Annotated in this window: 47 protein-coding genes and 1 other RNA gene (2 of these 48 cut by a window edge); 44 read left to right on the top strand and 4 right to left on the bottom strand. The window is 41.0% G+C overall.

The window, feature by feature from the left end; translation table 11 throughout:
- Nucleotides 1-1,072, bottom strand: partial view of a [protein-PII] uridylyltransferase gene (glnD, locus tag PSPO_RS09435; protein ID WP_010559690.1) — the start only. Its footprint begins 1,544 nt before the window's first position; 1,072 of the gene's 2,616 nt are visible here — the first part of the coding sequence; the start codon lies at nucleotides 1,070-1,072; its stop codon lies beyond the left edge, outside the window.
- Between the two features lie 11 nt (nucleotides 1,073-1,083).
- Nucleotides 1,084-1,875, bottom strand: a complete 792-nt coding sequence (gene map / locus PSPO_RS09430) for a type I methionyl aminopeptidase (RefSeq protein ID WP_010559691.1) — start codon at nucleotides 1,873-1,875, stop codon at nucleotides 1,084-1,086.
- Nucleotides 1,876-2,178: 303 nt separating this feature from the next.
- On the opposite strand from map, the gene rpsB reads away from it, so the two are divergent.
- The 19 genes from rpsB (at nucleotide 2,179) to PSPO_RS09335 (ending at nucleotide 22,892) form a co-directional block, all read left to right on the top strand.
- The gene (gene rpsB, locus PSPO_RS09425) at nucleotides 2,179-2,907 is read left to right on the top strand and encodes a 30S ribosomal protein S2 (RefSeq protein ID WP_010559692.1); all 729 of its coding nucleotides are present in this window, start codon (nucleotides 2,179-2,181) and stop codon (nucleotides 2,905-2,907) included.
- Nucleotides 2,908-3,018: 111 nt separating this feature from the next.
- Entirely contained in the window at nucleotides 3,019-3,870 is an 852-nt protein-coding gene (tsf, locus tag PSPO_RS09420; protein WP_010559693.1) for a translation elongation factor Ts, read from the top strand.
- 119 nt (nucleotides 3,871-3,989) lie between these two features.
- Nucleotides 3,990-4,727 (top strand): UMP kinase, encoded by a 738-nt coding sequence (pyrH, locus tag PSPO_RS09415; protein ID WP_010559694.1) that lies wholly within the window; start codon nucleotides 3,990-3,992, stop codon nucleotides 4,725-4,727.
- Nucleotides 4,728-4,749: 22 nt separating this feature from the next.
- Entirely contained in the window at nucleotides 4,750-5,307 is a 558-nt protein-coding gene (frr, locus tag PSPO_RS09410) for a ribosome recycling factor (RefSeq protein ID WP_010559695.1), read from the top strand.
- A gap of 111 nt (nucleotides 5,308-5,418) precedes the next feature.
- Nucleotides 5,419-6,180: a polyprenyl diphosphate synthase gene (uppS, locus tag PSPO_RS09405; RefSeq protein ID WP_010559696.1), complete on the top strand. Its 762-nt coding sequence runs from the start codon at nucleotides 5,419-5,421 to the stop codon at nucleotides 6,178-6,180.
- Nucleotides 6,181-6,200: 20 nt separating this feature from the next.
- On the top strand, nucleotides 6,201-7,067 hold the full coding sequence (locus tag PSPO_RS09400; RefSeq protein WP_010559697.1) for a phosphatidate cytidylyltransferase: 867 nt from the start codon (nucleotides 6,201-6,203) through the stop codon (nucleotides 7,065-7,067).
- Nucleotides 7,067-8,272 carry a 1-deoxy-D-xylulose-5-phosphate reductoisomerase gene (gene ispC / locus PSPO_RS09395; RefSeq protein WP_010559698.1) on the top strand — a complete coding sequence of 402 codons (1,206 nt, stop codon included), beginning with the start codon at nucleotides 7,067-7,069 and terminating at the stop codon, nucleotides 8,270-8,272. Before PSPO_RS09400 ends, ispC begins: the two co-directional genes overlap by 1 nt.
- Nucleotides 8,272-9,618, top strand: a complete 1,347-nt coding sequence (gene rseP / locus PSPO_RS09390; protein ID WP_010559699.1) for a sigma E protease regulator RseP — start codon at nucleotides 8,272-8,274, stop codon at nucleotides 9,616-9,618. Before ispC ends, rseP begins: the two co-directional genes overlap by 1 nt.
- A gap of 18 nt (nucleotides 9,619-9,636) precedes the next feature.
- Nucleotides 9,637-12,108, top strand: coding sequence for an outer membrane protein assembly factor BamA (gene bamA, locus PSPO_RS09385; protein WP_010559700.1), 2,472 nt, complete (start codon nucleotides 9,637-9,639; stop codon nucleotides 12,106-12,108).
- Nucleotides 12,109-12,121: 13 nt separating this feature from the next.
- Nucleotides 12,122-12,643 carry an OmpH/Skp family outer membrane protein gene (locus PSPO_RS09380; protein WP_010559701.1) on the top strand — a complete coding sequence of 174 codons (522 nt, stop codon included), beginning with the start codon at nucleotides 12,122-12,124 and terminating at the stop codon, nucleotides 12,641-12,643.
- Between the two features lie 8 nt (nucleotides 12,644-12,651).
- Entirely contained in the window at nucleotides 12,652-13,671 is a 1,020-nt protein-coding gene (gene lpxD, locus PSPO_RS09375) for a UDP-3-O-(3-hydroxymyristoyl)glucosamine N-acyltransferase (protein ID WP_010559702.1), read from the top strand.
- A 75-nt stretch (nucleotides 13,672-13,746) separates the two neighbouring features.
- A complete protein-coding gene (gene fabZ, locus PSPO_RS09370) occupies nucleotides 13,747-14,199 on the top strand; it encodes a 3-hydroxyacyl-ACP dehydratase FabZ (RefSeq protein ID WP_010559703.1) in 453 nt (150 codons plus the stop codon).
- A gap of 3 nt (nucleotides 14,200-14,202) precedes the next feature.
- Nucleotides 14,203-14,973 carry an acyl-ACP--UDP-N-acetylglucosamine O-acyltransferase gene (gene lpxA, locus PSPO_RS09365; RefSeq protein ID WP_010559704.1) on the top strand — a complete coding sequence of 257 codons (771 nt, stop codon included), beginning with the start codon at nucleotides 14,203-14,205 and terminating at the stop codon, nucleotides 14,971-14,973.
- Nucleotides 14,973-16,133, top strand: coding sequence for a lipid-A-disaccharide synthase (lpxB, locus tag PSPO_RS09360; protein ID WP_010559705.1), 1,161 nt, complete (start codon nucleotides 14,973-14,975; stop codon nucleotides 16,131-16,133). The genes lpxA and lpxB overlap by 1 nt, the downstream gene beginning before the upstream one ends.
- Nucleotides 16,126-16,728 carry a ribonuclease HII gene (gene rnhB / locus PSPO_RS09355; protein WP_010559706.1) on the top strand — a complete coding sequence of 201 codons (603 nt, stop codon included), beginning with the start codon at nucleotides 16,126-16,128 and terminating at the stop codon, nucleotides 16,726-16,728. Before lpxB ends, rnhB begins: the two co-directional genes overlap by 8 nt.
- Before the next feature lie 31 nt (nucleotides 16,729-16,759).
- Nucleotides 16,760-20,251 (top strand): DNA polymerase III subunit alpha, encoded by a 3,492-nt coding sequence (dnaE, locus tag PSPO_RS09350; protein WP_010559707.1) that lies wholly within the window; start codon nucleotides 16,760-16,762, stop codon nucleotides 20,249-20,251.
- Nucleotides 20,252-20,263: 12 nt separating this feature from the next.
- Nucleotides 20,264-21,220, top strand: coding sequence for an acetyl-CoA carboxylase carboxyl transferase subunit alpha (gene accA / locus PSPO_RS09345; protein ID WP_010559708.1), 957 nt, complete (start codon nucleotides 20,264-20,266; stop codon nucleotides 21,218-21,220).
- A gap of 45 nt (nucleotides 21,221-21,265) precedes the next feature.
- Entirely contained in the window at nucleotides 21,266-22,567 is a 1,302-nt protein-coding gene (tilS, locus tag PSPO_RS09340) for a tRNA lysidine(34) synthetase TilS (RefSeq protein WP_010559709.1), read from the top strand.
- A complete protein-coding gene (locus PSPO_RS09335; RefSeq protein WP_010559710.1) occupies nucleotides 22,557-22,892 on the top strand; it encodes a hypothetical protein in 336 nt (111 codons plus the stop codon). Before tilS ends, PSPO_RS09335 begins: the two co-directional genes overlap by 11 nt.
- Nucleotides 22,893-22,920: 28 nt before the next feature.
- On the opposite strand, the gene PSPO_RS09330 is transcribed toward PSPO_RS09335, so the two are convergent.
- The gene (locus PSPO_RS09330; RefSeq protein WP_010559711.1) at nucleotides 22,921-23,814 is read right to left on the bottom strand and encodes a GGDEF domain-containing protein; all 894 of its coding nucleotides are present in this window, start codon (nucleotides 23,812-23,814) and stop codon (nucleotides 22,921-22,923) included.
- Nucleotides 23,815-23,995: 181 nt separating this feature from the next.
- Between PSPO_RS09330 and PSPO_RS09325 the strand changes: the two genes are divergently transcribed.
- Nucleotides 23,996-25,981, top strand: coding sequence for a monovalent cation:proton antiporter family protein (locus PSPO_RS09325; protein WP_010559712.1), 1,986 nt, complete (start codon nucleotides 23,996-23,998; stop codon nucleotides 25,979-25,981).
- A gap of 16 nt (nucleotides 25,982-25,997) precedes the next feature.
- On the opposite strand, the gene PSPO_RS09320 is transcribed toward PSPO_RS09325, so the two are convergent.
- Nucleotides 25,998-27,155, bottom strand: coding sequence for a patatin-like phospholipase family protein (locus PSPO_RS09320; protein WP_010559713.1), 1,158 nt, complete (start codon nucleotides 27,153-27,155; stop codon nucleotides 25,998-26,000).
- 77 nt (nucleotides 27,156-27,232) lie between these two features.
- On the opposite strand from PSPO_RS09320, the gene PSPO_RS09315 reads away from it, so the two are divergent.
- The 24 genes from PSPO_RS09315 to PSPO_RS09195 all read left to right on the top strand — a co-directional run.
- Nucleotides 27,233-28,084 (top strand): DUF3014 domain-containing protein, encoded by an 852-nt coding sequence (locus PSPO_RS09315; RefSeq protein ID WP_040641923.1) that lies wholly within the window; start codon nucleotides 27,233-27,235, stop codon nucleotides 28,082-28,084.
- 125 nt (nucleotides 28,085-28,209) lie between these two features.
- Nucleotides 28,210-28,306: signal recognition particle sRNA small type (gene ffs, locus PSPO_RS09310), an RNA gene on the top strand.
- Between the two features lie 132 nt (nucleotides 28,307-28,438).
- Nucleotides 28,439-29,068 (top strand): TnsA endonuclease N-terminal domain-containing protein, encoded by a 630-nt coding sequence (locus tag PSPO_RS09305; RefSeq protein ID WP_010559715.1) that lies wholly within the window; start codon nucleotides 28,439-28,441, stop codon nucleotides 29,066-29,068.
- On the top strand, nucleotides 29,058-30,899 hold the full coding sequence (locus PSPO_RS09300; protein WP_010559716.1) for a Mu transposase C-terminal domain-containing protein: 1,842 nt from the start codon (nucleotides 29,058-29,060) through the stop codon (nucleotides 30,897-30,899). Before PSPO_RS09305 ends, PSPO_RS09300 begins: the two co-directional genes overlap by 11 nt.
- A 2-nt stretch (nucleotides 30,900-30,901) precedes the next feature.
- Entirely contained in the window at nucleotides 30,902-31,915 is a 1,014-nt protein-coding gene (locus PSPO_RS09295; protein WP_010559717.1) for a TniB family NTP-binding protein, read from the top strand.
- A gap of 209 nt (nucleotides 31,916-32,124) precedes the next feature.
- Nucleotides 32,125-34,827 carry an antiviral RADAR system adenosine triphosphatase RdrA gene (rdrA, locus tag PSPO_RS09290; RefSeq protein WP_010559718.1) on the top strand — a complete coding sequence of 901 codons (2,703 nt, stop codon included), beginning with the start codon at nucleotides 32,125-32,127 and terminating at the stop codon, nucleotides 34,825-34,827.
- The gene (gene rdrB / locus PSPO_RS09285; protein WP_010559719.1) at nucleotides 34,827-37,562 is read left to right on the top strand and encodes an antiviral RADAR system adenosine deaminase RdrB; all 2,736 of its coding nucleotides are present in this window, start codon (nucleotides 34,827-34,829) and stop codon (nucleotides 37,560-37,562) included. The genes rdrA and rdrB overlap by 1 nt, the downstream gene beginning before the upstream one ends.
- A 15-nt stretch (nucleotides 37,563-37,577) precedes the next feature.
- A complete protein-coding gene (rdrD, locus tag PSPO_RS09280; RefSeq protein ID WP_010559720.1) occupies nucleotides 37,578-38,297 on the top strand; it encodes an antiviral RADAR system accessory protein RdrD in 720 nt (239 codons plus the stop codon).
- A 1,077-nt stretch (nucleotides 38,298-39,374) separates the two neighbouring features.
- Nucleotides 39,375-39,680 carry a helix-turn-helix domain-containing protein gene (locus PSPO_RS09275; RefSeq protein WP_010559721.1) on the top strand — a complete coding sequence of 102 codons (306 nt, stop codon included), beginning with the start codon at nucleotides 39,375-39,377 and terminating at the stop codon, nucleotides 39,678-39,680.
- Between the two features lie 634 nt (nucleotides 39,681-40,314).
- Complete coding sequence (locus PSPO_RS09270; RefSeq protein ID WP_010559722.1) at nucleotides 40,315-41,493, top strand: TniQ family protein; 1,179 nt, start codon at nucleotides 40,315-40,317, stop codon at nucleotides 41,491-41,493.
- Nucleotides 41,494-41,496: 3 nt separating this feature from the next.
- Complete coding sequence (locus PSPO_RS09265; protein ID WP_010559723.1) at nucleotides 41,497-43,548, top strand: type I-F CRISPR-associated protein Csy2; 2,052 nt, start codon at nucleotides 41,497-41,499, stop codon at nucleotides 43,546-43,548.
- The gene (csy3, locus tag PSPO_RS09260; RefSeq protein WP_010559724.1) at nucleotides 43,548-44,570 is read left to right on the top strand and encodes a type I-F CRISPR-associated protein Csy3; all 1,023 of its coding nucleotides are present in this window, start codon (nucleotides 43,548-43,550) and stop codon (nucleotides 44,568-44,570) included. The genes PSPO_RS09265 and csy3 overlap by 1 nt, the downstream gene beginning before the upstream one ends.
- Entirely contained in the window at nucleotides 44,567-45,160 is a 594-nt protein-coding gene (gene cas6f / locus PSPO_RS09255; RefSeq protein WP_010559725.1) for a type I-F CRISPR-associated endoribonuclease Cas6/Csy4, read from the top strand. The genes csy3 and cas6f overlap by 4 nt, the downstream gene beginning before the upstream one ends.
- 728 nt (nucleotides 45,161-45,888) lie before the next feature.
- A complete protein-coding gene (locus tag PSPO_RS09250) occupies nucleotides 45,889-46,302 on the top strand; it encodes a LexA family protein (RefSeq protein WP_010559726.1) in 414 nt (137 codons plus the stop codon).
- On the top strand, nucleotides 46,290-47,546 hold the full coding sequence (locus tag PSPO_RS09245) for a Y-family DNA polymerase (RefSeq protein ID WP_010559727.1): 1,257 nt from the start codon (nucleotides 46,290-46,292) through the stop codon (nucleotides 47,544-47,546). The genes PSPO_RS09250 and PSPO_RS09245 overlap by 13 nt, the downstream gene beginning before the upstream one ends.
- Before the next feature lie 115 nt (nucleotides 47,547-47,661).
- Entirely contained in the window at nucleotides 47,662-48,444 is a 783-nt protein-coding gene (locus PSPO_RS09240) for an endonuclease (RefSeq protein ID WP_010559728.1), read from the top strand.
- Nucleotides 48,445-48,513: 69 nt separating this feature from the next.
- Nucleotides 48,514-48,804, top strand: a complete 291-nt coding sequence (locus tag PSPO_RS09235) for a hypothetical protein (protein WP_010559729.1) — start codon at nucleotides 48,514-48,516, stop codon at nucleotides 48,802-48,804.
- 984 nt (nucleotides 48,805-49,788) lie between these two features.
- The gene (locus tag PSPO_RS09225; RefSeq protein ID WP_010559731.1) at nucleotides 49,789-50,469 is read left to right on the top strand and encodes a hypothetical protein; all 681 of its coding nucleotides are present in this window, start codon (nucleotides 49,789-49,791) and stop codon (nucleotides 50,467-50,469) included.
- A gap of 13 nt (nucleotides 50,470-50,482) precedes the next feature.
- A complete protein-coding gene (locus PSPO_RS09220) occupies nucleotides 50,483-51,229 on the top strand; it encodes a hypothetical protein (RefSeq protein WP_010559732.1) in 747 nt (248 codons plus the stop codon).
- A 996-nt stretch (nucleotides 51,230-52,225) separates the two neighbouring features.
- A complete protein-coding gene (locus PSPO_RS09215; protein WP_010559734.1) occupies nucleotides 52,226-53,482 on the top strand; it encodes an efflux RND transporter periplasmic adaptor subunit in 1,257 nt (418 codons plus the stop codon).
- 23 nt (nucleotides 53,483-53,505) lie between these two features.
- Nucleotides 53,506-54,210: an ABC transporter ATP-binding protein gene (locus PSPO_RS09210; protein WP_010559735.1), complete on the top strand. Its 705-nt coding sequence runs from the start codon at nucleotides 53,506-53,508 to the stop codon at nucleotides 54,208-54,210.
- Nucleotides 54,211-54,212: 2 nt separating this feature from the next.
- Nucleotides 54,213-55,526, top strand: a complete 1,314-nt coding sequence (locus PSPO_RS09205; RefSeq protein ID WP_010559736.1) for an ABC transporter permease — start codon at nucleotides 54,213-54,215, stop codon at nucleotides 55,524-55,526.
- Nucleotides 55,527-55,536: 10 nt separating this feature from the next.
- A complete protein-coding gene (locus tag PSPO_RS09200) occupies nucleotides 55,537-56,745 on the top strand; it encodes an ABC transporter permease (protein WP_010559737.1) in 1,209 nt (402 codons plus the stop codon).
- 68 nt (nucleotides 56,746-56,813) lie between these two features.
- Nucleotides 56,814-57,671, top strand: partial view of a sigma-54-dependent transcriptional regulator gene (locus PSPO_RS09195; protein ID WP_010559738.1) — the 5' portion only. The gene runs 474 nt beyond the window's last position; the window shows 858 of its 1,332 coding nt (coding positions 1-858); the start codon lies at nucleotides 56,814-56,816; its stop codon lies off the right edge, out of view.

Here is a 57,671-nt window from a genome sequence, read left to right as displayed (position 1 = left end):
CAATAATTTTTTCACGGTGAAAAAATACTTGCGGATCTTTTACTCGAATTTGATGGCCAATTTGTTCAAAATCGGCGTCAATACTGGTTACTTTATAGTTTACATGGCCTGTTAAAATGCTTTGTTCGAAGTAGGATAACAGCATTTGGTTAAGTTCACGCACACGCCCCATAATGCGAAATAATCGCTTCATCATACGTTCAACGGCTGCACGCCCATCGTCGCCAAACCCGAGCAGTTTTGCCGCTACTGGTTGATGATCAAAGAGTAACCGGTTTTCCATGCGCCCAGCCGCTAGGTGCAGTGCAAAGCGAATGTTCCACAGGTTAACAATGCACTCAAGTAACTCTTGATGCTCTTCAAACGTTAAGTAACCGTGTTCTACTAGTTCTTCGAGCGTTTGTGAGCGAAAATGCTTTTTTGCGACCCAAATAATGGTTTGTACGTCGCGTAATCCGCCCGGGTTTTCTTTTAAATTGGGCTCTAGGTTATACGCCGTGCCGTGACATTTTTTATGCCTTATTTCCTGTTCATCGCGCTTAGCGATAAAAAAGGTATCCGATTTCCACGCTGACGTTTCTACTAACTTTTTTTGTAAATGAGAAAAATTATCAGGATCACCACATACCAAGCGAGATTCAAGCAAGCTGGTAGCAAAGTTAACATCGCTTTTTTTCTGTTCTATGGTTTGTTTGATAGTGCGAACGCTATGACCGATATCGAGGCGCAGATCCCATAAAAAAGTGACAAATTGAGCGATAGTTTCTTGCGTTTCTTTGTTGGGTTCTTTATTGACCAGCAATAAAAAATCGATATCTGAAAAAGGGTGCAGTTCGCCGCGGCCATAACCGCCAATGGCAATTAAATCGCCGTGTTCGCGTAATTGATAGTGATCATAAAGCTGGCTTAAAATCGCGTCGATTAGCTGTGCGCGGGCTTTCACTAAGCGCTCGACAGGCTGATGTGAAAATTGTTCTTCGAGCCAAAGGTAGAACTGTTCTAGAAGGTGTTTGTAGTCATCAAGTTGCTCGCATTTTGCGAGCAACTGGGTAAATTTTTTTGTTATTGCCATTGATGGCCTTCTTATTCGCTGTGTTCGATCACTCTCGGAAGCTCATCATCTGATCGTAGCGTAAGAATTTCAACTCCGTTTTGAGTCACAAGGAGCGTGTGTTCCCATTGTGCCGACAGTGAACGGTCTTTTGTTACCACAGTCCACTCATCTTTTAGCAGCTTACATTGGCGTTTACCAACGTTTACCATAGGTTCAATGGTAAAGCACATCCCTTCTTGCAGTACTTCACCTGTGCCCGGTTTGCCGTAGTGCATTACTTGTGGCTCTTCGTGGAACTCAGCGCCAATACCATGACCACAGTATTCACGTACAATTGAGTAATTAAAACCTTCAGCATATTTTTGAATTGCGGCACCGATGTCACCTAAGCGAACACCTGGTTTTACCATTTCGATAGCGAGGTATAAGCTTTTTTGGGTAATTTCACATAAACGCTTTGCTTGAATTGATGGTTGACCAACGTAAAACATTTTAGAAGTATCACCGTGGTAACCATCTTTAATTACCGTAATATCAATATTGATAATGTCGCCATCCTTTAGCGCTTTATCATTTGGAATACCGTGACAAATTACGTGGTTTACTGAGGTACAAATTGACTTTGGAAAACCGTGGTAATTCAAAGGAGCTGGGATCGCATCTTGCTCGTTTACAATGTAATCGTGGCAAATCTGATTTAACTCTTCTGTGGTCACGCCAACCTTAACGTGAGGCTCAATCATTTCTAACACTTCAGCTGCTAAGCGTCCTGCAACTCGCATTTTTTCGATTTCAGCTGGGGTTTTAATCACTGCACTCATTTAGGCTCCAAAATTCTTTAATTATGGTCAAACACGACACTTTTAAGCTAAGTTGTTTGACTGAAAATTACTCATAAAATTTGAGTTCTGTTTGTTAATATGGTATAAAGCGCGCCGTATTTTTACAATTAAAATTTAAATTTCCTCGGGATTTTTGAGTTGATTGTAGTGAATACACATAAACTTTAATTTTTAACACACACACATATCGGCACATACACTTGGGTGCAGTGAGCAAAATGCGAACTGTTGGTGCTATGGGATATGTGGAGGCCTAACCCAAAATTACAGAGGAATATTAAAATGGCAAACGTTTCTATGCGCGATATGCTACAAGCTGGCGTACACTTCGGTCACCAAGCACGTTACTGGAACCCTAAGATGAAGCCGTTCATCTTCGGTGCACGTAACCGCGTACATATCATCAACCTAGAGAAAACTGTACCTTTATTCAACGAAGCAATGTCTTTCCTTAAAGGCGTAGCATCAAACAAAGGTAAAATCCTTTTCGTTGGTACTAAGCGCGCTGCAAGCGAAGCAGTTAAAGAAGCTGCACTACGTTCTGACCAGTTCTACGTAAACCACCGTTGGTTAGGTGGTATGCTAACTAACTGGAAAACAGTTCGTCAGTCAATCAAGCGTCTTAAAGACCTTGAAACTCAAAGCCAAGACGGTACTTTCGAAAAATTAACTAAGAAAGAAGCGTTAATGCTTACTCGTGAAATGGAAAAGCTTGAAAAGAGCCTTGGCGGTATCAAGAACATGGGCGGTCTTCCAGACGCTATCTTCGTTATCGACGCTGATCACGAGCACATTGCTATTAAAGAAGCAAACAACCTAGGCATCCCAGTAGTATCTGTTGTTGATACTAACTCAAACCCAGATGGTGTTGATTTCATCATCCCTGGTAACGACGATGCTATCCGTGCTATCCAGCTTTACACTAACGCTGTAGCTGACGTGGCTGTTGAAGGCCGTGAAAGCAACATCGCTGTTCAAGCTGAAAAAGACGACTTCGTAGAAGCTGAGTAATAGCGCTTACCAAGCTTTCATGAAACGATCATAGAAAGCTTGGTATTCTGATGATTAGGGGGAGCTTGCTCCCGCTTATTTTAAATAGATTTTGGATTTGAGGACATACTAATGGCTGTAACTGCTGCCCTAGTTAAAGAATTACGCGAGCGCACTGGCGCTGGCATGATGGATTGTAAAAAAGCACTAACTGAAACTAACGGTGACATCGATCTAGCGATCGAGAACATGCGTAAGAGCGGTGCTGCTAAAGCTGCTAAAAAAGCGGGTAACATCGCTGCAGAAGGTACAATCCTTATCAAGCAAGGTGCTGGTTTCACTGCACTTCTAGAAGTTAACTGTCAAACTGACTTCGTTGCTAAAGACGAAAACTTCTTAGGTTTTGCTAACACTGTTCTTGACGCTGCTGCTGAATCAAAAACTGACATTGAAACGCTAAAAGCTCAATTCGAAGAAACACGTGTTGCACTAGTTGCTAAAATCGGTGAAAACATCAACGTTCGTCGCGTTGAGTACATCGATGGTGACAAAGCGTCTGCATACCGTCACGGCGACCGTATCGGTGTTGTTGTTACTGGTGAAGCTGACGAAGAAACACTTAAGCACGTTGCTATGCACGTTGCTGCTTCTAAGCCTGATTTCCTTAACCCAGAAGATGTACCTGCTGAGGTTGTAGAGAAAGAGAAAGCGGTTCAAGTTGAAATCGCAATGAACGAAGGTAAGCCAGCAGAAATCGCTGAGAAGATGGTTGTTGGTCGTATGAAGAAGTTCACTGGTGAGATCTCTCTTACTGGTCAAGCATTTATCATGGAACCTAAGAAAACAGTTGGCGAATTCCTTAAAGAGAAAGGCGCGACTATCTCTGGTTTCACTCGCCTAGAAGTAGGTGAAGGTATCGAGAAGAAAGAAGAAGACTTCGCTGCTGAAGTAGCTGCACAAATCGCAGCAGCTAAAGGCGAGTAATCGACTTTTTTCACTTAGCAAAATGGCTTTTGCTTTTGCGCTAAGAGATAAAATTATTTAGAATAACCGCGCTATCATTAGCGCGGTTATTTTTTGCAACTTTTTCAGCCAGGATTACTATGAACACAAATCGTAAGCCAGTTTTTAGACGAGTTTTACTTAAATTAAGCGGTGAAGCTTTAATGGGCCAAGAAGGCTTTGGTATCGACCCATCAATTCTTGACCGTATGGCACAAGAAATTAAAGAACTTGTAGAGTTAGGCGTTGAGGTAGGTGTGGTAATCGGTGGTGGTAACTTCCTACGTGGCGGTACACTTGCTGAAAACGGTATGAACCGTGTTGTTGGTGACCACATGGGCATGCTTGCAACCGTGATGAATGGCCTTGCAATGCGTGATGCACTGCACCGTGCCTATGTAAATGCACGTTTAATGTCAGCGATTCCACTTAACGGTGTATGTGACGCGTATAACTGGGCTGAAGCAATTAGCTTACTAAAAACCGGTCGTGTTGTTATTTTCTCTGCGGGTACCGGTAACCCATTCTTCACTACCGACTCTGCTGCGTGTTTACGCGGTATTGAAATTGAAGCAGATACCGTTTTAAAAGCGACTAAAGTTGACGGCGTATACAGCGATGATCCGGTGAAAAACCCTGAAGCAACGCTTTACCCAACATTAACTTACAACGAAGTAATTGAAAAAGAATTAAAGGTGATGGACCTAGCGGCATTTACCCTAGCTCGTGACCACAATATGCCAATCAGTGTATTTAACATGAATAAACCAGGCGCGTTAAAACGTGTTATCCTTGGTGAAGATGAAGGTACGCTGATTACACATAAATCAGCAGAATAAGCTATTAGTTAGGAAGATTAACGTGATTAAAGAAATCCAACAGCATGCTGCAGAACGTATGCAAAAAAGTGTTGACGCGCTTGGCTCACAATTATCAAAAATTCGCACAGGCCGCGCACATCCAAGCCTTTTAGACGGTATTCAAGTATCTTACTACGGTGCTGATACACCACTTAACCAAGTGGGTAACGTAACAATTGAAGATAACCGTACACTTGCGATTACTGTGTTTGACAAAACACTTACGCAAGCAGTTGAAAAAGCAATTATGGCGTCAGATTTAGGTTTAAACCCTATGTCTGCAGGTACAGTTATTCGCGTACCATTACCACCGCTTACAGAAGAGCGTCGTAAAGATCTTATTAAGATCGTGCGTGGTGAAGTTGAAGGTGGTCGTGTTGCAGTTCGTAACATTCGCCGTGATGCTAACTCAGACGTTAAAGCACTACTTAAAGACAAAGAAATTTCAGAAGATGAAGCGCGTCAAAGTGATGACGAAGTTCAGAAGCTAACAGATAAATACATCAAAGAAATGGATGCTATTTTAGCTGCTAAAGAAGCGGAATTAATGGAAATCTAAATCAATTTTTGAACGCTTTTGCGCTCAATCATTGAACAACTAAATTATTAGTTTTAAAGCGCTGTCTAGGGTATACTAGACGGCGCTTTTTACTTTAGGAAACGACACTTAATGACAATCACTAAGGATGCTATTACCCAACAAAGCTTACCGCGTCATGTTGCTATTATTATGGATGGCAATGGGCGTTGGGCACAAGCTAAGGGTAAGCCTCGTGTGTTTGGTCATAAAAAGGGCGTCGAATCGGTGCGTAATGCGGTAAAATTTTGTCGCCAACTAAATATCGAATCATTAACGCTTTTTGCATTTAGCAGTGAAAACTGGCGACGTCCGGAACAAGAAGTCAGCACCTTAATGGAGCTTTTCATGTTTGTGTTGACCAACGAAGTAAAAAAACTCGATAAAAATAACGTCAAGTTGAAAGTAATTGGTGATATTAGTCGTTTCTCTGAGAAGCTACAAAAAAGTGTAGCAAAAGCAGAGCAAATGACCATGGATAACACCGGCTTAACACTTAATATCGCAGCTAACTATGGCGGACAATGGGACATAGCAAACGCTGCGAAACAACTGGCAAAACAGGTTGAGAATGGCGAAATAGCTGCTGATGATATTGATGAAACTAAACTGTCACAGTACATTAGTATGCAAGAACAAGCGCCACTTGATTTGTTAATTCGCACAGGAGGCGACTTACGCATAAGCAACTTTTTATTATGGCAAGCTGCTTACGCTGAACTTTATTTTACTGATACACTTTGGCCAGATTTTAATGAACAGGCATTTGCAGATGCAATTGCGTGTTATGTTTCACGAGAGCGTCGCTTTGGTTGTACTGGCGAACAAATAAAAGAACTACTCGCTCAATCGTGATTTTTATAGGGTAATTTGATTTGTTAATAAAACGCATACTGACTTCTTTAGTGCTAGCGCCAGCTGCACTTGCACTAGTTTTTTTTACACCACTTGAATTGTTTAGCTTAATTGCCGGATTGATTGTATTACTCTCTGCGTGGGAGTGGTCGGCATTTATGGGGCTTAAAAAATTCGCATCTCGCATCAGCTATGTTGCTGGCATGGCAGTTATTCTATTTATTGCGAACATGTACTGGCCGATTGAAAGCTTATGGCAAAATGGCCAACTTGTTGGCTCGGCTAATTACGTATTTACGCTTGCTGTTGCCTGGTGGCTTGTTGCCTGCGCACTGGTATGGACTTATCCTAGAACCGCAAAAGCATGGCACGCTGGCTTAATGATGCGCGCAATTGCAGGTTTACTCACCTTGTTACCTATGTGGCTAGCGCTTAATGTGCTTCGCAGCAGCGAATATGCAACAAACGCGACACAAGGTTCAATTCTGATTATGGTTGTACTGGGTATTGTGTGGAGTGCTGATATTGGTGCTTACTTCTCAGGTAAAAATCTTGGCAAACATAAATTAATGCCATTAGTTAGCCCAAATAAAACCATCGAGGGGCTAGTTGGCGGTCTAATTTGTTCTGCGATTTTTGTTTTAGCATTTTGCTATTTTACTAAGGTACCAAGCGATAAATGGTTTATTTACGCTGCAATGGCCGCTGTTGTCGCCTTGTTCTCAGCAGTAGGTGACTTATTAGAGAGCATGTTTAAGCGGGAAGTTGGTTTGAAAGACAGCGGCTCATGTTTACCTGGCCACGGCGGTATTTTAGACCGGATAGATAGTTTGACTGCTGCGGCACCGCTTTTCGCTGCATTTTATGCGTGGACCTTGGTGGCGTAATGCAACGTATTACCGTTCTTGGCTCTACAGGTTCGATTGGCACTAGCACCTTAGATGTCATTGCAAGAAACGTAGACGCTTATCAGGTGTTTGCGCTGGTCGCTGGTCGAAATTGGCGCTTAATGGCAAAGCAATGCACGCAGTTTTTACCACAATACGCTGTAATGCAATGCCCTGATGCTGCAAAACAACTTGAGGCTGAAATTACGCGCTTGGGAATTTCAACCAAGGTGCTGTGTGGCCAACAAGCGGCAGCTGATGTGGCCAGTGACGATAACGTTGATGCGGTAATGGCTGCTATTGTTGGCGCCGCGGGTTTATTGCCAACACTTGCAGCGATTAAAGCCGGTAAGCGCGTGTTACTGGCAAATAAAGAGTCACTTGTCATGTCAGGCGAGCTTTTTATTGATGCAGTGAAGCAATCAGGCGCGATGTTATTGCCGATTGATAGTGAACACAATGCGATTTTTCAGGCGATGCCAGCAGGTGTGCAAGAGCATTGTTACAGCGCAAATTTAAAGCAGCATGGTGTCAGCAAAATTTTGTTAACGGGCTCAGGCGGCCCATTTAGAACGCGCGACTTAAGCACCTTTGCCAATGTTTCAGTTGATGAAGCTGTCGCCCATCCAAATTGGGATATGGGTCAGAAAATATCAGTTGATTCAGCCACCATGATGAATAAGGGCTTAGAGTTTATTGAAGCAAAGTGGCTATTTAACGCTGAGCCAAGTGATATTCAAGTAATTATCCATCCACAAAGTATTATCCACTCAATGGTGCAATACACCGATGGTTCGGTATTGGCACAAATGGGCAATCCTGATATGCGTACGCCAATCGCACACGCTTTAGCGTTTCCAAAGCGCATTGAGGCGGGTGTTGAACCACTGGATTTCACTAATATGCTTGATTTTAGTTTTAACGCACCAGACTTTGAGCGTTACCCAAATTTAAAGCTTGCAATAGATGCTTGTTCAGAAGGGCAGTACGCAACCACCACAATCAATGCTGCGAATGAAGTGTCTGTGGCCGCATTTCTGGCAAAGAAAATCAGCTTTTTAGACATTTATAAAATCAATGCTCAGGTACTCGATAAAATCGCAAAGAGTCATAAACAGCTAAAAATTAATGACCTAGATATTATTTTGCAGCTTGATAGCGAAGCGCGTCATTATGCAACGAATATGATTGCAGGGAGTTGTTAATGGAATTTTTGTGGAACTTACTGTCGTTTATATTAGTCATTGGCATTATTGTTGTCGTTCATGAATATGGTCACTTTTGGGTAGCAAGGCGCTGTGGTGTTAAAGTGCTGCGTTTTTCAATTGGTTTTGGCAAACCTTTGTTTAAATGGCACGACAAACTCGGCACCGAATACGTTGTCGCGGCGATCCCACTGGGTGGTTACGTGAAAATGCTCGATGAACGTGTTGAAGAGGTTGCGAGCGATGAACGTCATTTAGCGTTCAATAACAAATCAGTTTACCAACGCATTGCGGTGGTTGCGGCAGGACCAATGGCGAATTTTATTTTCGCCATTATTGTATCTGCCATTATGTTTATGGTTGGTGTGCGCTCACTTCTGCCTGTTATTGGCGAGGTGGTGCCTGGCAGCTTAGCAGAGCAAGCAAGGTTGCAAGCAGGACAACAGATTACCGCGATAAACGACAAAGACGTATATGGCTGGCGTGAAACCTTATTGGTTTTGATGGAAAATATTGGCGAGCAGCAAGTACGCGTTAGTGTTAAAGACGATAATATAGGCTATCAACAAACGTATCTCGATTTATCTAATTGGCAGTTAAAAGACGACGGCAACCCCATTGTTGATATCGGTATTAAACCGTTCAGACCTGCAGAGACCATGCGCCTTGGTCATGTGCAAAAAGGCAGCCCAGCTGAATTTGGTGGGCTTCAGGTAGATGATGAAATTCATTTAGTTAATGGTGAAGCAATGCCATCGTGGCAAGCATTTGTCACGCGAATTCAGCGCTCGCCAAATACGCCATTATTGCTTACTATAAGCCGCGGTAATGACAAGCTAAATATTGAGGTTACTCCAGGTAGCAAAAAAAGTGAGCAAGGGCTTAATCAAGGCTACTTAGGTGTGATACCCTTTGTTGAAAATTGGCCATCGTGGATGATTTCAACACAACAATACGGCGTATTTGATGCCATTGTTCTGGGTGTTGATAAAACAATTCAACTAATCAATGTCAGTTTTGCAACAGTAGTTAATTTGATAACAGGACAAGTCTCTGTTGCGAATCTAAGTGGTCCAGTGGGAGTGGCAATTGGCGCTGGAGCCAGCACCAGTAGTGGCATTATGCCGTTATTGGAGTTCTTAGTATTTGTTAGTGTAAGTATTGGTTTTTTCAATTTGTTGCCGCTACCAATTTTAGATGGCGGTCATTTAATGTATTACATCATTGAACTTATCCGAAAAAAGCCAGTCTCTGAAAAGACACAAGAATTAGGTTTTAGGATTGGTGCGCTAATCCTTATATTGTTAACTTGCCTTGCGCTGTTTAACGATTTTACGCGGTTATAAAGGAAATCAAATAATAACATGGCTATAAGAAAACAATTGGCTGTAATAAGTTTATTGGGAGCGAGTTTTACTGCTCTCGGCCAACAAGACTCCTTTATTGTAGAAGATTTAAGAGTTGAAGGATTGCAGCGTGTTGCACTAGGTGCAGCATTAACGCATATTCCAATTAACATTGGTGATAACCTCGACAGTTACACAATTTCAAAAACAATCAAAGCGCTTTACGGCTCAGGCCACTTTGACAACATCAAGGTGGTACGTGATGGTGATGCGGTTATCTTTCAAGTAACCGAAAGACCAACTATCAGCATCATCGAGTTCGAAGGCAACAAAGATATTAAAGATGAGCAACTTAACGACAGTCTTGAGCAACAGGGGATCCGTAAAGGTGAACCGCTTGATATGGTTGTTGTAGATGGCCTTGAAAAAGGTCTTGTTGAATTTTTCCACGGTATTGGTAAATACAACGCGGCGATTGACGTATCAGTATCACGCTTGCCACGTAATCGTGTAAAGCTAAAGCTTGAATTCAAAGAAGGCGATGCTGCGTCAATTCGTCAAATTAACATCGTTGGTAACGAGTTATTTTCTGACGAAGAACTTCTCGCATTGGCTGAATCGCGTCAAGACTTGCCTTGGTATATGTTTATGTCAAATGACAGATACCAAAAGCAAACGGTACAAGGTGACTTAGAGAAAGTACGTAGCTACTACCTAGACCGCGGTTATTTGAAATTCAATATTGATTCAACGCAAGTGTCAGTAAGCCCAGATAAAGAATCAGTATACGTCACAGTAAACGTTACTGAAGGTGAGCAGTTTACTGTTAAAGAATTCGATTTTATGGGTGACTTGCTTGGCCGTGAAGAGTTAATTCGTGCGGTTATTCCACTTAAAACGGGCAAACTATACAACGGCTCTGTGGTTACTGCATCGGAAGAGTTTATCAAAAACTACCTTGCACGTTTTGGTTATGCCAATGCTGAAGTACGCACTATTCCTGATATTGACGAAGAAAATAAAGAAGTAAAATTAACTTTATCTGTTGACCCTGGTAAGCGTATTTATGTGCGTCGTATTAACATCGGTGGTAATGAAATTACGTCGGATGAAGTAATTCGTCGTGAAATTACCCAGTTAGAAGGTGCGTGGCTATCAAATAACACACTTGAGCGCTCTAAATTACAAGTACAGCGCTTAATGTATATGGAAAACGTTGAGTTTGATGTATCGCCGGTACCGGGTAAAGATGACCAAGTAGATGTTGATTTTACCGTTAAAGAGCAATCAGCTGGTAGCTTTAACGCAGGTCTTGCGTATGGTTCATACAATAAGCTGCAATTTAATATTGGTGTAAGTGAGTCGAACTTCTTAGGTACGGGTGACCAAGTTGCCTTTAACGTAAGTACTGCTAAAGGTTCTCAAAACGTAAGCTTGTCACATACCGACCCGTATTTTACGAAAGACGGTATTAGTTTAGGTAACTCAATTTTCTTCTCCAACTTTGATGCAAGTAAATACAGTCTAATCAACTATAAGAGTAAACGTTATGGTATTGGTTCAAATATCGGTATTCCGGTAAATGCCAACAACCGACTTAACTTTGGTGCGACGGTTTCTAAAGAATTCTTATCTGAACTTTCAGAATATGAACAAACGCGTATTATGCGTGAGACGTTCTTAGATCCAGAAAACCCAGATGCAGGTTTTGAATTCTTAAAGCTTGAATTAAGTGCTGGTTGGTCACGTGTAACGCTTAACCGTGGTATGTTCCCAACGGCAGGTTCTAAACAAAGCTTAACGTTTAAAGCAACGACGCCTAATTCAGATCTTAACTACTTTAAGATCAACTATGATTCGCGTTTCTACTGGCCACTAAGCACTAACCACAAGTGGGCATTTTCAGCGAAAGCTGGATTTGGTTACGGTAATGGTTACGGTACTACCAATGGTTACGATCAGATTTTACCAGTACAGGAATTCTTCCGTATTTCTGAAATGGATTTACGTGGCTTTGAGCGTAATACAATCTTGCCACAAGCGATTGTAGTATCTCCTAATTGGTTACCGGGCACACCAAACCCTGATGGTACTCAAGGGCCAATTGGTAGTGATCCTCAATTTGATACAATTCGAACAGCGGGTCGTATCGGTGGTAACGTAAAAGCCGTTGCTGGCCTTGAAATGATTGTACCTACGCCGTTTCTTGATGACGAAAACAGCAGTTCGGTGCGTACCAGCTTATTTATTGATGCGGCGAATGTTTGGGATACAGAGTTCGATGTAGACCGCTACTCTAACTTAACGCCGGATGAGCGAGCGATACTTGAAGATTATTCAGATCCAAGTCGCTTCCGTTCGTCAGCAGGTTTATCTATCCAGTGGATTTCGCCTATGGGCCCTATGGTAATTAGTTTTGCCTACCCACTGAAAAAAGAAGATGATGATAAGACTAAAGGCATCAGCTTCAACATTAGTAACACATTCTAAAAGGAATAAATTCGTGAATAAAATGATTAAAACAACCGCCATGACTTTGTTAGCTACTTTTCTAATGGGTGCTTCTGCAAGTTCATTCGCTCACAAAGTTGCTGTTGTAAATGTACAGCAAGTATTTAGTGGTTCTCCGCAGGCGTCTGCGATTAAAGCAACGTTAGAAGAAGAGTTCCGCGAGCGCAGACAAGCACTTGAAAAACTACAAGGCGATATTCGTTTTGAAGTTGAAAAATATCAGCGTGAAAACGCGACAATGAGCAAAGCGCAAAAAGAAGCAAGCCAAAAGAAAATTCAAGAGCTACAAAAAGCATTGCAAGAGCAAGGTCAGCCACTTCAGCAAGAAATGCAAATGCGTCAAGCACAGGAAACTAAAAAGCTAGAGACTGTGATCTTTGATGCTATCGCTGCAGAAGGTAAAGCAGGTAAGTACGACGAAGTAAAACCAGCGGGTTCACTTCTTTACTTCAACGAAAAATCAGTGGATAACATCACCTCTAAAGTAGCAGAGCGTGTAGCAAAGGCTAAATAATAAAGCTTATGAAATTACAGCAAATCGCTGAGATTTTAAATGCTGAGCTGGTCGGTGACGACTCGCTCAGCATTTCTCGTATAGCAACCCTAGAAAATGCGACCGGCAACGAGATTGGTTTTCTCGCTAACAAAAAGTACCGCAGCAAACTTGCCAGTACCCAAGCAGGTGCGGTGATTTTGTCACCGCAAGATGCAGATTACTTTACTGGTAATAAAATTATTGTTGCGAATCCGTACTTAGCCTACGCGTTGTTAGCGCAAGCGATGGACACCACGCCTAAACCAGCAACTAATGTTCACCCTTCGGCAATCATTGACCCAACGGTAAAGCTTGATAAAACGGTATCGATTGGTGCCAATGTGGTAATTGAAGAAGGTGTTGAAATCGCTGCCGGCAGTTCAATTGGTGCTGGTAGCTTTATTGGTAAGGGTGCTAAAATAGGGACCAATACGAAAATTTGGGCTAATGTAACGATTTATCATCAAGTTGAAATTGGTAATTCGTGTTTAGTTCATGCTAATACCGTAATCGGTGCCGATGGATTTGGCTACGCCAATGAAAAAGGTCAGTGGGTGAAAATCCCGCAGCTTGGTACTGTTGTTATTGGCGATAATGTTGAAGTTGGCGCAAGTACAACCATCGATCGTGGCGCCATTGATGATACTATCATCGAGCGCAACGTGATTATCGATAACCAAGTACAAATCGCGCATAATGTCGTGGTTAAAGAAGGTACCGCGATTGCAGGATGTACGGTAATTGCGGGCAGTACAACCATTGGCAAGTACTGCCAAATTGGTGGCTTGTCAGGTATCGCAGGACATATTGAAATTGCCGATGGTGTTGTTTTAACGGGTATGTCAATGGTAATTAGTGGCATTGATAAACCGGGTGTCTATTCTTCGGGTGTACCGCACAGTGAGAATAAAGACTGGCGTCGTAATATGGCACAGTTACGACAGCTTTCAGCAATTAATAAGCGATTAAAGGCAGTGGAAAAATCATTGCCGGAGCGTGACGAGTAGTCTTCGTCACGTACTAAATTATCGCGCAGTATAAATACGGGCGCGAAGAGATTAGTTAGGTTAAGGAAACACATTTTGGCAGAACAACTAAACAGCTTTGATATTCAAGAAATCCTAAAGCTATTACCGCATCGTTACCCAATGTTATTGGTTGATAAGGTCGTTGACTTTGAGCCGGGCAAAACGCTTCACGCGATTAAAAATGTCACAGCAAATGAGCCAATTTTCACAGGCCACTTCCCTGAGCAGCCAATTTTCCCTGGCGTAATGATTTTAGAAGCATTAGCACAAGCAACAGGTCTATTAGGTTTTAAAACAACTGAAAACCGTGGCGACAATGAGCTATATTTATTTGCAGCCATTGATAACGCACGCTTTAAACAACCTGTGTTACCAGGTGACACAATGCACTTACACGTTGAATTCTTAAAAGAACGCCGCAACATGTGGAAGTTCTATGGTGAAGCGAGAGTTGACGGCAAAGTAGTGTGTTCAGCTGAGTTAATGTGTGCAAGAAGAGAGTTATAATAAGTGATCCATCCTACTGCAATTATTGAGCCTGGCGCTCAACTTGGCAACAACGTAAAAGTTGGTCCTTACAGCTACATCGGTAACGACGTGGTGATTGGTGATGATTGTATCATCGAATCACACGTAGTGATAAAAGGGCCGTCAACAATTGGTTCTGGCAATCATATTTTCCAGTTCGCTTCAGTGGGTGAAGCGTGCCAAGACAAAAAGTACAAGGATGAACCAACCAAGCTGATTATTGGTGACAACAACGTGATCCGCGAATGTGCCACAATCCACCGTGGTACCATTCAGGATGAAGGCATCACCAAGATTGGCTCAAATAACCTATTTATGGCGTATACACACGTTGCCCATGACTGCGTGATAGGCAATAACTGTATTTTCGCTAATAACGCAAGTGCGGCTGGTCACGTACATATTGGCGACTGGGTAATTTTGGCGGGCAACTCAGGTATTCATCAGTTTTGTCATATCGGTTCACATGCGTTTATTGGCATGTACTCTGGTGTTAACCAAGATGTACCACCGTTTGTAACAACTATCGGCACACCAGCACGTCCTGTGGCAATCAACACTGAAGGTCTAAAACGTCGTGGCTTTGAGTCAGACGAAATCATGGCATTACGTCGCGCATACAAGCAGTTATATCGTAAAGGTAATAAACTGGATGCGGCACTTGTTGAAATGGAAAAAGAAGCCGAGCAGTTCAAAGCAGTGCAAAACATGATTGATTTTGCTAGAAACTCAAGTCGAGGGTTAATTCGTTAATGATCTCGGATGAGCCACTTCGAATTGCACTTATCGCCGGGGAACACTCCGGCGATATTTTAGGTGCAGGTTTAATTAAAGCACTAAAACAGCATTACCCAAATGCCACATTTGAGGGCATTGGCGGTCCGCGTATGCTGGCTGAAGGGTTTAAAACCCATTTTCAAATGGAAGAACTCGCCGTAATGGGCGTTTTTGAAGTCCTGCCTAAGTTATTTCGTCTACTCAGCATTAAAAAGCAAATTGTACAGCGTTTTATCGACAACCCGCCTGATATTTTTATTGGCATTGATGCACCCGATTTTAACTTACGCGTTGAAAAGCCGTTAAAGGCTGCTGGTATTAAAACCGTGCATTATGTTAGCCCATCGGTATGGGCATGGCGTGAAAAACGTGTTTTTAAAGTGGCAGAAGCCACTAATTTAGTGCTTGCATTATTACCATTTGAAAAAGCGTTTTACGATAAACACAATATTCCATGTGCGTTTGTCGGCCATACGTTGGCGGATGAGTTACCGCTCGAAGATGAACAAATTGCCAGTAGAACGCTGTTTGATTTATCAGCTACAGATAAAGTGTTAGCTGTTTTGCCAGGTAGTCGAGGCTCTGAAGTTACTTTATTAAGTGAACCCTATATTCAAGCGGTGTTATTACTTAAAGCAGAGATACCCGAGTTGAAAGTACTGGTGCCTTTAGTTAATGAAAAACGTAAAGAAGAGTTTTTAACTGGCGCAACCAAGCACAATGCGGTAGATATATTTACCCTTGTTGATGGCAAGTCGCGTGAAGTGATGACCGCCGCTGATGCGGTGCTCTTAGCTTCGGGTACGGCAGCACTTGAATGCATGTTACTTAAACGCCCAATGGTGGTTGGCTACAAGCTAAAAGCCCTGACATATCACTTAGTGACACGCTTATTTAAATTTAACATTGAGCACTTTTCACTGCCTAATTTATTAGCGGGCAAGCAACTAGTGCCTGAATTATTACAAAATGATTTAACCCCTGAAAACTTGGCAGCAACTTTAAAACCATTGCTAGAAGAAGATCAAACAGCATTAAAACAAACGTTTTATGAAATGCATAAGTCATTAAGGCTCGATGCCAGTAAACAAGCGGCGCTGGCTGTAAGTAACGTAATAGAGAACAAACATGACTGAGATTATTCGTCCAAATACGCAACTTATTGCAGGTGTTGATGAAGTAGGGCGTGGTCCGCTCGTGGGCGATGTGGTCACGGCTGCGGTTATTTTAGATCCATCAAAGCCAATCGTGGGTCTTGCCGATTCAAAAAAGCTAACCGAAAAAAAGCGCTTGGCACTTTACGAAGAAATTATTGAAAAGGCGCTGTGCTTTAATATTGCCCGCGCCAGCGTAGCAGAAATTGACGAGCTTAATATTTTGCATGCTACCATGCTTGCCATGAAGCGCGCGGTGGAAGGGCTTAATATTCCTGCCGAGTTTGTCTTTATTGATGGCAATCGTTTACCCGATATCACTGTACCTGCACAAGCCGTTGTGAAAGGTGATAGCTTAGTTGCCGAAATTAGCGCGGCATCAATCCTTGCCAAAGTGACCCGTGATAACGAAATGAAAGCTCTCGATACTGAGTACCCAAATTATGGCTTTGCCGGCCATAAAGGTTACCCAACCAAGGCGCATTTAGAAGCACTTGCACTTCACGGTGTTACGCCGCATCATAGACAAAGCTTTAAGCCCGTAAAAACAATAATAGAACAGACCAACAATTGCTAATTAATGCTTGGTCAATCAAGTTAGGCAGATAATGCAAGACCCTAAATTTATACACTTACGTGTTCACAGTGATTATTCAATGGTGGACGGCTTAGCAAAAACTAAGCCTATCGTCGGTAAAATTGCAGAGCTGAATATGCCTGCATTTGCCATTACTGATCAAATGAACTTGTGCGGTTTAGTGCGCTTTTACGGTGCTGCGCATGGTGCTGGTATTAAACCCATTGTTGGCGCTGATCTGTGGTTACACAGTCCTGAATTTCCCGATGAGCCTTGTCGTTTGGTCGTACTTGCTAAAAATAATGCGGGCTATAAGAACCTTACACTGCTTATTTCCAAAGCCTATCAACGCGGTCACCTTATGCAACGACCTATGGTTGATAAAGAGTGGCTTATTGAGCATAAAGAAGGCCTTATTTTACTTTCAGGTGCCAAAGACGGTGATTTAGGTAAAGCCTTATTAAAAGGCAATAATGACTTAACCAAATCCATTGGTAACTTTTATTTAGAACACTTTAAAGATCATTACTATATTGAGCTAACGCGCACTGAACGCGAGCAAGAAGAAGATTATTTGCATAGTGCGGTGGCTTATGCTCAATACTCAGGTTTGCCGGTTGTTGCCACCAACGAAGTCGTGTTTCTCAATAAAGAAGACTTTGAAGCCCATGAAATTCGTGTTGCTATTCACGATGGTTTTACCCTTGATGATAAACGCCGTCCTAAACGTTTTTCAGAGCAGCAATATTTAAAAACCGAAGAACAAATGTGTGAGTTGTTCTCGGATATTCCAGAAGCACTGGAAAACTCGGTAGAAATTGCCAAACGTTGTAATGTTACCATTCAACTTGGCACTTACTTCTTACCAGATTACCCAACGGGTTCTTTGTCGATTGAAGACTTCTTAGTAAAAGTATCAGAAGATGGTCTGGAAGAACGTTTACAGTTCTTATTCCCCGATGAAGAAGATCGCAAAGTCAAACGCGTCGAATATGATGACCGCTTAAGAATTGAACTTGACGTAATTAACCAAATGGGTTTCCCTGGTTACTTCTTAATCGTAATGGAATTCATCCAGTGGAGTAAAGATAACATTATTCCGGTGGGTCCAGGCCGTGGTTCAGGTGCAGGTTCATTAGTTGCTTATGCGCTAAAGATCACCGATCTTGATCCACTGCAATTTGACTTACTTTTCGAGCGTTTCTTAAACCCAGAACGTGTATCCATGCCCGATTTCGACGTCGATTTCTGTATGGACCGACGCGATGAAGTAATCGACCACGTTGCTAAACTCTATGGCCGTGATGCGGTATCGCAGATCATTACTTTTGGTACGATGGCGGCAAAAGCTGTAATACGCGATGTAGGCCGTGTACTAGGTCACCCTTATGGTTTTGTTGACCGTATTTCAAAATTAGTACCGGGCGATCCGGGCATGACACTGGCAAAAGCCTTTGACGTTGAACCGCGCTTGCCAGAGGCCTACGACACAGACGATGAAGTAAAAGAACTTATCGATATGTGCCGAATTTTAGAAGGCTGTACACGTAATGCCGGTAAACACGCCGGTGGTGTTGTTATTTCACCGACAACCATTACTGATTTTGCTGCACTTTATTGTGATGACGAGGGTAAATTCCCGGTTACGCAGTTTGATAAAAACGATGTAGAAACAGCAGGTCTTGTTAAGTTCGACTTCTTAGGGTTACGCACCTTAACCATCTTACAATGGGCTATCGATATGGCCAATGAGCGCTTAACGCGTGAGCAAAAAGAACATATCGATATCGCCGCTATTCCGCTTGATGATCCACCGAGTTTTGAATTATTACTGCGCGCCGAAACAACCGCAGTATTCCAGCTTGAATCACGCGGCATGAAAGACCTTATCCGTCGCTTAAAGCCCGACTGCTTTGAAGACATGATCGCACTGGTTGCACTTTTCCGTCCAGGTCCATTGCAATCGGGCATGGTAGATAACTTTATCGACCGTAAGCACGGACGAGAAGAAGTATCTTACCCAGATGCGCAATATCAGCACGAAAGCTTGCAGCCTATCTTAGAGCCAACCTATGGCATTATTCTTTACCAAGAACAGGTAATGCAGATTGCTCAGGTACTAGCAGGGTATAGCCTTGGTGGCGCTGACTTACTGCGTCGTGCTATGGGTAAGAAAAAGCCGGAAGAAATGGCCAAGCAGCGTTCAACCTTTGAGGATGGCGCAAAGCAAAATGGCGTAGACGGCGAACTTGCGATGAAGATCTTCGACCTTGTAGAAAAATTCGCAGGTTACGGCTTTAACAAATCGCACTCGGCAGCATACGCGCTAGTATCTTATCAAACGCTGTGGATGAAAACCCATTATCCAGCAGAGTTTATGGCGGCAGTTATGTCAGCCGATATGGATAACACCGATAAGATTGTTACCCTTGTTGATGAATGTGAGAATATGAAACTCACATTATTACCGCCTGATGTGAACTCTGGTTTATATAAGTTTACGGTAAATAATCAAGGCGAAATTGTTTACGGTATTGGAGCAATTAAAGGTGTAGGCGAAGGGCCAGTAGACGCAATTTTAGAAGCGCGAGAAGCGGGCGGTCCATTTAAAGATTTATTTGATTTCTGTGCGCGCGTCGATATTAAGCGTTTAAATAAACGTGTGATTGAAAAACTGATTATGTCCGGCGCGATGGATAAATTGGGTCCAGAGCAAACACAAAGTGCACGCTCTATTTTAATTGCCAGCTTACCTGATGCGCTTAAATCGGCCGATCAACACAATAAAGCTGAAGCACTAGGCCAAAGCGATTTATTTGGTTTATTGGCAACGGAGCCAGAGGAAGTTGCCGCAGCATTTGTGCAAGCGCCTAAATTTACCGATAACGAATGGTTGGAAGGTGAACGCGAAACACTGGGACTTTACTTGACCGGTCACCCAATTAATCAATACCGTAGTGAGCTTAAAAACTATGTGTCGGGTCGACTTGTCGATTTACAACCGACGGAACGTGATGTAACGTCTACAGCGGCAGGTTTAGTGATTAATGCGCGTACCTTAATTAATAAAAAAGGAAAGCGTTGGGGACTACTGACACTGGATGATAAAAGTGCCCGAATTGATATTCGTTTATTTCCTGAACAGTTCGAAACTTACCAAGAACTGCTGCAAATGAACAATATCTTGGTGATATCTGGTGTGGTCAGCTTTGATAACTTCTCAGGTGGTATTACAATGACCGCTCGCGAAGTTGCAAGTATTGAATCTGTTCGTGAAAAGCGGGTTAAAAACATAAAAATGACGGTGAAAATGCAGGAAGTGAGTGATAACTTCTTGTCTCGATTAGAGCATACCATCACCCCGTATAAATTTGGTACTTGCCCAATAAGAATTCAATATGAACGCCCAGATGCAACAACTGAGCTTTCATTAGGAACACAGTGGTGTGTTACACCCAGTGACGAGTTACTTGCTAACCTCTCACGCTTAGTAGCACAGAATATTGAACTAGAATTTAATTAGGTAGTTTAGAGCATGAGTCTCAATTATCTTGATTTTGAACTTCCAATTGCAGAGTTGGAAGCAAAAATTGAAGAACTTAAAAACGTAGGTCGCGGTGGTGAACTGGATCTGAGTCTAGAAGAAGAAGTTTCACGCCTTAAAGATAAGAGCGTAGAGCTGACCAATAAAATTTTCTCTGATCTAGGTCCATGGCAGGTTTCACAGCTTGCGCGTCACCCGTTACGTCCGTATACCAAAGACTATATCGAGCGTATTTTTACCGAGTTCGACGAATTAGCAGGCGACCGCGCATTTGCTAACGACCCGGCTATTGTAGGCGGTGTTGCGCGTTTAGATGGCGAACCAGTAATGGTTATCGGTCAACAAAAAGGTCGCGATACAGCAGAGAAAATTAAGCGTAACTTTGGTATGCCAAAACCAGAAGGCTACCGTAAAGCGTTACGTTTAATGGAAATGGCAGAGCGTTTTAATATGCCAATCATCACGTTTATCGACACACCAGGAGCATACCCGGGTGTTGGTGCTGAAGAACGTGGTCAAAGTGAAGCAATCGCTAAAAACCTTAAAGTGATGGCAGGCCTAAAAGTGCCCGTGATCTGTACGGTAATTGGTGAAGGTGGTTCAGGTGGTGCATTAGCAATTGGCGTGGGTGACCGTGTTAATATGCTTCAGTACAGCACATACTCAGTAATTTCACCGGAAGGGTGTGCATCAATTCTTTGGAAAAGTGCAGAAAAAGCGCCGCTTGCAGCAGAAGCTATGGGTGTAAGCGCTGATCGTGTTAAGAGCTTAGATCTGATCAACTCGATTGTTGAAGAGCCTCTAGGCGGTGCGCACCGTAACTACGATGCAATGGCGAAATCGCTTAAAGCACAAATTAAACGTGACTTAGGTGATTTGAAAGCTTTATCATTAGAAGAAATGTTAGAGCAGCGCTACGAGCGTTTAATGTCTTTTGGTTACTGCTAATTAAAAGACTTTGGAAAAAGCCGCATTTTGCGGCTTTTTTTGTTTATGAAAGATATTTATTCCACTTTTAAATATGAGCTTAACAACACCGAAAAAACGCGCTTTACTGTTGCGCTTTCTGGCGGTGTTGACTCGGTTGTATTATTACATTTAGCGAAGCGTTTTCGCGAATTCACGCACATTGAAATCGACGCTGTGCATATCAACCATGGCTTAAGTGATAATGCCGATATGTGGCAGGCGTTTTGTGCCGATTTATGTCAAAAATGGCAAATCCCGTTTAAGGCGTACCGAGTAAGCGTGAAAAAAGCCAGTCGTGAAAGCTTAGAGGCGGTGGCGCGCACGGCACGTTACAACGCACTAAAAGCGCACTTGCATAGCGATTCAGAATTATTACTTGGACAGCACCTTGACGACCAAGTGGAAACGTTTTTTATTCGTTTAAAACGCGGAGCAGGGCTGTTGGGTTTAGGTGCGATGAAGCAGCGCACTCACATTGAAAATGGGTTACCTGTATTTCGTCCATTATTAGGTATTATGCGTAAAGACATTGTTGAGTATGCAAAGGCTCAGCAACTTTCGCATATCAATGATGAATCAAATCACGACGATCGCTTTGACCGAAATTTTTTACGCAATAAAATCCTTCCTGAACTTAATAAACGCTTTAAGGGCTTTAGCAATACCGTCGCTCGTGTAGTGAATTTGCTGCAATCGCAACAACAATTGCTGGATGAATACATTGCCGAAGACGCGAAAAAGTGTATTTTTCATCAGCGTTTTCTGCTCAATGAGGTGATTGGTTTTTCTCGCGCGCGCATTGATAATTTAATACGTTATTGGCTACAGCAAAATAAGCTAGTTTTGCCATCTCAAAAGGTGCTAGACCAAGTTTACCAGCAAGCATTTAATGCAAAATTAGATGCGCAAGTGAGTATTGAATGTTGTGGTTTTGCGATTAAGCGCTACCAAGATGCTTTATTTATCGTGTTACCTCAGGCGGTGCCTGAAAATCAAGATAACATTGGGCTAAGCTCAGTGACTATTGAGAGCCAAGAGTTTAGTGTAGAAAAAAGAGCGCAAGGTGCACGCGCGCCATTTATGGATGAACATGTTAATCTGCGTTTTGATATTGGCGCTGAAAAGTTTACCTTGCAACACCGAAACTGTACTAAATCGGTTAGTACATGGCTGAAAGAGGCTGGTATACCACCTTGGCAACGCCCATTGGTTGCAGGAATTTACTATAATAATCAACTTGTTCAAGTAATTGGCTTGGGCATATCAAAACATGCATACGCCGAAAATGGGCTATGTTGGCAACAAAAGGAAACAAATGAAAACTAGTCAAGCAGTTGGTTTTTCACTTATCGGGCAAGCTTATATCGGCTTAATTGTATTTGCAGTGGTGTTAGCGGTGAGCCTTATTTTTTCGTTTAATCTTACTGTGGTGCTCTATGGCGCTATTTTTGGCGCGATTACTGCTGCATTGCTGCTGTGCTATTGGTTAGGAAAAGGCGGAAGTTTTTTTTTGTTAGCGGTAATGTGTCCACTTATTTGTATTATCGTGACACCAGTCACCAGCTTTTTGGAAATAGCTAATGTGCTCGGGGCTTTTTTTGTTGGTTTGTGTTCGCTGCTTACCGGTTATCGTCTAAAAAAAGGAAGCTAATGCTTCCTTTTTTCTTTCTGGCTACGCCTTAGTTTGTTTTGCAACAATCCCGTCCGTCTTGTTTTGCTGCATAAAGCGCTCTATCGGCACGTTCAAAAATACTGTTAGGAATATCTTTTGCCTTACTTAATGAAAAACCAATACTGGTGGTTACAGAATGGGTTTTCAGTAGTTGGTGACTGTGCACGCGTTTTTTAATGCGATTAGCTAAGATATGACTTACGTCAAAGTTATCATCATCAATTAAAATGGCAAATTCATCACCACCAAACCTAAATACGGTGTCTGTGCCTCTTACGCAGTCTGTCAGAATATTGGCAAAATCAATCAATACTTGATCGCCCACTTGATGCCCATGTTGGTCGTTTACTTGCTTAAAGTTATCTAAATCTAACAACATTAAGCCAAAGCTGCGGTGATGACGGCGGCTTCGCTCAAGTTTGCGGTATAGGCAATCGTCAAACATGCTGCGGTTATTTAGCCCGGTTAATGCATCTTTGGTAGCCAGTTTTTTCACGCGTGAAAACAATAGTGCATTGCGCAGAGGGTAGACAAGTGCGGTATGTAATCTTGCTAATTTCTGCTTTGCGTATTGTGGTAGATTTTGGCAAAAGTAAATAAGCTGGCCAAGACGTTCGCCATCTGCCATCAGATCAAAGGCGTGGTTTTCACCTTCTATTTTACTGCCAGTCATTTCAATTACCCCTTCGGTACTATGAAATTGTAGGCCTGAAAATTGCACTACGCGTGACGCTTCAACCGAAAAGATGTTTAATAATTTTGTAAGCTCAAGTGTTTTTTGAAGTTGCGTTACTAACGCATGGGTATGGCTTATGTCGTTCTGTTCAGAATAGATCTGGCCATACGGCAAATAATCGCCGTTGCTGTCTGTTTGACGCGTTAAAACATGTACGTTTTCCACTTAACTACCCTCATACTACCGCAAAATATTAAGTACATGGATATTTAAGCAAAATCTAAGCCATTTTTATTAAGTGGCAGAAAAACAGACACTTGCTATATTTAATTGATTAGAGAGACTCGCTTCTAATGAATTCGTCATTTTTTCGACATAACGCATATTACGATGGCAGAGGTGGTGTTTGCAGCATACGTTTGGTGTTTACTTCTATATATTGATTGCCGCTGTGGTTCTGATCTGGCTGTTTAAACGCTTTAATCTGCCACCCATTTTAGCTTATTTAGCGGTGGGCATCCTTGCCGGTAAAGACGGCTTTGCGTGGCTTGAACAAAGTGAACAAATGCACTTTATTGCCGAACTTGGCATCGTTTTTTTGCTGTTTAGTTTAGGGTTAGAGTTTTCAATTCCTCGTTTACTGGCTATGCGCCACATTGTTTTTGGCGTTGGCGTAATGCAAGTCGTAATAACTACCTTAGTGGTTATGGTGCTATTGTGGTTATTTGGAATTTCAATGATAGCGGCGTTTAGCATTGGTAGTTTAGTTGCCTTGTCGTCAACTGCTATTGTGGTTAAACAAGTCAGTGGCTCGCCATTATTGCGCTCAAGACCAGGGCAGCTGGCAATTGGCGTTTTGCTATTTCAAGATATCGCGGTAGTGCCTTTATTAATCGCGCTACCGCTTTTGGCAAATGGCTCAGAGTCGTTATGGACCACCATTTTAACGGCGTTGGCAAAAGGCGGTGTGGTTATTGCGCTATTGATGGCCGTTGGCAAATGGGTTCTACCGAGAATTTTCAGTGAAATAGCGCAAACACGCAGTGATGAGTTATTTGTGTTGACCACCATCTTGGTTGCACTTATTGCGGCAGCGATAACCTCTGCTTTTGGCTTATCAATGGCACTAGGTGCTTTTCTTGCAGGCATGATGTTAGGTGAAAGTGAATATAAGCATCAACTCGAAGCCGATATCCGCCCATTTAGAGATATTTTAATGGGGTTATTCTTTATTACCATTGGCATGCAGCTTGATATGGCGTTTGTTGTGGCTAACTTGCAGTGGATTGCACTTGGGTTATTTAGCTTGCTGACACTGAAAGTAGCGATTACGTATTTTGTGACGAAAGTGGCGGGTGAGAATCATGAAAATGCGTTGGCAAGTGCACTTATGTTATGCCAAATGGGTGAATTTAGCTTTGTCTTAATATCACTCGCATTAAAATACGCTTTGTTAAATTCGGCGAATGCATCCTTGCTGTTGTCGGTTGGTGTATTAAGCATGGCGATAACGCCTTATTTGGTGGATAACGGCGCTTTGCTGTCGTATAAAATTCTCAATAAAGTTGCCCCTAATTTGCTGACAAAAAATAGTCAAAGTTATGACAACAGCGATGCCCAGTTCGACGAGTTTAGTCAACATGTTGTGATTTGCGGATATGGTCGTGTAGGGCAAATTATCGCGCGTTTTTTAAAAACGGAAGCAATTCCGTTTGTTGCGATAGATAGTGACACAGTGCGCGTTAAAGAGGCGCAGGCCGCTGGAGAAAATATCTATTTTGGTCAGGCAAAGCAAAAAGAGGTGCTAAAAGGTGCCAATATTGCAAAAAGCCGCCTAGTGATTATAACCTTCGCCGATAAAGATAGCGCATTTGCAATTATTAACAGTATTAAGCAGCTTGCGCCTAAGGTTAAAATTTTAGTGCGCATGCGCGATGATAGGTATTTATCTGAGCTTAAAGATAAAGGCGTTACAGAAGTGGTGCCGGAAAAGCTAGAGGCCAGCCTTATGTTGGTATCACATGTACTGTTTTTAACCGGGGTGCCGATGCGTCGTATTTTAAGGCGTGTGCAAGCAGAGCGTAGCAATCGCTATGGCTTACTGCATGGTTATTTCCCAGGTGATAGTACGCCATTGACACCCGATTCATCTGATCATCTTGAATTTTTGCATGCAATCGCGATTACCGAAGATGCCTATGCACGAGGATTATCTTTAGGTGATTTAAACTTAACTAAACGACGAGTCGATGTAACCGGACTTCGCCGTGATGGTAATGAATTAAGTTTTCCGCCAAGTGATACTGTATTAAAAGCGCAGGATATTTTAATTGTGCGCGGCAAACCGCGCCGTGTTGAACGTGCTGAGCGTTTTATACTAGAAGGGCGCTAGCCCGTTTATAGTAAACTTACTGCATATTGGTGAACTCTAAAAACGCCATTATTTCATCTAATTGTGCCAAACCATCTTGGTAGCCAATATCAATCAAATGCTGGGTGTATTCCTTTTCAAAGAGTAAATAACTCACCAGTGACGATTCTGAATGCTTTTTCACACCAATACTGCGCAGTAGCATTTTTATTGACACTGGCATAGTGTCGTAGTACTGCGTTGCAATGGCATTAAAGTTTTGCGAGGGGTTTATCACAAAGTGCGCGATGCGCTTAAGTTCTTTATGTTTATCGCGCGCAGGAATAAGGGACAACGTTCGGTTAATACGTTCTAGCCGTTCAATGTCTGCACGTAAGGTGTCGGAGAAAATGGTATCGAGCAAATGGCCGGCAATCGTTGAAATACCGGGGTAGTGTGGCTGAAAACCAAAATATTTATTATCGATAGGTTGCTCAACACCAATTACAAAGACTTTTTCCGCGCCTAAATGAATTGCAGGGCTCAGCGGAGCATGTTGGTGTACCGAACCATCGCCAAAGTAGCCTTGACGAATTTTGGTGCTCGGGAAAACCATAGGAATGGCACTGGATGCCATTAAATGTTCAATATTAATTGTGGTTTTTTCACCACGCCGTTTAGCTCTGCGCCAAGAGTTGGCATGCTTAGCTTGGAAAAAGGCGACGGAATCACCGCTCGAATAACTCGAAGCGGTAATCGATAGTGCTTCTAAATAGTCGTTGCGAATATTATTGTCGATGCGTTTTAAATCGAGTACTGAGCGCAATAATTCTCGTAGTGGTTGGTTATTGAGCAAGCTTGCGGGTGGGTGGTTTTCATAATCCGACTGAAAACTACGTAACATATTAATAAAAATATGACCAAATACCGATGAAAAGTTGGTGTGATAAACCTGCTCGGTGCGAAAATTTTTCCACACATGTTCTAACTTTTTAACGGCTAGCTGATAGCACGAAGCGTAACAACCGAGCGCCGTTGCATTAATTGCGCCCGCAGATGTACCATTTATGATGGCAAATGGTGTTACTTGATTACGCGGCAGGTTTTTCGCAATCGCTTTTAAAACGCCTACTTGATAAGCCGCTCGTGCGCCACCACCAGTAAGTAGTAATGCAATTTTTGTTTTATGTTTTGAACTATTCCCGCTACTATTCATCAGATACTTTGTATTCTCCCTTTATTGTTAATTTAGAGCACTTTAGATCTAAAATAAATATTTGAACAGTGAAAAATATGACAACGAATTCTCAAAATAAATTACCTTACATTGTCGGACTCTCTCTGGTAGCAATCGTGATTGCGGTAGCAGCCATGCAATTAATGAAAGGCGACAAACCAGTAGAGCCGGGTGAACGGCAAGTAATTGAATTGCCACAACCCACTGAGCCTGTAGAGACAGAGCAAGAAACACAAGTTGTGACCAATGATCCTGTAATTGAACCAGTTGTTGAGCAAGTGGTTGTAACTAAAGAGCCTGAAGTTGAAGAGCCAGTAACGCCAGAAGTGACACGTGTGTTGCCTTCGCTCGATGATAGCGATTCAGTTGTACGAGAGTCGCTAGCAGATGTTGTATCAGTGAGCATGTTAAAACTTGTTGTTAGTGACGATTTAATTCGCCGTGCGGTGGTTTACATCGAAAACTTAGCGGACGGTAAGCTTGCTAAAAAGCACCAAATGTTTGTTGCGCCAAAACAAGCGTTTAGCGTAAACGACGGTGCCATTATTACCGTAAATCCAGAGAGTTTTGAGCGCTACGATCCGTATGTCAGCTTGTTTACTAAGCTTTCGGAAAAACAAATTATCGCATTAATTGATGAGTATAAGCCGCTGATCCAAGATGCTTATGATGAGATTGGTTTATCGGATTATGAATTTGAACAGCGCCTTGCACTGGCGATTCAGCATTTACTTGATACTCCAGCTGTTCCACTAGATACGCCGCTTACAAGTCAGTCTGTAACATATAAATATGCGGTACCTGAGTATGAAGCCTTATCTGATGCACAAAAACAGCTACTGCGTTTAGGTCCTGATAATATGGCGCAGGTGAAAACCAAGTTATCGCGTTTGTTAAAACAGCTTTAAGGTTAATTGTTGCGCAGTTGATTAGCATGCACAAAGTTTTGCTTGAACTTCATCAGCAAAATAGTGATAATCCCTGCGCGCAGTTGAGCAAAACCCTTTGTTTAACTGAGTTATTATGGTGATCTTATTGGTCCTCCCGCAATAATAGCGCGTGAATCTGGTCAGGCCCGGAAGGGAGCAGCCACAGCGTGTGACTTATGTGCCGGGATGTGGCTGGTAAGATTGCCACCCAACTTCTCTCTTTTGATGTTTGAAGTGTAAGTCTACAAATTTGTATCAAAACCCTGCATAAAATTTGAAGAATAATCCTGCATAGTCTAATTATTATATAATGTCACATCATTGGTGATGATTATGATAAGGCGTAAACTAAAGCATTCCAGAGTTAAGAATCTCTATAAGTTTGCAAGTCAAAAGAATAAAGCTACTTGCTTAGTTGAGTCATCTTTAGAATTCGATGCATGCTTTCACTTTGAATACTCACGCGAAATAAAAAGCTTTGAAGCACAACCGTTAGGCTTTGAATATGAGTTTGACGGCAGAATTTGCCGTTACACGCCGGATTTTTTGCTAACGCATCATGAGAAACCGCAAAAATATATTGAAGTGAAACCTTTCAGTAAAATTGCGAACTCTGAATTTAGAGCACGTTTTGCGCAAAAACAGTTAGTTGCCAAAGAACAAATAGGCATTGAACTGATATTAGTCACCGACAAACAAATTCGTGTTTATCCTACCTTAGACAACTTAAAATTGCTTCATCGTTATTCAGGATTTCAGTCTTTAACCGAGCTTCAGCTTTCTATCATTCAGCTACTCAACCAATGGCGAAAACTCACTATTCAAAATTTGGTGAAGACTCTAAAGGCTTCCATCGGTGAGATACTTGCCTCTGTATATCGTTTATTGTCTCTAGGCAGTGTTAATTCAGACTTAAACACAGAACTTACTTTAGAGTCGGTGATTTGGGCTGATGGAGTTTGAAGACGAGTTTAGCTTTGAGGAAGCACCGCAAAAGTTAGCTAAAACTGCTAATACAGAAGAGTCTAATCCTCAACCTCGTGATTTAGAGTCACTATCTAAGGAAGTGCAGGAAGCTACACTTGCTCGACTTAAATATGTTAAGTGGCTTAAACAGCGTTTAATTGGAGGTTGGACACAAAAAAATTTAGCGCCATTACTTGCTGAAATGCCTGAATTTGAAGGACAAGAAAAACCAAAGTGGCGCACGGTTGCTGGTTGGTACGCTGACTATATTAAAGCCGAAGAAGACATTCATGCATTGATCCCAAAGCACCATCGTAAGGGCAACCGCCAAGCACGCAGCGATACAGACAAATTCTTTGAACTTGCCCTTACTCGTTACCTGACGAAAGAGATCCCGAATGTTGCATCTGCACACCGTTTTTATTGCGACCAAATCGTTTTAGAAAATGAAAAGGTTCTAGGTGAGCCACTAAAACCACTCACCTATAAAGCGTTTAAAAACCGCATTGATAATCTACCTCAGTATGAAGTGATGCTTGAACGTTATGGTAAACGCTTAGCCGATATTGAATACAATAAAGTGATGAGCCATAAAAGGCCCACTAGAGTGCTTGAGCGTGTTGAAATAGATCATACACCACTAGATCTTATTCTTCTCGACGATGAACTTGATGTGCCACTGGGAAGACCAACTTTAACTTTGCTTATCGATGTTTATAGCCATTGTGTTGTTGGCTTTTACCTTGGTTTTCAGAGCCCTGGTTATGATGCTGTACGTAGAGCAATTACTCATGCGATGAAGCCTAAAATCTATCTTAAAAGTACCTATCCTGAAGTCGTAAATGAATGGCCATGCTGTGGGAAGATAGAAACTTTAGTAGTTGATAATGGTGCCGAATTTTGGTGCCAGTCATTAGAACTTGCGTGTGAAGAAGTTGGAATAAATATTAGTTATAACCCTGTTGGCAAACCTTGGCTAAAGCCCTTTGTTGAGCAGTTTTTTAAAACCATTAACGAAATGATGCTTTCGCCATTCCCCGGTAAAACATTCTCAAACATGCTCGCAAGGCACGATTATAACCCGAAAAAAGATGCCATATTGCGTTTTGGCACCTTTACCATGTTGTTCCATAAGTGGATTGTTGATGTTTATCATCAATCCGCTGATGCCAGATTTAGATATATACCCTGTGAAGACTGGAACAAAGGGTTTGCTGTACTGCCTCCTGCTCAGCTTACACAGCAAGATACAGACAAACTTGATGTTGTTATGTGCATGGCGAAAGAGAAAACATTGCGTAAAGGCGGTATTAAGAATCTACATATTAACTATGACAGTGACGAACTCTCTGTATATCGTAAACGATATTGCGCCAAAAAGAGCATAAAGGTTAAGGTTAAAATAAACCCAGATGACCTATCGTATGTATACGTCTACTTAAATGCGCTAGAGAACTATATTAAAGTGCCAAGCATTGACTTAGACGGCTACACAATGGGGTTGTCTCTGGTCAGGCATAAAATACACCTTAAATTTCACCGAGACTACATTCAGGGCAAAGTAGATCTATTGGGGCTTGCCAAGGCACGGCGATTTATTGATGAACGAGTGAAAGAAGAGGCGCGACAGCTTAAAAACGTAGTGTCAAAAACCAAAGTCACTGGCACCAAAGCAATGGCCAGGGCGCAGGGGATCGACAATACTCAAGTCAAATCGATTGTTACAATACCTGAGGCAAAGAAAACTGAACCAAGCCCCGCTGACACTAAGGTTAAAAAAGACGTTGAGAACTGGGATGATTTTGTCTCAGATCTTGAGGCGTTTTAGTTATGTTGACTCAGGCCAAAAAGGCAAAACTCAATCAATTTAAAGCGGTGTTTATTGAATACACCATACCAAAGACCATCATAAACGATTTCGACAAACTGCGTTTGCATTACGACCTTGCAGGTGAAAAGCCATGCATGATGCTAAGTGGTGATACTGGCTGTGGTAAATCAGCATTGATTAAACATTACTACGATAACAATCCTCCTCACTTTGCTGATGGTCAGCGCAAAGTACCTGTACTGCTTAGCCGAATACCGAGTAACCCATCAATTGAATCCACCCTAAAGCAGTTGCTACACGACCTTGGGCAGTTTGGGGCTAAATCTAGCAAACGACTTAAAAATGGCAATGAAATAGCGTTGGCTGAAAGCTTAGTTGAGCAATTAAAGCGCTCAGGTACGGAGTTAATAATTATTGATGAATTTCAAGAGCTTGTTGAAAACAATCTAGGAAAAAAGCGTCGAGATATAGCTAACCAGTTTAAATACATCAATGAGAAAGCAGGGATCTCCATTGTATTAGTCGGTATGCCTTGGATAGAGCAAATAGCCGATGAGCCTCAGTGGTCATCACGTATTTTTATTCGGCGCTTTATTCCTTATTTTAGAATCTCAAAAAAAGAAGAGCTTCAACTTTTTATTCGTGTTCTTAAAGGGTTTGCAAATCGGCTGCCATTTTCAGACAAGCCCCGTTTTGAGAATTTGGATATTGCATTATCGCTTTTTGCAATTTCAAATGGTTGCCTTAGAAAGCTGAAAAACTTTTTAGACTCAGCACTTACTGAAGCACTTATCACTGATGCGGTAACGCTGAACAAGCATTGTCTAAGTTCTGCATTTAAAGCTTGGCGGCCAGAGCTCGATAATGTGTTTGAGATGAATGTTAATGAAATTCAAGGTTGTGAGGTGGAACAGTATTCAACGTTTAAACCTGACGGACCTCAAGATGAAGATCCATTTATAGATACCCAATTTTGTAATAAAGTGCCTCTTGTACAGTTGCTGAAAAAGTAAAATACAAATCTGACGACTAATTCTAAGGCCTAAATAATTCCTAACTTTATATCATATTATTAAAGGTTGCACTTTAATCTTCTCTCTTTGTTTCAATTAATGGTGGAATAGATAATGCTTTGTAATTTAACGTGTTTGTTATATTGTTAGCAAATATATCATTGAACTAAATAACTATTTGATTTCACAGTTGATACAAGGATTTTGCTATGACTACATATATTCCGCTGGACCAATCAGAGTCTGCGGAGCAAATTATACCCGAAACGATTTTACCTAAACTTATTTATAATGAATTAGTTAAACTCATCGCTAGTGCTAGGGATGCAGCGAAGTCCGTAGACAATAACTACAATAAATCAGAGCGCAGTCACAAAGCGATTTCTATTGACGGGGAGCGGGGCTCGGGCAAAACCTCAATTTTGGTGAATTTAAAAAGTTACATTGAAAGTACAAAACCTGAGCTACTCAATGATGTTCATATATTGGAACCTATTGATCCTACTTTACTTGAAGATGGTGAATCATTGTTTTTACATGTTATTGTTGCTGCAGTTCTCCATGACGAGGATATAAAAAAGGCACAATCCGGCAATGTAAATAATGATGTTAGTTTTTCCCACACATTGGAAAAGCTAGCTAGTGCTTTAGAGTCTGTGGATGACCAAAAAGATTTACGAGGTATGGATAAGATCCGTTCCCTATATGGTAATAAGCATTTAGTTAATTGTGTAACTGATTTTTTTAAAAGTACTTTGAGGCTTTTAAATAAGCAGTTATTGGTTCTACCGATAGATGATGTTGACACTTCATTAAACCTCGCTTTTGAAAACCTAGAGATTATACGCCGCTATTTGGTGGCTCCATGTGTATTGCCAATCGTCAGTGGAGACCGAAAACTCTATGATGAGGTTTGTTGGCGTGATTTTCATGGCCGTTTGATGAAGGACTCTGCGTATCAGAAGTTGCAGGCCTTTAATATTGCGCAAGACTTAGCAAACGAATATCAACGTAAAATTTTGCCATTGCCACGCCGTCTAAGCATGCCCGAAGTAGAAAGCTACTGGAGTAATTCTGGAATAAAACTGGGTACTGTAAGTGGTATACCTTTAAGGAATTTTATTGCTTGGTTAGAGATCTTTTTAGCAGGCCCTGTAAATGGATTGGAAAATAGCCGGTTAACATTACCGATACCTTCAGTGAGGGCTTTAACGCAGTTTATAGCTCACTGTGGTAGTTTAATTACTACTCTACCAAATGAAATTAGGGAAGATATTGAGCCAATTAAAGTTCAACGTTTATGGCAAATGCCTAGTGTATCAATAGATGCTATTGAAGCGTTTCAAATAGAATACCAGAAAATTCATCAGCAAAGCTCTCGAGACTACAAACCTGCATATAAAGCGTTTGACGAAAAACAGAAGATATCTCCTGATCCGACCCCAAGTAATTTAGAGACTGATTCGTCAAAATTAACTCGTATTTGGGTTGATAGCCTTGTCTCATATTTTCAGCATGAAACAAGAGCATGTGCAATTAATCTTACACTTAAAGCAAAGCAAAGCTGGTTAAATAATGGAGAAGGTACCTACAGCCATAGTTCTTTATTTGCGACACCGTTGTTTCAACCTTTGACTCACTCAATTCAATTTAAAACGAGTGAATTGCAAAATGATCTTGCAGAATGGGATACCCATTTAACCGGTCGTTTACCTGTAAGCTGGGTTGACGAGATAAAAAGCCAAAAAACTGCGGTGCCTTATCCTGTCCCAGAAGTTGGAGTAAACTCTGCTTTGAACTGGCAATATTGGATGTCAATTAATAATGTGATAGAAGCAACCGAACAACAAAAGAACAAAGCAATTTTCTTCATTTCAGCACTGTGCCATCGTAATTATTATACAAACAATAAACGCTCAATGATGCTCAACATAGGTCGCGTTTTTGAAGTTATAATTGCAAGCTTGGTTTCTGACCCTGATTCAAATCAGTTTGATAGTATTAGGCAAAGAGCTCCTTTCTATTCAACTAGCGATATTGCTCCAACAAAAACTTTAAAATTTGGTGAGGAGCAAAAAAAGCAAGGTATTTCGTTAGAGTACGCTGCTAGAGAAACCATAAATGATATTCCTTCAGTGGTTTATGAACAAATTGACCTTTGTTGGCAAGAGTTACTGGAAGAAGTTGTTACATGGCGCAAAGAATATGAAATAGATAAGCTTAATCTTTCTCCTTGGTTGGTTTACAAGGTGTTCAATAAGGTCTTTAGCCAAGTCGCCAATGATGATTATTACAGCACAGGTATGAAAAGCGTTGATTATGCTTTAGATATTGCAGCGAAAGCATTTTATGGTACTTGGTCAGCCTTTGGTTCTTTCGAAAAAGGAGAATTATTTGGTCTTCCTACTATTGTAGCGAACACGAACATTAATACTTCAAGAAATTTTGAATCTCACAATGAACATTTTTCTCAAAATATTTTACCATTTTCAGACAGACTAAATGCTTCGGATGAGGAGTTAGAGGCGCGTAAAAATTATGGTTTATTCACAAGAACAGTAACTCAAGCACTTGCAGGGCACCCATTTAGAAAATGGTTGAATGATGTTTCTAAAGTTAAGTGGCAATCTAATGATAACGGTACAACTGATGTACATCAAAAGCTTAAACAAACCGAAAAAATCATAAAGCCAATTGAACCCCACAAAGAATATATATGTGAGGTTCTTAAAATCGACCCTTATACAAAACTTACGCAGAACGCAATTTCGAAAGCAATGAAAAAGAATACTTGGACAAGTCAGACCTTTTTGCAGCATCTGAAGATATTGAAAAAAGATTATAATGAAAAAGCATGGAATGCATTTGAAAAAGCAGGCAATAAACTATTTTTCGATAAAGGTAGTGACTGATGTTATATCGTCAGTTAAGTGAGCATGCAGCAGGTTGTTTTTACAGTGATGAACAGGTAGCGAAACTCCTGTGGCAATTTTTGCGCTCACCACAAGACGATACATTTGGTGACATGTGGCAATTGCTTCAAAATGAATGCTATCAATTGCTTACTTCGAGTGTGGATACACGTTACCCTCGAGAGTTTAGACTAAATGACATCCGAGCACTAATGGGTCAGCAGTGTAATGCTGGCCTATTTGTTACCTCTTATTTGCCATGGCTGGATGAATTAGCTGATTCGTTACTGATACGGAATGGAGACTACCTGCAATTTAGAGAATCTAAAACTCAAGCTTATGTGCGACTTGCCGCAGAACTTGACCCTTCGTTACTAGCTGGCTGGCAACTCGCTGATTGGTTACAACAAAACCCAATACCTCAAATCCACGATATTAGAAGAATAATTAATGCTCAATTACCTTTCTTTGCTCCTCCTGCAAATTCGGCGAAGCCATTTGCCGAAGGACACGTTCATGTTTGGGGAGTTACTACAGAAAGCCTTATTTTTAGTGAGATTTTGTTCCAATCAAAGCCTCTTAAAACCAAAAGTTCGGCTTTATCTAGTGAATTACTAAGCGACGTTCAGACAGACAAGTTGTTAACTAGAGCTAGAACTCTATTTGCAGATATTATTAACTTTGCAAAGGCGGCTAATTTTAATCCAGATAAGCAACAAGATAATGTTCCGACTAATTCTTTCAGTCATTGGCTACAGATACGTGATGAGTCATTTCGGACGAGCAATGATTGGGAATTATTAGCAAAATTGCCACACAATATTAAACAATTAAATATTCAATGGTTACTGTCCGAATTCGCTCAGGCGATTTGTCAACGACAAGCAAATTGCTGGTTATGGCTGCACGTGTTTTTAAGTTTTATTTACAAAAATTCCAGTACGTGCCCATCGACTCGTGTCGCAATACTTTGCTTCTGGCAAACTATGAACGCACTCAGACGTCGTTTAATTATGGATGGACAGGGACTTTCACGTTTTGTAGAAACTTATAATGGAAGCTATTTACGCAAAATTGGCCAACCTTACCAAGATAATATTCGTAGGATTTTTGCTGGCAAAGACGATATTGCAGAGATTAAATCTGGACTTTTCTCATTCACAAATAAAAGTATAGAAAATTTTTCTCACGCACTCCTTTCTTCTTCAAATGTTATACTACCTAAAGCACCGTATATTTTTGGGGAGCATGAAATTGTTTTAAATGAAGGTGCTCTTCGTTATATTGATTGTTTAGAGCGTTGGCACTATTGTGGTCACTTTTCCCGTTCACAATCAGCTGGAATAGGAAAAAGGCCTAAAGCTGATTTAAAAGATAATTGGAAAAAAGCAGCTAAATTACTTCGTAAGTTAAACTCTCAATCTGGTTGGAGTGAGTCTACCTTTCTGGGAGGCAAGTTAAATCCAAACTTTCATTTTCAACCAAACAGGTGGTTTAGAGGTTTAGATGTTGCAGGTGATGAAAATGCACTCAAAATTGAGTCTTTTGCACCAATGTTACGTTGGTTGAGATCAGGGTTACATTCAAAAAGTGCGACTGAAACAGCGAGCAAGGACTTTCATTTTAGCATTCATGCGGGTGAAGATTACGCGCATCCCCTGTCGGGAATGCGACACATAGATGAAACAGTTCGTTTTTGTGATATGCGTGGTGGTGATAGACTTGGTCATGCTTTAGCGCTTGGTATTGAGCCTGCCAAATGGGCAAAACGACAGGGAGAAATGGTTCTTTATGCTGATGAACATTTGGATAATTTAGTTTGGATGTGGCACTACGCAACGGTCTTAAGTACCCAACTTCCGCTAGCTCAACAAGTTATCCCATTGCTCGAAAGGCGTATAGCTCGTTTTTATAATAAAGTCAGCTGGTTAAAACAGCCCAAGTTTCATGATGAGGTTGAGGCGCAGTCCGAGGCTCCTCTTTTTGACTCTCAAACGGATAAGTTAACTCCAGATATTCTATATCGTGCTTGGTTGTTAAGGAGAAACTGTTATTTCAGATTGAAAAATCTTCATGGCAACAACCCTATGTCTGCAATGGAGGTGGTTGCTCTGCCTGATTGGGCGAGACTTTGTGACGACGAAAACCTTGCATCGATTATTTATAAAAGTCGTCATTCAAGCCTACTCAGTGACGAGGCTGATGCTATGGTTATTGTTCGTGTAGCTAATGAGTGGGAAGCTCAGAACAATATTGGTCTTTCATCTTCTTGTGGTCAATTAGAGCGCAACCAAAACAAAAAAATTATCGAGGATATTGATACTCCAGCTGAACTAGAGTTTATGGTTGCAATCCAAGATTATCTTCTTACACAATATGATAGTCAGGGCATCATTATCGAAACGAACCCCACCTCAAACGTTTATATTGCTAGGCTAAAAAGTCACAAAGAGCATCCAATTTTTCGTTGGAGTCCACCCGATGAATCCGTTCTCATCAATGGGAATGCCTTCAACCGATTCGGTTTGCGGAAAGGACCGGTTAAAGTGTTGGTAAATACAGATGATCCTGGGATAATGCCGACAACTCTTCGTACTGAGTATATGTTATTGTGGGAAGCAGCAGTACAGCAGGGCATTGGGAGTACAGTTGCGGAGCGTTGGTTAGAGTCTATTCGCCAATTTGGATTAGAACAATTTCATCGCAGTCACCTACCTGTTTTTGAACCCATTTAACAAGAGTAAACTTTAATGAGTGATCAAGAAAATACACCCATTTCAACATTTGATGAATTGAACATTCAGATACAAGTCAAAAAGGGCGAGTTTGAATCAAAGCAACAAGCAAGTTATTGGCAGCGGTATGTGATACGCCGAATACCGCTTTTCACAATTCCGGTTTTAATTTTTTATTTAACGATATTTGCTTTGGGATTTGTAAAAGACATAGGTACCCAAGTTGCAAACTCGTTGGTACCGAGTCTACCATTTTCTGTTTATATAACCTCAGATACACTTTGCACGTTATGTGCAGTTGTCTTAGTTCATTTTGTATTTGTAGGTCTAAAATATAAGGGGATGGATAAAATATGGCGTTTATTAAATAAACTTGTTTTTAATGTGTTGATGATAGCTATCATTTATAGTGTCTCAACCCTTATTTATAAAGAAGTACATACAGTTGCGCTAGGGATCGTTGTGTTTGTACCTTTATGTATTTTACCTCCTCTTGTTGATAAGACGCTCGGTTGGACACGGCAAAATGATAGATTCAAATTATTTTCGTCAAAGATGCAGGCATTGATTGAACTAAATCTAGCCAGAGAAAGCTTTGGTGTTGCAATTAGTGAGCGTAACATTCTGGAATATTTAGGGGTATTAGAACAGTTCGAAAGTCAAAAATATAATGATACGGTTTCTGATTCATTCTATATCTTAAACAAAATTGAGCAACTGAAGCAGCAGGTATAGAAATCAATTACTATTGTGAGGTCTTTAAGTGTACTTCGGTTTAACAGTTACGAAAGAGTTTTTAGTTATTGCAATTTAAAGCCAATAACCATTAAGATTTAGACGTTGAAGATAAGGTGACCATCTTGTTTGACTTATTTCTTAAGGTGGACGTAAATTCTCAGATTTTACATTCGATTAGTTTCTACTCAGTCACAGCAAATAGCGCCTCTTTTGATGAATACGAACAGAGAGGTGAGGGTAATTTACACAGGGTCAAATAAGTTTTTAATTTTCTCAATGATACCAAAGGAAGAAGCTTACTCTCGAAATTTGTAATATGAATCTGTTGATGGGAGTTTGCATGTAAGCTCCTCGAAAATAGAGAAGGGGTTTATTGAGCACTCCATTTCTATGTGTTTAATTAATTCGGCTATTTTATCAAACATTAATAAGTGCAATTAGCCAAAACACCAAAGTGGCGGCTTTTGGCCATGCGAATTTAACTGGCTTTTGTATCTCGCAGTAACGCCTCTTCGGGGCTGACATGTTAAGGTTTCTAGGTAGCCATCCTTTTCACACTAGATAGCTCTTACCCATGTGAATAGCCTGATTTAGATTGGTTGTAATTACTTTCTGCCATCTCAATTCGGTCTAGCCTACCTTGTTTTTTCAACATCGTGATGTTGCGCTTTGATTGCCAGATGTTTGCTAGTGTTAATGTTCTCTGTTTTTAGTTGGTGTTGAATGTCATTCACAATATCAAGAAAGGGAATTTTCTAGCCCCAATTTTTGTTTATTTGCCTTTAGTTCCTTACAAGTTTTTCAACTCATTAGACTAAATATGATTCAAAAGCTTCTAACTTAATTATTTCTTTGACCACCTTGCAATTGTTTTTATATAAATTTTTGTCCGTTTTGATTTTCGTCGAGTTCGTATACGAGCATTTTTCACTCCTTATGCCAATGCATTTCAATGAAAAATACAACAAAGAATAGATATTGAAACATATTTGATAAAACTAAGTATTCCTTAGTATGAAAACGAGCGTTATACTAAGAGAATCTTAGCTATTGAAATTAGTAGCTAAGGTACTTATGGAATCACCAACGCCTTCACGTCTAAAAGAGGCTCGCAAAGCAGCTGGTTACACACAACAGCAGCTAGGCATTGCTTTAGGTATGGAGCCCAATACGGCTAGTGCAAGAATGAACCAGTATGAAAAAGGCAAGCATGCACCAGACTTCACAACAATGAAGCGTATTGCTGACGAGTTGAGTGTGCCTGTCGCTTATTTTTATTGTGAAGAAAATAGGCTGGCCGAACTAATACGTAGTTGGAGCAATATGAGTGAAGATGCGAGAGATCAAATTATTAAAATAGCGAAGGATATCTCTGATTAATTAGGTCTGTCGTGATGAACTTCATAGCAGTGTGAACAAAGGATTCTTCGTGAGCTTTTAAATCAACTTCTAGCTTTAATAAGGCACAATTGCCATTTAATATGACCAAAAGAGAAGCTCGGATTTCCACGTTGAGATTGCTGCAGGGAATTATGGAGTTGAAATAATCCACTGAAGTCACTCTTAGCTTTGACTTTACCACAAGCAAAGTAGGTAGATCCTTCTCTCTTCAAGTGAAAGAAGCAATAATTAAAGAGAGTCGCCTCTCGGAATAAGCTAAATGGAGCTTCTTGGATGGGAGATAGTGTTGAACATGAGTTTGCCCAATCCGTGTAGGTCACTATTTCGAAGAAGCATAAAAACTCAAAACATATTATGCTCGTTACCCTGTGAACAGTTTACTAGAATATCATTATCATTCCAGCTAAGACTTAAACTAAGAAAAGCCATTAAATTTACCGAAGAATGGCTAAGCCTATATTGAGAGATGGTTTTGATTCATCTCTGGTTTTGAAATATAAATGCTTGTCTATTTTTTCTAAAAGCAAAGCGCTCATTTAAAAGGTAAATGAATTTGACGAAGTTATAAAAACAAACTATACCTAAACTAAGGATTTCTTAGTTTAGGTTTGAAATGCAATTCCTTTCTCAAGCAACTCCATACCCTGATGAAACTATTGAAAGCTATTTGCTTCGTTTGTCACAAGATAATGGCTACCTAGGCTTTGCAGATATGGCTGATATTTTGTGGGATTGGCTGGTAACGCAAGATCACGAGCTGGAAGGGGCTTTTTCAAACGAGTTGCAATCGGTTGATGTTTATAAGGCATCGCAGTCGAGTAACTTTCGGGTGCGGGCGCTGCGGTTGGTTGCGCAGTTAGCAGGGGTTGAAGCGTCTGAGCTGCTTAACTTATGTTGGCTTCGCAGTAATACACAGTTTGGTGTTATCACGGCTGTTGCTCGTAGTGGGTTATTGGTGCCTCGTCAGTTGCTTCGCAAGTCTAACATTCCTGTTTGCACCGAATGTTTAAAGCAAGAAGTGTACGTACCTTATCTTTGGCATTTAAAAGTCTATAAAGCCTGTCATAAGCATAATCGGCAGTTAACTAAAATATGTAGACAATGCAACACTGAAATTGACTACAGAGTGTCTGAGGCGTTTTTAGAGTGTGAGTGTGGTGCTGCAATCAAGCAAGGACCAAAGGCGAGTCAAGCAGACTTGAAGCTGGCAAGTGCCCTGACTAGTACTGCTGACGCAAAACTTGTTGGGCTTATGGCTTGGTTTAGTCAGTGGCAATCTATAAGCTTTGATGACGATGAGTTTAGCGAACTGTTTGTAAGCTACTTTTCTAACGGGCTCAGTGGGTTTCAGGATGAACTAAGTAATATCGCTGAACTTGCAAAAATAAAACAGCTTAGGCCTTTTAACCACACGCCGTTTAATGATGTATTTGGTAGTTTACTTAAGGACAGCAAGCTCGCTTGTGCTGGTTCGCAAGGTTACAATACGGTGCAGTTGGCCATCATTGCATTCTTAACCAAGCTCGTTGAGCAAAACCCAAAGAAAAAACACCCAAACTTAAGTGACCTATTAATCTCTATGCTCGATGCCGCCGTAATTCTTGGCACAAATACCGAGCAAGTATTTAGGTTATACGAAGAGGGTTTTTTAGCAGCTGTTCAGCCACCTAAAAAGAATACGTTTTTAAAGCCGAGCGATAATTTATTTTACCTAAGACAGGTTATTGAACTACAACAGTCTTTTGCACCGAGCATATCTAACAAGCCACAACAATTTGTACCACCATGGTGATCAATGGAACTGAACACACTACTTCAAAATACCCCAATCAAAGAGCTTACTCAAACGTTACGAGTTGCATTTGCACCATACTCTGAATATATTGATACTACAGGGAGTGAGTTTCAAGCGTTGGTAGTTTTAATTAACCTCACTTACAAACGTAAAGACATAAAAGACTTAACAAGTATGAGTGCCGCGAAGGCCGTGCTGCGTGATGAGCAACACCTTAAAACTTGTATTGATGAAGTGAAATGGTATCACACTCATAATTTAAAATACCCTGATATTCGAGTTAGTCACCAAAGGTTATTGGCGCAAGTAGTTGATGATGGGCATAGGGTTGTCAGTAGTAGTAGGTACCCTGCGCAATTTGGCTGGTCGCACGATAGCGCTAAAATTAATCATGCTAAGTTGTTTTTAAGAGGCTTTATTTGGCGTGGTGAATATGTGTGTTTGGCACAGCTGCTTGCAAAGCAAGAGGGCTTTTGGGTAGAACAGTTTAGTGAGCTTGGGTTACTAAAAAAGGATGTTATAACAGTGTGTGAGCAAATAGCCGCGCAGCTCCCCAATGAAGACTTGCCTGAGCAAATTAGCAATTACACCCCTCAGTTGCTTATTCCAATAGAGCATGATTACTTGAGTGTATCGCCCGTTGTGAGCCACGCCGTTTTGGCTGTGATGCAAACGGCAACGCGCAGCGGTTTGCTTAAACGCGGGATCATTGAACACAATCGACCTGTAAATGTTGGAGAGCTGCCAAGCGCACTGGGAGGCAGAGTTAACGTGCTTAAGTACTTTGTTAAAACTTACAGTGCGACAACCGTTAACAACTACTACAGCCAAGACGAGCAACGGCTTTTTAATGTGTCGTTATTAAATAGCAAAACATTGAGTGAGGCTTTGCTGGTGCTATCAAAGTCAAAGCCGTTTAATACGCTTAGGCAAAAGCGTTTAGCACGTGTTGCTGCAATTAAGGTGTTACGAACAGCACTTTATGGATGGTTAGAAAAGCTCATAAAATTGGTGCAAAGCGAAACGATAAATGACTCAGACTCTGAGCTAGTAAAGCTTTTAGCTACCAAAGAATACAAGCAATTAGAGCTTACTTTAAGCCAAGAGCTCAACAAGCAAATGAATGGGCTTAAATACTTAAAGCGCTATGCTTATCACCCAAAACTAATGCCTATCTTAAAAGCGCAACTTAGTTATGTGCTATCGCATCAAAATAACCAAGAGGGCGAGCTTGAGGCGGAGCATATTAAGTACGTGCATTGTCAGAATTTGCGCGTCTACAATGCCGAGGCAATGCCGAACCCTTACATAATGGGTATGCCGTCAATCACCGCGCTTGAAGGTTTGGGGCATCAATTTCAACGTAAGCTGCAAAAGCTGGTAGGCAGTGGCGTACATGTGATTGGTGTGGCTGTGTATATTCGCTCGTACCAATTGCACAATCACAAGCAGTTGCCAGAGCCCAATAAACTCAAAAAAGACGGTCAAAAGCGTGAGCCGCTGCGCTCGGCAATTATGCAAATACCTAAGTGCGATATATGTTTTGATTTAGTATTTAGAGTGCAAACCAAAAATCAAGCTGTTGCTAACGACTTGTCTGAAAACCTGCTGAAAGCTGCATTTCCATCGCGCTATGCGGGTGGCACGCTCCACCCGCCATCGTTATATGTTCAAGTTGATTGGTGCCAAGTTTATGCAAAACCATTAGCATTATTTGAGCGTATTCGCTCGTTGCCTAAAGGTGGTTCTTGGCTATATCCAACATCAGTTGAAGTGAGCAGTTTTGAGGAATTGGCTGAGCAATTAACGCTGCGACCCACTATGCGGCCAGCTGCACTGGGTTACTTAGCCCTTGAAGAACCAAAACCAAGGCAAGGCTCAATCACCCAGTTACATTGCTATGTTGAGCCTGTTATTGGGTTGCTTGAATGTGTAGATGCGGTCACGGCTCGGCTATCTGGTGCTCGGCATTTTTTTAATCATGGGTTTTGGACCATGCATTGCAAAAAAGCATCTATGCTTATGAAAAAGTCAAAGTTTGAGTACGACTAATGAAACTCCCACGCCAGCTCACATACACCCGCTCACTCTCGCCAGGTAAGGCGGTGTTCTTTTATAAAACACCAGAAAGCGATTTTGAACCACTACAAATTGAACGGCAAAAGATCCGAGGTCAAAAGTCAGGGTTTGTCGAAGCTTACAAAAATGAAGCCACTCCTAAAGAGCTAGCACCGCAAGACTTGGCCTTTGGTAATCCGCACACCATAGAGCTTTGCTATGTGCCACCCACAGTGCAACAAGTCTATTGCCGGTTTTCACTCAGAGTAGAAGCAAACAGTCTAGAACCTAACGTATGTAGTGAACCAAAAGTAAGTTATTGGCTCACACGTTTTATGAACACCTACAAGCAGCATGGTGGCTTCAGGGATTTGGCAAAGCGTTATGCCAAAAATATTCTTATCTGCGAGTGGCTATGGCGAAACAAAACGTCACCCAATGTAGATTTAGAGATAATTGGCGAAGGGTTTAAACCTATCAGCATCAGCAAAGCCAACCGTTTACGCTGGGAGGGCAAATGGCGCGAAGCTGAAGATTCGTTACATACACTCACAGACGTTATCCAGACAGGGCTAGAAGACCCATATAGCTTTTGCTTTTTAGAAGTAACTGCCAAGATCGATACCTACTTTGGGCAGGAAATTTATCCAAGCCAATCATTCGCAGAAAACGGCGCCATAGCAAGAACTTATGCGTATACACAAGTAGCGGGTAAAGACGCAGCCTGCTTTCATTCTCAAAAGGTGGGCGCTGCCATTCAAATGATTGATGACTGGTATGATGAAGGCGCAAACAAGCGCTTAAGAATTCACGAATACGGCGCAGATTACAAAAACGTGATAGCCAGACGCGCGCCAAGCAAACGATTAGACTTTTATTCACTGCTAAAAAAAATTGCGCTATATGTAAAAGAAATGGAGCAAAACGGTTTAAAAAACCAAGAGCAGGCAAGTCATATTCACTATATAGCAGCAGTTTTAATCAAAGGTGGGTTATTCCAAAGGACCAAAGAATGAGCCGAGCTTATTTTACCATTACTTACCTACCAGAAAACTGTGATGTAACTCTACTAGCGGGCCGTTGCATTGGCATATTGCACGGTTTTATGAACAAACTAAGCTGCAACCACATTGGTGTCAGCTTCCCCAAATGGACGGATAAACACTTAGGCAATCAGATAGCTTTTGTGAGTGAAGATAAAACAGCACTTAAAAACCTAAGCCAGCAAAACTACTTTGAAATGATGGCCCACGACAAGCTGTTTGAAATCTCAGTTATCAAACCTGTACCAGCTGATGCGACAGAAGTCCGAATCATTCGCGATCAAAGCCTAGGTAAGTTGTTTATGGGTGAAAAGCGCCGCCGAATGGAACGTGCAAAACGCAGAGCCGAGGCGCGCGGTGAGGAGTACACCCCACAGTACGTGTCCAGCGATATAGAAATTAGCACATTTCATAAAATCCCCATTGCCAGCAAAAGGAACCAAAATGACTTTGTACTGCACTTAAGGTTAGAGCTAGCAAATTCAATACAAAATACTTTTAATAGTTATGGTTTTGCGACAAATGAAGAATACAAAGGTAGTGTTCCACTGCTAGCTTTTTAAATATCGGTAGCTTTTGAGTGCTGTATATCAAAGAGTTACGAGCAGCCGGTAAAACAAAGGTCATTTGTTAAAAATTAAGGTAACCGTATGGAATTTATATCGTTTTAGGCTAAATTTAATAGTGACCTGCCGCATAGGCAGCTGTAAATACCATCGGAAAAAGCGGGTTTGACAGTTGCACGTGACCTGCCGCATAGGCAGCTGTAAATCAAAAGTGAAGGTTATCGTTAAACGAGTTTATGTGACCTGCCGCATAGGTAGCTGAAATTAGGTCGGGAAGTGAACAATCACATCGTATGACATATTACTGCCGAAAAGGTAGAAGCCAATTAAACAGCCCCAGTGTTTGCTGGGGCTCATTGAGTTAGCAACACATATTTCACTTTCTAGGTTGAAGGAGATAATTATTTTTTATGTTGTCATTAGTTGGCCTAAGCTAAAAGAGCACGTCAGTTCTACAATAGTTTCAATATATCAATTTAACCTGAAATTCAGCGCCGCTGAACCTGCCTTTTTAATTGATATCGAGGATATTAGTGTTTTCTTCTAGTTTAGTTCTGCGTACCCCCTTGCTCTTTTGCCATTTGAACTAACTAAAATTTTTTCTTGAATGAAAGTGAATGAAGTTTCACGTGTAAAGAAACTTTACACCCTCTGATTACAAGTGACTTTTAAAATTTAAAAAATAAATTAAACTGTATAAATATACAGTTTAATTTGTAGTAGTAATGAACGTTATTCCTATTAAAGCCGAAGCCGGTATCACTGGCTTTGAATCACCCGCAGCAGAGTATCAAGAGCTCGGGTTGTCTCTAGATGAGCTACTTGTTGAACATCCAACCGCAACTTTTATTGGTATTGCATCGGGAGACTCAATGGTTGGGGTTGGAATTTTTAGTGGTGATTTATTAATTGTTGATAGAGCTTTGGAGGTGCGTCACGGTGATATTATTGTTGCCAATTACAATGGTGGCTTTACGTGTAAAATCCTCGATAAAGAGCGTGGGCTACTCGTTTCCGCGTCTCAGTATCACCCCCCCGTTGTTATTAAAGAATTAGATACATTTCAGTTAGAAGGCATTGTTAGCCGCTCAGTACGTTTACACCGCAAAAGCAAAGAGGTGTTTTCATGTTTGCGTTAGTGGATGCTGTTGCTTTCTATGCAAGTGCAGAGAAGGTGTTTGACCCTTCGATTAGGAATAAGCCAGTTGTTGTGTTGACCAACAACGACGGCTGTATTTGCGCAGTTTGCCCGATTGCTAGAAAGTTAAAAATCCCTAAGTTTGAACCTTACTTCAAGTTAAAGAATTTCCTTAAAAAGCATAATGTGGTCGTGCGCTCTTCTAATTATGAACTCTATGCAGATTTGAGTGCGCGCATGATGACTGAGATAAATCGATATAGTGATAATCAATATATCTATTCTATTGATGAGTCTTTTTTACATTTTGAAGGTTTTAATCGCATTGTTAAGGATTGGCATGCATATGGCCATGAAATAAGGCGAAGTGTGTGGCGTAAAACTAAGATACCTGTTGGTGTTGGTTTTGGTCCAACTGCTACATTGTCAAAAGCAGCAAATCATGCCGCAAAAAAACTGCCTGGCTTTGATGGGGTTGCAGTGATTGATAATGAAGCATCACGCAAACATATTCTTGGCATGATGGATGTTGGAGATGTCTGGGGAGTAGGTAGACGTATCAGTAAAAAGCTGAAGATAATGGGCATTCACACCGCACTCGATTTAGCTAATCAACCCGCGAAGATAATGCGTAAACAATTTAGTGTTGTATTGGAAAGAACCATAAATGAGTTAAATGGCACCGCCTGTTTATCTTGGGATGAGGTAAAGCAAAAGAAAAAAGAAGTGTACTCTACACGTTCATTTGGAGAGCGTATTACTGACATACATTCACTCAAATCAGCGTTAACAGCACATTGCTCTATTGTGTCCCGCAAGCTCAGAAAACAAGGTTCTTTAGCAAAGCGGTTAGTGATTTTTGCGCATAGCTCACCACATGAAAATAATTACTATAAACGTGCATTTATCCATGAGTTTCCGGTCGCATCAAGTGATGCTACTGTTTTCGCTAACGCTGTAAAAAACGTCATAGTGTCGATATATAAACCTGGTGTCCGTTTTTATAAATGTGGCATTGGTGCCATAGAACTTGAAGACGGAATGCATCATCAAGCAGACTTGTTTAATCAATCTCAAGATAAGCCAGAGCTTATGAAGTGTTTAGATGAAATAAATAACCGATTTGGTAGTCATACGCTCAAAATCGCCAGTGAAAAACAAACTTCTTCTTGGAAAATGCGACGGGATTTATTGTCGCCACGATACACAACACGTTGGTCTGACATACCAGTAATACAATGCTGATACAGCTTAGATATCGAAGGTGCTGCGTCTATTAAATTGTCTCCCATAGACTCAACTTATTGTTTTTGTATAATGAATTTTAAAATTAGTCCTACACAGAAAAAGCGATTTAGACATGAAAAAAATGCTGACGACATTGCTGCTTTTAGTATGTAGTAACGCTTATGCTGATTACCCAACAAGCTTTCGAAATGCTAAAACAAAAGCTGAAAAAGAGGTTTATTTTGACCGCTCGACAACATTCTACTGTCAATGTGACTTTGTATTCGATGATATAAAGGATGTTGACAGTGATGGCAACATCACTGAAACCAAAATAGACCCGAAAGCGTGTGGGTATGAGCCACGAAACCCCATCACCAAAAAAGGAAAAGAAAATAAACGTGTGTCACGTATAGAGTGGGAGCACATCATGCCTGCAAATATCATTGGTGGTCATCTAGACCAGTGGAAAAACTATAAAAACTACCAAATATGTAAAAACAAGAATTATAAGACAAGAGAGTGTGCTTATCATCTAGTGCCTGAATTTAAGCGTGCTCATGATGATATGAACAATCTTGTACCTGCTGTGGGAGAATTAAACGGAGACCGTTCCAACTTTCGTTTTGCGAATATCGAGGGTGAGAAACGAGCATATGGACAGTGCGATTTTGAGGTTGATTTTGAAGCTGATACAGCAGAACCTGCAGATAATGTGAAAGGTAATATTGGGCGCGTTTACCTACATATGATGAAAGAGCATAAGGTTTTGCTACCAGAAGAAACTGTGAAAATGATGATGGAATGGTCTGATTTAGATCCAGTCGATGCATGGGAGTGTGAGCGCAACGAGCGTATAAAGAAGTCTCAGGGCCTCGGAAATAGCTTTGTAGAAGTTGCCTGCGAGAAACGCTGATAACAAGATAATATTTGAATTCCATGCAATTTTGTCGATACTTTTATCAACAGGACGTTGGAGAACATCATGGAATTCAAAATCGCCGAGTTAATAGCAGCGACAATATCTGGTATGACGCTTTGGACTTTAATCAAACCTCGCCAATCAAATACCCAAGTTAAGCAATTAAAAGCTAACCAAGAATACGCAAAGCTTTACAATTACCTTAAAAGTACGCCCGAAAACATGGAGTCAATTAAAACAACTTGTGAGAAGTTAAATTGGACCCAAAATCAATTAATAAGGGTAGTTAAGCGAACGCCATTTCGGGTCTGTATAAAAGGAAAGTGTATTAGAGTTGAGGTATATGAGTCCTAACAAAATCTGTCAGATATGATGTCTAGTCACAGGGGGCATTAACGGGACAGTAAATGCTGCATTAAGGTGACAGCAACTCTGCTGGAAACCTTACCATACCCGATTAAACGCAAAAAACCAACGATGACATTGAAATACTATGCGTTGGGAGTAACTTTAAGATGTTAGCCGACTGACTTTCAAAAAAAGCGGTGGCCAATTTTAGGATATCTCGCTTTTCAGTGATGCGTTTTAACTTTTCCTTATACGCTTTATTTATTCAAGCTCATTACTTTTATGCCGTAACTGTTTGGCTTTAGCAACCCAATAATCAATTCATTTTCAAAATTAAAGATGTTTAGTTTTTTGGGAGAAGATCCGTTAGGGAATATAAACGCAATGAACGAATTAAAAGAGCCCAAAGCCTTGGGAATAAATTTGTAAAAAAACGTTTTCTGAGCTTTAGTTACAGATTAACTTGAATTTTGCTTAATCTGTTCAATACTTTTATTCGAAAGGATGTTGGAGATTAAAATGGAATTCAAAATGTTACATGTGGTTTATGCCACACTTTCAGCCCTAACTATATGGTTAGCAAATGAAAAAATAGTAGAAGTGTATCAAGTTATAAAGCACAAACTCACTCTTGGATACACAATACTTAGTAATTTTCTAAAGAGAAAACCCGATCACTCATATTCAATTATTACAATTGGTGGAGAGCTGAAGTGGTCTAGAAGCAAGTTGGAAAGGCTCCTTAAAAGCCTACCTATACGGTTAAACATTAAATATAACCAAGTGTATCTTTAATTGTAGCAGCTTTACACTGCTGATGAATAGCTCAGGGCGTGCGCGGTCATTAGAAATATATTTTTTCAGAACTGACTTTATTTCCAATTTGCAATCAGGTGCCACTATATTTGAGAAAACACCCCAACGGGTCGATTTTAAACTGTTATACAAATCGCAATGAAGGAAACCTCACTGAAAAAGGAGATATCAAAAATGAAAAAACTCGTAATATTGGTATTGCTTTTTAGCTACTCTCTATCCGCATATGCGGGACTCGGAGATTGGTTCAAAAACGAAGTAATCCCAACTATAAAAGGGGAGCGGCCGCTTAAAATTGATCCAAAAAGAGTTTCTATAACTGAAAATGGTAAAAAGATTCTAGATTTGGATCTGAAGAAAGATACTCTATATATACAGGCTGGAGATGTTTCATTTAAAACTGGTGAGCTAAAAAAAGACTTAGCGAGGGCGGGCGCGATCTTTTCAGGGAATACAGCAGTCTTGTCTCAAGTAGCAGCCGAGCAGTTACAAAAAGAGCTTGAGAAAGCCCAAAAGGAAGGTTTAGTAAAACTAAGTAAAACGCCGCCAGCAAAAAAAGTGGAAATTCCAAAAGAAATTGAAAACGTCAAACCAATAGAAGTAAAAATTGGAAAAGAAATTCTAATATACAACCAAACACCAGTAATTCTTAAATACGCGCTTAACGATGAAGTTTTTGAGCTGCCATCAGGCGAAGGGTTTAAGCATGTTAGTAAAAGCGATGAGTTCTATTTGCAGTTTGATGATAATTTGCAAGGTGAGTTTAACATAGCAAGGTACTTCCTCACAGGTAAAGAGTATGGTCTGCTTGTTGAAAGTGGAAGTCAATTTATTTCAATTAAGAAGTATAAATAGGGGGGATGTAAATATGAATCGTAGAAAGTTTTTAAAAAATAGCGCGGCTCTAGGTTTGTCGTGTACCAGTTTCTCACTGCTTTTTGATATTTTCAATGGTGGAGTAGAGCTTGTTCTTCCTTCAATTGAAGGTGATTTGAAAGTTATCCTTCCGAGAAAAGATTTTAGTATTATCCCGTCAGCTTACGCGCAGAACTATTATTATAACGCCAGTTACCAAAAAATGGCTTATTACAGTGAGTTGTTAGCCTATCAAAAAGCTATGGCAGAATGGAGACGGCAACTAATTCGTTATCAGATGCAACGATATCAATGGATTCAGCAACAACAAATTATTGCGTTGCAAAATTTAATGGCTAGTTACTCAACCTATCAGATAGGACAACCCAAACCATGGAATTCAATTAAGAGTATATATGGGTTCGCAGTTTACAACAATCAACCCACACTTTTTGGAGTGAATAGTCAATCAAAGCCTGTAGCAGTCAAGAAAACAGTTCAGGGAGCTGGGGCTGTATTCGCTAAGGTAGGAGAGTACTTTGGTGAAAGTACTCAAGAAAAAGCCACTGGGCCGCAGTCAAGTGAGTCACCCGCAAAAATTGTGCTTCCAAACGGAAGTACTCTTGATGGGAATGGATACAAGACAGAGTATGGTGAATTAGGTGTGAGTAACGATATCGTCCAAACTCAAAATGGTAAAGTCGGTCAATTGGCTAAATATAAGTTAAATAAAGATGGTGAACAGTACCTAATCGTATAGGTTCGCCATAGAAAAAATGTATAACAAAAAGCTCGGCGCGCGCTGAGCTTGTGAGATTTGATCAAAGCCTAAAAATCAATTCTGACAGATTAAGTCTGAGCTAGTACACCTTAGATAACATTTTTCGGAAGTCTGTTAAGTCAGCTTCTGTTTTAGTTGATTTAGCAGCTTGCTTAGCAAACGCTTCAAATTCTTTCTTGTTCATAACTACCTATCTTAAATCCTCAAAGGATTGGTTGATAGGAACTTGCACAGATTTAGTCACAGACTCGTCTGGGCTAGTACAATTTATTCACTCAAGTACTTTCTTTCGATTCCATTTTGACCACAGGCTGTAAAAAAGATGTTTAAACCAGTTATGAACTTTTTAGTATTTACTGACCTTATGCCATTATAAGCTTCAATATTATGTCAACTTACACTTCAGTTGTGCCGTTGTAGCTCAATGAAATTAAATATGCCTATGCCAACTTATACTTCAAACAACATCTTTTACTTCCCAGTGTTTTTCTTTTAAGTTTTTACTTTCTCATTGATTGTTAGTTATATTTTCTTATTTTTCCCCTTTACTTAACCGTCATTGTTAAATCGTTACACCTTGTATTTACTTAACACATAGCAACGCAATACACTTGTTTTGATTGTTGTGCGTCGAATACGTCTTTTTTCTCTTTCTTATTTTTTGTTTTTGCTTGTTTCCTTCTGTTCCATCTAACTATTAGTTTTTATTCGGTTAATTGATGACACTTTAAAAGTGTCCGCAGCGGACACTTTTTCTGTCCGCGGACAATCTGATTTTTGCATATTAAAAGTTAACTTACTGAAATTGTTGTAAATTAAAATTTGGCATGCAACTGGTATTAAGTTAATCAGTTTATCGTTTAGGAATAGAACAATGGTAGTAATGTCCGCTTTCTTTATTGTGCCAGCGTTTATGTTATTGGCTTCATTGTTTATCAGCGTATTTGAACAACACACACGATTTTAGGGAAAAATATGATTAAAGATACCAGTGGCCAAGATCAAGTAATCAAACAAAAGCCAAAACGATTAAAACCGGCTTTAGCGATTACGTTAATGCTATCTGTTGTTACATGGACGGGGTTTGCCATGTTTAACAGCGATAACGCCAGTATGTCGATAAATAAAGCGCAGCTGCAGTTAGCAAAAGTAGAGCGTGGTAACCTTGTTCGTGATGTTGCTGCAACCGGTAAAATTGTAGCGGCGAATGCACCAAAAGCGTATAGCCCTGAACAAGGCTTTGTCTCATTGAATGTAAAAGCAGGCGACACAGTTGAAAAAGGCCAAGTGATTGCTGAGGTTGAAAGCCCGGAACTTAACAATAGCTTAAAACAACAAGAGTCAGAATTGGCTAGGCTCAAAGGCGAACTTGCACGAAGTGAACTGGCGGCCAGACGTCACGCCTTAGCACTTACTAAAACACTTGATTTAGCCCAAGTAGAGCTGAATGCAGCAGAGCGCGAAAATCGCCGTGCTCAACTTTCAATTGAAAAGCGTTTGATCAGCCAAATCGATTTAGAAAAAGCGGTTGATGATTTAGCAAAAGCCAAGCTTACTTATAAGCATGCACAACAAGAAGTTGAGTTGGCAAAAGATACCTTGTCATTCGAACTTCAATCATCAAAAAGCCAAGTAGCAAGGCAGCAGCTGGTGGTTGATGAGTTGCAGCGTAAAGTGGGAAATTTAGCAATAAAAGCAAGTGTATCGGGCATTGTTGGTAATTTATTGGTACAGCCAAAGGCGATGGTGGTAAAAAATCAAGCCTTGTTAACGCTGGTCGATTTATCGGCCTTTGAAGCTGAGCTGCAAGTGCCAGAAAGCTACGCGAATGACTTAGGCATAGGCATGACGGTTGAATTAAAAATTGGTTCAGAGCAAATCACAGGGCAACTCTCGGCAATTTCGCCAGAAGTGAATAACCGTGAAGTGACCACTCGAGTGCGTTTTGAAACCAGCGATATCAGTAATATTCGTCAAAATCAGCGATTGTCAGGGCGCATTTTACTTGAAAACCGAAGTGATATTTTAATGGTAAGACGCGGTGGGTTTTTAAATGCAGGGGGCTATGTTGCATATAAGATTAACGGCGACCTTGCACAAAAAATCGAAATTACCACGGGCGTTACCAGTATTAATCATGTAGAGGTGTTAGCTGGGTTAGACGTTGGCGACGAAATAATTATCTCAAACTACGACACATTCAAAAACGCGGATGCGCTATTGCTACGCTAATCAACAGGAAAGAAGGCAAAAAAATGTTAAAAATGAATAATATAAGCAAGGTGTATCAAACAGAAATGGTACAAACTCATGCACTTCGTGATTTTAATTTAAGTGTTGAAGAAGGGGAATTTATTGCCGTTACAGGGCCATCGGGTTCAGGCAAAACGACTTTTTTAAATATCGCCGGCATGCTAGAGCCATTTACCAGCGGCGAGTATTTGTTAGATGGTATTGATGTCGGTAAGTTAAATGACAATCAACGTGCAGATCTGCGCAATCAAAAAATTGGGTTTATTTTCCAAGGATTTAATTTAATTCCAGACCTTAATTTATATGAAAACATCGAAGTGCCGTTGCGCTACCGTGGTATTAAAGCAGCAGAGCGAAAACGCCGTATTGAACAATGTTTAGAGCAAGTGGGGCTTGCAAGTCGCGCCAAGCATTTACCGCAGCAACTTTCTGGTGGACAACAACAGCGGGTCGCAATCGCGCGTGCCCTTGCCGGTGAGCCTCGTTTTTTACTTGCTGATGAACCAACAGGTAACTTAGACAGTTTAATGGCACGCCAAGTAATGGAATTACTTGAGCAAATTAATCGTGATGGCGCAACCATTATTATGGTTACTCATGATGCAGAGCTTGCACGTCGTGCACCACGCAATATTCAAGTTGTTGACGGTCAGCTTGCCGATTTTACCTTGTATCAAGGTAACCCTAATGTGGCTGTAGGAGCATAACCATGTTGAGTCATTATATTGATTTAAGCTGGCGGAGCTTTAAGCGAACGCCGCTTGTCAGCTTTTTAATGGTGCTGGCAATTGCTATTGGCATAGGTGTCACTATGACGAGTCTATCTGTGTATCACATGATGTCGATGGACCCAATTCCAAATAAAAGTAAAAAGTTGTTTGCTGTTCAATTGCAAACTATGGATGAGGTTGAAACATGGTTCTCATCAGATGATTTGCCTTATCAGTTGACCTATAAAGATACAACTAATCTGCTCAATGCAGATTTACCGTACAAACGCGCAGCCATGATGAAAACGGGGTTTTCGGTACACTTAAACTCAGATAAGGTTAAACCGTTTTTTGAAACTACCCGCGTTTTTTCGCGTGATGCATTTGAAATGTTTAATTTATCGTTTATTCATGGCGGTGTATGGAGTATTGAGCAAGAAGAAAGTGCTGCACCTGTGGTGGTGATATCTCAAAGCTTGAGTAAAAAGCTATTTGGCAGCGACAACAGTGTCGGCCAAACACTTTATCTTGATGATCTCAGTATGCGCGTTGTCGGTGTGATTAAAGATTGGCAGTTACACGTTAAATATTATGATTTAAATAATGGTTCATTTAACGACCCCGAACAAATCTTTATTCCGTTTTCGTTAATCAAAGCGAATGAAATTAATACCTGGGGTAATACCAATGGTTGGAAGTACGAAGTTGTAAAAACGTTCTCAGATAAATTAAATTCAGAAAAGGTATGGTTACAGTTTTGGGTGCAGCTTAATAACGCTGCTGAAAAGCAAGCGTACAGTGAATATTTGGCAAACTATATTGCACAGCAGCAAACTCAAGGGCGCTTTAACCGTAAAGATGCCCAGTACAAACTAAGAGATGTAAATGAGTGGATTGCTTACTGGGAAGTTGTGAACGAAGACAACAAAATAATGGTCGCACTGAGCTTTATGTTTTTGGCGGTGTGTATTGCCAATATTTTAGGGCTACTGCTCGCTAAGTTTTTACGTCGTGCACCTGAAGTTGGTGTTAGGCGCGCGCTAGGAGCAAGCAAACGTCAGGTGTTTTATCAGCATATTGTTGAGGTGGCGATGCTTGGTTTATTTGGCGGCGTAGTAGGGATTTTAATTGCACAACTTGGCCTTTTGGGAATTCGCCAAAGTTATAGTTATTACGACAGCCTTGCCAATATGGACCTTATTATGTTGCTAACCGCGCCGGTTATCGCGATTGCTGCGTGCATAATAGCGGCATTATATCCCGCGTGGCTGGTGTGCAAAACTAATCCATCTACGTATTTGAAAACCCAATAAGGACTGTATTATGTTAGAAATTAAGCCTATTTTTAATGCGCTATTACGCTCCAAAGTGGGAGCCGTGTTATTGCTTATTCAAATTGCAATTACCACTGCAATCGTCAGTAATGCCGCGTTTATTATTAACGACCGTATCGAATATTTAAATCAACCCACCGGCTACCAAGAAGACAATATGTTTAAATTTAATGTGATGATGTTTGGTACCGATGTGGATTTAATCCAGCAGGTTGAACTTGATGAAGCGACGTTGCGTCAAATGCCAGGTGTTGTAAATGCCGTACATATTAACGCCGTACCTTTAACTGGTGGCGGTTCTTCAACGACATTTCGTTTAAAGCCTGCGCCTGATAAAGCGAAAACAGATACCGCCAGTTATTTCGAGACCGATGAGCATGGGTTAGATACATTGGGTGTAGAGCTTATCGCAGGGCGCAATTTTACCCAAGACGAAGTCGTTATAAATCGAGATTTTAGCAAACACCCGAATGTAGCATTAGCGACAAAAGCATTGATGGATGAGCTTTTCCCCGATGGCGACGGGCTAGGTAAAATCATTTATATGGGCGACCAACCGCTAAAAGTGGTTGGCATTATCGGCATGATGAAAGGCCCATGGTTAAAGCTAGAAGAACGCAAAGATAAATCAGTAATTTTGCCATTGCTATACCCTCATAAGTTACAGCAATTTTTGGTACGCACTGAACCGGGTCAACGTGCTGAAGTCATGAAGCAAATTGAAAGCGTTATGCATCAAAGCTACGGCAAACGCGTTATTCAAGACTTAAAAGGGTTAGATAAGAAAAAAGCGAATTATGTAGCGGAAGATTTATTAATGATGCGTATGTTGGTGATTCTAATCAGTGTACTGGTATTAGTGACCGCGCTAGGTATCTTTGGTTTAACCTTGTTTAATATTAATAAGCGTACAAAGCAAATTGGTACACGACGTGCGTTGGGCGCGCGAAAATCCGCAATTGTTAAGTTTTTTGTTGTCGAAAATAGCATTATTTGCTTGGCTGGCTTAGTGTTAGGTGTGTGTGGCGCAGTCGTATTGGGCCAACAATTAATGACCCAATACTCGGTACCAGCACTATCATATGAGTATGTCGCAATTACCGCGTTAGGCGTATTTGTAATGAGCTTGTTTGCCGTAATCGGCCCAGCTAAGCGCGCGGCCAATATTGCCCCAAGTATTGCGACACGAACGATTTAACCATTTGCAATGTCTTCGTGCTACACTCAGAACCGCCGGTGTAGCACGAATAAATAAAAGAAAAACAAATGGATAAAATTCTAATCATTGATGATAACCCAGCCGTTCTTGATGCATTATCACTGCTTTTGGAAATTCATGGCTATGATGTTGTAACGGCCAAAACGCCGTTTGAGGCAGAGCAAACGGTACGTTATCAACGTATCGCGCTGGCGATTCAAGACATGAACTTTGCCGCTGATACCACTTCTGGAGAAGAGGGTATTAGCCTTTTCTATACGCTACGCCAATTAAATGCAAACCTACCGATCATTCTCATTACAGCCTGGACTGAACTTGAAACCGCAATCGAGTTAGTTAAAGCAGGCGCGGCTGATTACATTGCCAAACCATGGGATGACAACAAATTACTTACCACCATTGCAAATTTAGTCGCGTTAGGCAAAGCGCAGCAAGATAATGCAGTATTAGTGCGGCAGCACGATGAACGTCACTTACCACATCAACAAGCGAATTTAGCAGGGCTGATCTATGCAAGCACGGCAATGGAACGGGTGGTAGATATGGCACTGCAATTAGCTAAGTCAGATGTGTCTGTGTTGATCACAGGCCCTAATGGCAGTGGTAAAGAGCGCATCGCTGAAATTATTCAACTTAACTCAAATTTAGCCCATCAGCCATTTATTAAAGTGAATGCAGGCGCATTACCCGGAGAGTTAATTGAAGCCGAACTATTTGGCGCGGAAGCGGGTGCCTACACTGGCGCTAATAAACAGCGTATTGGACGTTTTGAGGCAGCCGATGGTGGTACTTTATTTTTGGATGAAATTGGTAATTTACCACCTTCAGGTCAAATGAAGCTATTACGCGTGCTGCAAACCGGCGAGTTTGAACGTTTGGGTTCAGTACAAACAAAGCAGGTTAAA

This window comes from Pseudoalteromonas spongiae UST010723-006 (assembly GCF_000238255.3).
GTDB classification, from domain to species: Bacteria; Pseudomonadota; Gammaproteobacteria; order Enterobacterales; family Alteromonadaceae; genus Pseudoalteromonas; species Pseudoalteromonas spongiae.
This window is presented reverse-complemented; position numbering and strand designations above follow the sequence as displayed.

Excerpts from the sequence above, each read along its gene's own strand:
- map (WP_010559691.1), bottom strand. The coding sequence starts at position 1,875 with ATGAGTGCAGTGATTAAAACCCCAGCTGAAATCGAAAAAATGCGAGTT.
- rpsB (WP_010559692.1), top strand. The coding sequence starts at position 2,179 with ATGGCAAACGTTTCTATGCGCGATATGCTACAAGCTGGCGTACACTTC.
- tsf (WP_010559693.1), top strand. The coding sequence starts at position 3,019 with ATGGCTGTAACTGCTGCCCTAGTTAAAGAATTACGCGAGCGCACTGGC.
- pyrH (WP_010559694.1), top strand. The coding sequence starts at position 3,990 with ATGAACACAAATCGTAAGCCAGTTTTTAGACGAGTTTTACTTAAATTA.
- uppS (WP_010559696.1), top strand. The coding sequence starts at position 5,419 with ATGACAATCACTAAGGATGCTATTACCCAACAAAGCTTACCGCGTCAT.
- ispC (WP_010559698.1), top strand. The coding sequence starts at position 7,067 with ATGCAACGTATTACCGTTCTTGGCTCTACAGGTTCGATTGGCACTAGC.
- rseP (WP_010559699.1), top strand. The coding sequence starts at position 8,272 with ATGGAATTTTTGTGGAACTTACTGTCGTTTATATTAGTCATTGGCATT.
- bamA (WP_010559700.1), top strand. The coding sequence starts at position 9,637 with ATGGCTATAAGAAAACAATTGGCTGTAATAAGTTTATTGGGAGCGAGT.
- lpxD (WP_010559702.1), top strand. The coding sequence starts at position 12,652 with ATGAAATTACAGCAAATCGCTGAGATTTTAAATGCTGAGCTGGTCGGT.
- lpxB (WP_010559705.1), top strand. The coding sequence starts at position 14,973 with ATGATCTCGGATGAGCCACTTCGAATTGCACTTATCGCCGGGGAACAC.
- rnhB (WP_010559706.1), top strand. The coding sequence starts at position 16,126 with ATGACTGAGATTATTCGTCCAAATACGCAACTTATTGCAGGTGTTGAT.
- dnaE (WP_010559707.1), top strand. The coding sequence starts at position 16,760 with ATGCAAGACCCTAAATTTATACACTTACGTGTTCACAGTGATTATTCA.
- accA (WP_010559708.1), top strand. The coding sequence starts at position 20,264 with ATGAGTCTCAATTATCTTGATTTTGAACTTCCAATTGCAGAGTTGGAA.
- tilS (WP_010559709.1), top strand. The coding sequence starts at position 21,266 with ATGAAAGATATTTATTCCACTTTTAAATATGAGCTTAACAACACCGAA.
- PSPO_RS09335 (WP_010559710.1), top strand. The coding sequence starts at position 22,557 with ATGAAAACTAGTCAAGCAGTTGGTTTTTCACTTATCGGGCAAGCTTAT.
- PSPO_RS09320 (WP_010559713.1), bottom strand. The coding sequence starts at position 27,155 with ATGAATAGTAGCGGGAATAGTTCAAAACATAAAACAAAAATTGCATTA.
- PSPO_RS09315 (WP_040641923.1), top strand. The coding sequence starts at position 27,233 with ATGACAACGAATTCTCAAAATAAATTACCTTACATTGTCGGACTCTCT.
- PSPO_RS09305 (WP_010559715.1), top strand. The coding sequence starts at position 28,439 with ATGATAAGGCGTAAACTAAAGCATTCCAGAGTTAAGAATCTCTATAAG.
- PSPO_RS09300 (WP_010559716.1), top strand. The coding sequence starts at position 29,058 with ATGGAGTTTGAAGACGAGTTTAGCTTTGAGGAAGCACCGCAAAAGTTA.
- PSPO_RS09295 (WP_010559717.1), top strand. The coding sequence starts at position 30,902 with ATGTTGACTCAGGCCAAAAAGGCAAAACTCAATCAATTTAAAGCGGTG.
- rdrA (WP_010559718.1), top strand. The coding sequence starts at position 32,125 with ATGACTACATATATTCCGCTGGACCAATCAGAGTCTGCGGAGCAAATT.
- rdrB (WP_010559719.1), top strand. The coding sequence starts at position 34,827 with ATGTTATATCGTCAGTTAAGTGAGCATGCAGCAGGTTGTTTTTACAGT.
- rdrD (WP_010559720.1), top strand. The coding sequence starts at position 37,578 with ATGAGTGATCAAGAAAATACACCCATTTCAACATTTGATGAATTGAAC.
- PSPO_RS09275 (WP_010559721.1), top strand. The coding sequence starts at position 39,375 with ATGGAATCACCAACGCCTTCACGTCTAAAAGAGGCTCGCAAAGCAGCT.
- PSPO_RS09270 (WP_010559722.1), top strand. The coding sequence starts at position 40,315 with ATGCAATTCCTTTCTCAAGCAACTCCATACCCTGATGAAACTATTGAA.
- PSPO_RS09265 (WP_010559723.1), top strand. The coding sequence starts at position 41,497 with ATGGAACTGAACACACTACTTCAAAATACCCCAATCAAAGAGCTTACT.
- csy3 (WP_010559724.1), top strand. The coding sequence starts at position 43,548 with ATGAAACTCCCACGCCAGCTCACATACACCCGCTCACTCTCGCCAGGT.
- cas6f (WP_010559725.1), top strand. The coding sequence starts at position 44,567 with ATGAGCCGAGCTTATTTTACCATTACTTACCTACCAGAAAACTGTGAT.
- PSPO_RS09250 (WP_010559726.1), top strand. The coding sequence starts at position 45,889 with ATGAACGTTATTCCTATTAAAGCCGAAGCCGGTATCACTGGCTTTGAA.
- PSPO_RS09245 (WP_010559727.1), top strand. The coding sequence starts at position 46,290 with ATGTTTGCGTTAGTGGATGCTGTTGCTTTCTATGCAAGTGCAGAGAAG.
- PSPO_RS09240 (WP_010559728.1), top strand. The coding sequence starts at position 47,662 with ATGAAAAAAATGCTGACGACATTGCTGCTTTTAGTATGTAGTAACGCT.
- PSPO_RS09235 (WP_010559729.1), top strand. The coding sequence starts at position 48,514 with ATGGAATTCAAAATCGCCGAGTTAATAGCAGCGACAATATCTGGTATG.
- PSPO_RS09225 (WP_010559731.1), top strand. The coding sequence starts at position 49,789 with ATGAAAAAACTCGTAATATTGGTATTGCTTTTTAGCTACTCTCTATCC.
- PSPO_RS09220 (WP_010559732.1), top strand. The coding sequence starts at position 50,483 with ATGAATCGTAGAAAGTTTTTAAAAAATAGCGCGGCTCTAGGTTTGTCG.
- PSPO_RS09215 (WP_010559734.1), top strand. The coding sequence starts at position 52,226 with ATGATTAAAGATACCAGTGGCCAAGATCAAGTAATCAAACAAAAGCCA.
- PSPO_RS09210 (WP_010559735.1), top strand. The coding sequence starts at position 53,506 with ATGTTAAAAATGAATAATATAAGCAAGGTGTATCAAACAGAAATGGTA.
- PSPO_RS09205 (WP_010559736.1), top strand. The coding sequence starts at position 54,213 with ATGTTGAGTCATTATATTGATTTAAGCTGGCGGAGCTTTAAGCGAACG.
- PSPO_RS09200 (WP_010559737.1), top strand. The coding sequence starts at position 55,537 with ATGTTAGAAATTAAGCCTATTTTTAATGCGCTATTACGCTCCAAAGTG.